Genomic DNA, 57671 nt, shown 5'->3' with positions numbered 1-57671 from the left:
TCTTTGCGTCCTACTTCAAAAAAGCAAAATCAAGATTCTCATAACGCAACAATTATTCCAGACTCTGCTATTGAATCTTGTGAAAATTACCGTGACGATGTCACTTTTGCGCAACTTGGAGTCCCAGAGCCCTTGGTAGAAGTGTTGCGTGCTGATGGGAAAACTACTGCATTCCCAATTCAGCAAGCAACGCTTCCTGATTCATTACAAGGTGCGAATATTCTAGGGCGAGGTCGCACAGGAAGTGGTAAAACATTAGCATTTTCTATTCCACTTGTTGCGCGTTTAGCTGAGAATTTTGTTGATTTAATTCATTCTGATAAAAATCGTAAGTCACGCGAGTCTAGTGAAATTCCTGCTCCTAGAGCAATAATTCTTGCTCCAACTCGCGAGCTTGTGCATCAAATTGATGACGTAATAGCGCCGCTTGCTGCAGCTTATGGCATGCGTACTGTGACAGTGTATGGAGGTGTGAGATACCAGCGTCAGGTATCGCAACTTAAGCAGGGTGCGCAGATTGTGCTTGCTTGCCCTGGACGTTTGGAAGATTTGCTGCGTCAAGGAGCACTTACGCTTGAAAAAGTAATGGTTAGCGTGCTTGATGAAGCAGATGAAATGGCGGATATGGGATTCCTTCCTGCTGTTACTAGACTTCTTGAGCAAGTTGCGCCAGATGGTCAACGCATGCTGTTTTCTGCAACGCTTGATAAGCAAGTTTCTACATTAGTTGAGCGTTTCCTTCCAAATGCTGTCGTCCATGCTGTGGATGATGCTGATTGCCAAGTTGACACTATGACGCATCATATTTTTGCTGTGTCTGCAGGGGATAAATACGAAGTTTTGCGAAAGCTTGCTTCCGGAAGGAAACGTTCTATATTCTTTACGCGCACAAAATATCAAGCGAAGAATATGGCGAAAAAATTTGTGCAGCAAGGTATTCCTGCAGTTGATTTGCAAGGTAATTTGTCGCAGAATCAGCGAGATCGTCATTTGGCTGTGTTTGCTGAAGGCTTGGTGCGCGTGCTGGTTGCTACGGACGTTGCTGCGCGAGGTATTGATATTAGCGACGTTGCATTAGTTGTGCAAACTGAGCCTCCTGAGGATCCTAAGTCTTTCTTGCATCGTTCGGGTCGCACTGCTCGAGCTGGTGAAGAAGGCGATGTCGTAACGCTTGTGCTTCCTAATCAGAAGCGCGCTGCTCATATGATGCTTCGTAAGGCTGGAATTCATGCGAAAGCTGAGGATGTGAGTCCTTCTTCATCAGTTCTAGATGAGATTGTTGGTGAAGCTGCCGAGCTTCAAGAAGGCTGGAGTATGCCGGAGCCGGAGCAGCAGAAGCGTAAAGGTCGCGGTCGTGGACGCGGTGGGCGCGGGCGCGTACGTGGGCAACGTGGTGAGCGCAGTGAACGTGGTGAACGTGGTGAACGCAGCGAACGTCGTTGGCACGGTAAACGTGGCGAACGTGGTAGTCGTGTTCATCGCTTCGGTCGTGAGTTTTAGAAACAAATGCTGTGTGTTTTACAGCATTTGTTTTCGTTTTCACTACTTTTGATAACATTCGCCAGTGATTTTCCGGCTTTTGTTTTCGCTTTAGTTTTCTTGTCTGTTGTGGTGCGAGGCTGTGATATTTTTCTCCTCGCGCTTTTTATTTGCGTTATTCTTGTATTTTTGTCTATTTCGCCGAATGATTATGTGTTTTCGACAGAATTGCCCTATGTTTTATACATAACATCAACTGGTTTGGTGTTTTCGACAAAACAGCAGCAATACTACAAAAGTAAGTAGCAAGTTGGCAAGCAATAAGCAACTTAGTAATCAGTTAATCAGCCTGTTAAGCAAGTCAACAGTCGGTTAAACTAGTTAAGCCAATTAGCAAATACTTATTTAGATTGACCTTTACCAAATGCGCGCAGTTGAACGCCGTTCCAGTCAGTGCTTACGGTTAACGGAGTGGCTGCGTTCATGCCAGCTGTTTTTGCTGCAGATTGAACGGTACTAGAACTTGGGGAACCTTCGCGACCTGGTTTTGGAGTAAGAACCCACATAGGAGCGTCATTGTCAAGCATATTTGTGGCATCCATAATAGTGTCTGCGAGCTCATCTTCGTCGTCGCCGTCGCGCCACCAAATAATCACACCATCAACAGCAGCGTCGTAATCCTCATCTACCAACTCTTCGCCGGTAAGTTTCTCGATGCTTTCGCAAATTGTTTCGTCAACATCGTCATCCCAGAGCCATTGTTGGACAACGTCTCCTGGTTGGAATCCGAATTCCTGTGCATGCTGAAAAGCTATCTGTTCCACGTGATTTAATATATCAAAGCGTCACGAAGTGCGCACATTTAACGGCGTGTATTCAGTAATTTATCGTTTATCAATTACGACACACCAGGACACGCCGCAAAAATCGCGATTGTGACATAAATCACTATATATAGGTGGTTATCTTTGCGTCTTGCCCTAGATATTGTGCATGAGTTGGGTTATAGTAGAGCGAGTTGTTAGAAATAGTTCCCATGTTTGCAACGAGAGATTTTGCTAGAAGGAACAGTGTTTGAGAAAGGTCTGTACCGATGCAGGTTTTGGAAGAAACTGCTGTCACAAGCGCAGAAAATTGTACGGATGATGTAGTTGAAGTTCCAGTTTCTCGCGTGCAGGTCGAAAAGCGCGATGGTCGCGTAGTTGATTTTGATCCGCTGAATATCATTATGGCAATCAAGGCTGCTTTTAAGGATTTGGGCAAGGAAATCGGTCCGCAAGAAGAGCAGTTGATTCGTAATATTTCTGATCATATTGAGGCTGAAATTCAAGATCGTTACAATGGTCCGGCGAAGATTGAAGATATTCAGACCTTGGTTGAGCATAGTCTTATTGAAAATCACCTTTATGAGGTTGCTCGTTGCTACACGAGCTACCGACTGAACCGAGATATAGACCGCGCTAGGGCTACTGATATCAACGAGGCTGTTAACCGTCTTGTAAATCGTGATGAGTCTCTTGTTCGTGAAAACGCAAATAAGGATTCTAATGTTTATGCAACTCAGCGTGATCTTCTTGCAGGTGCTGTTTCTAAAGCTTCTGCGTTCTCTATGCTTCCTCACGCAGTTTCTAACGCTCATATGAAGGGTGATATTCACTTCCATGACGCTGATTATTCGCCATTTACTTGCATGAGCAACTGCTCGCTTCCTGATTTTGGCGATATGCTTGCTAAGGGATTTGCTCTTGGTAATGCAATGATGGATAGTCCAAAGTCTATTGGTACTGCTGCAACTCAGGTTACGCAAATTATTAAGGATATTGCTGGCGCGCAATACGGTGGTCAGACTGTTAATCGCGCTGACGAAATGCTTGAGCCTTACGCTAAGTGCGATTACGACAAGAATCTTGCTATGGCACACGCAATGATTCCTGATTCCACACCAATTCAAGTCGCAAAAGATATGATTGACGGCTTGAAGGCTCAGGAGCCTAAGAATCTCCACTGCTTGGACAGGGATCCACTGCCTGCTGATACTCCTTTTGATGAAAATTTGAGCGAGCTTGATCAGCTTCGTGAAGTTTACGCAAAGATTATGACGCGTAAGGCTATTTACGACGCTATGCAAACTATGGAATATCAAATTAATTCCAACCGCGTTTCTAACGGTCAGACTCCGTTCGTAACTGTTGGATTTGGCTTGGGTACTTCTTGGTTTGCTCGTGAAATTCAGCGCGCTATTTTGCTTAACCGTATTCGCGGTCTCGGCAAAGATCGTCATACTGCAATCTTCCCTAAGCTTGTGTTTACTATTAAGCACGGTGTAAACGCAGACGCTGGCGACCCGAACTACGATTTGAAGCAGCTTGCGCTTGAATGCTCTACAAAGCGCATGTACCCAGACGTTGTGTTCTACGAGAATATTGTTAAGATTACTGGCTCCTTCAAGGCTCCTATGGGTTGCCGTTCGTTCCTTCAGGGTTGGATTGATCCAAAGACCGGCAAGGACGTTGAAGATGGCCGTATGAATCTTGGCGTTGTAACTGTTAACATGCCACGTATTGCTCTTGAATCTCACGGCGATGTGACTCGCTTCTGGAAGCTTTTCGACGAGCGTATGGAAGTAGCTCACCAAGCTTTGCGATTCCGTATTATGCGTTGCAAGCAGGCAACTCCTGTAAATGCTCCAACGCTGTTCCGTTACGGTGCTTTTGGTCGTTTGGAAGCTAACGAAAGCGTGGATCAGTTGTTCCGTAATGAGCGCGCAACTGTTTCTCTTGGCTACATTGGTTTGTACGAAACTACGGCCGTGTTCTTTGGCAAGGATTGGATGCAAGATCACAGCTGGAATGAGGAAGGCAAGGAATTTGCGCTTTCTTTGGTTCGCCGCATGAATAAGCTTTGCCAGCAGTGGTCAAAGGCGGAAGGCTACCATTATTCCGTTTACTCAACTCCTGCTGAGTCTTTGACTGACCGCTTTAACCGCATGGATCGCCAGAAGTTCGGTCGCATTGAAGGCGTAACTGATCACGACTTCTACACTAATTCCTTCCATTACCCGGTTTGGTTGCAGCCAACTCCTATGGAGAAGCTTCGCTACGAGGTTGACTTCCCGTATCTTGCTTCCGGCGGTTTTATTAACTACTGCGAGTTCCCATGCTTGCAGGCAAATCCTAAGGCTTTGGAAGCTGTTTGGGATTACGCTTACAAGATTGGCATCGGCTACTTGGGTACGAATACGCCAATCGATCACTGCTTCGTTTGTGGATTCCAGGGTGATTTTGAGCCGACTAAAGAAGGCTTCCGTTGCCCGGAGTGCGGCAACAGCGACCCAGATAAGTGCAATGTGACTAAGCGTACTTGCGGTTACTTGGGCAATCCTGTTCAGCGTCCAATGGTTCACGGTCGTCACGAAGAAATCGCTCACCGCGTAAAGCACATGTCTGGCGAAACTGGCCATGTGACTCTTAACAACGGTGAGTCTCGTGAATGGTATGAGGAAACAAAATAAACTTAGCTAATTTACTATGTTGAAACTTAGTAAAATAAGTATGACTAGATAATTTAGCTAAATCAATAGCTTTTCTTGTGTTTGTTGTTTGGTGATAATCTGGCCGTTAGAAGTGTATTGCATTTTGTGATTGCACTTTCTAACGGCTGGATTTATTTTATTTTCGCAAATTTGGTTGTTTATTTTTTAGTTGTTTATTCGGTTTGGAAGGGGGTTGGATATGGCTCGCATGAGTTTGCACGATTTTGCGCCTGCAGATGTGAATCGTGGACCGTGGATTCCTACCTCTCTTTCCAATAATCCTCGCGCAGGACAGTGGTCTAGTGAGCGCATGAGCCAGGGGATGATCGCCGATTATAAGCGTTTTTTGATGACAGACGGCGAAGGAATTCGTTGCTCGCTTTACGTTTCCGGCTGCCCGTTCCATTGCGTTGAGTGCTATAACGAGTCGATTTGGGATTTTCGCGCTGGGCATCCTTATACTCAAAAGCTTGAAGATCAAATCATGGAAGATTTAGCGCAGCCTTATGTGCAAGGTTTAACGCTTCTTGGCGGCGAGCCGTTGCTTAATACGGGCATTTTGCTGCCTCTTTGCAAGCGTATTAGGAAAGAGTTTGGCAATACAAAAGACATTTGGAGTTGGACTGGATACACTTGGGAAGAGCTTATGCGCCCAGGGGAGACGCCTGATAAGCTTGAGCTTTTGCGTTACATTGATATTCTTGTTGACGGCCGTTATATGAAAGATTTGCACGATTCGCTTTTGCAATTTCGTGGCTCTAGTAATCAACGAATTATCGATGTGCCAAAGTCTCTGGAAAATCCGCAAAATCCTCCTGTAATCTGGGAAAAGCTTCACGATCAGGAGCGTTTTATTCCGTCGATTTACGGAAAAGACCGCGCGCAAGGCGAAGGCGACGCTTCGTAATCCTATTGAATGCGCCACTCATACGATATATTTAACAATGTTTGTGGACGATTATAAGAATGCATACATATACACATGTTAAGCTAAATATAATTAACCTAGTAACATCTGTATTGCAAACTGTCAAAAGAATTATGCTAACTATGCTCATAAATACTGTAACTAAACGATATACAGTTGGGTATGTTTTTTCTTTGCATAAATATAAAAGATAGATTAGTAATATTAATAGGACGAATGCTTGAATGGTGAGACTAACAGTATTAATACAAGTGTTATCGTCTTTTAAGTCCTTCAATTGTTTAAAGAAATAAATAGCTGACGAAATATAACAAAGCAGCGTTATTGGCAGTAGAACTATGTGTTTGCTGTTCATATTGTTCCTCACATAATTGTTGATATTAATGTGGAAATTCTCACTGCAAGTCGACACGAATGCCTTTCTGCTGTGCTACAGCGCCAACTATCTTTGTGTTACTCATAAGTTTCTTCTTGGGTGTTGGCTTGAACTTGCAATGATAGTAAAAAAGACATGGATAATGCTACTGAGCAAGTAAGTATTCTATTAATAGCTTTTTTATATTCATGACAGTACCTCTTTATACATGCGAATATACACTTTTTCATTATATAATTTTTTATAAGATGAAATCAATCGTTGTTTATAATTTGAATGTGTAGAAGCACTTTTTCGTATGTGATTTGTCTGTATACTACTATGTCAAAGATTCATCTATTTATGCATTTGGTAATGAAGTAACTCAATACGGAAATGCGCCATGCGCAATAATTCAAATATGTATTTGAAGAAGTGATATTATTAAACCTACACATGACGTTATGTAGGGGAAGGGATGCAATGGCAGAAAAGCCGAAGAACAATTCACGAAAAATTAGCAATAATTCTCCTCGCGCATTGCGTACGATTCTGTTATCTTTAAAAAAGTACCGTTTTCTTGGCGTTTTAACAGTTGTTACTATTCTCGTTGAAGCTGCTATGCAAATTGAGATCCCTACAGTAATGTCAAATCTTATTGATTTTGGCATTATGTCACGTTCTCAAGAAGCTGTGCAATATTATGGTTTGCAATTGCTCATTTTTGCTGCAATTGCAATGATTACAGGCATTATTTCTGGTATTTGTTGCGCGCATTCTAGTGCTGGTTTTGGTAAAAATTTGCGCCACAACATGTTTTCACGCTTGCAAGGTTTAAGTTTTTCTGATTTAGATAAGTTCTCTAGTGGCACTGTTGTTACGCGTATGACTAGCGATGTGTCAAATGTGCAATTTGCTTACCAAATGATTATTCGCTCTGGTGTTCGCAGCGTTATGATTATCATCACTGCTTGGTGGTTTACTTTTTCAATTAGCCCTGCTATCTCGTGGGTTTTTCTTTCATTCGTGCCTATTGTTGGTGCAATTGGCGCTTTTGGTGCGAGTATAGTTGCTCCAGCATTTTCTCGAATTTATCGAATGATTGACGAGATGAATAATAGAGTTGGCGAGAATTTGCATAATATTCGCGTCGTAAAGTCTTATGTGCGTTCTGATTATGAAATAAGTCGTTTTACGCGTATTTCACATAAAATCTATGATTATTTTATTAAAGCTGAGTATGTGTTAAATTGCAGTATTCCTTTGTTTAACTTGTGTTTTTATTCTGGAATGCTACTTATTGCGTGGTTGGCTTCGCACGAAATTGTGGCTTCGGGAAATAATCCTGCTTTTGGTTTAACAACGGGAAATCTTGCTGCATTAGTAGTGTATGCTTTGCAAATTTTGTTTGCTTTAGCGAATTTAGTTGCAGTTTTTGTAATGTCGTTAACAGCTCGAGCTTCGATGCATCGTATTTCACATGTTTTGCAATCTCGAAATACTGAAGTTGTTTCCAAGCATCCGCTGACAAAGCTTTCTGACGCTTCTGTGCGTTTTGAAAATGTTTCGTTACGCTATCCTCAATCAGATAATACAGATGAATCTGCTCCAGCAGAACAGGAAATTTTACATGATATAAATATATCTATTCCTTCTGGAGCAACTGTTGGTGTTGTTGGTGCAACGGGATCTGGAAAATCAAGTTTAGTGCAATTAATTGCAAGACTTTATGACGTAACTTCTGGCACTCTTTTTGTAGGTGGAAAAGATATTCGCGATTATGATTCTTCTAGTTTGCGTGGAGAAGTTGGCGTTGTCCTACAAAAAAATATTTTGTTTAGTGGCACAATTGCAGAAAATCTTCGCTGGGGTAGAGCGGAAGCAAGCGATGATGATTTGCGTCAAGCTTGCGAAATTGCTTGTGCTGATGAGTTTATTAAAGATTTACCAGATGGCTACAATACGCATATTGATCAGGGCGGTAAGAATGTTTCCGGTGGTCAACGACAGCGTTTGTGTATCGCGCGCGCACTTTTGAGGAAGCCGAAAATTTTAATCCTTGACGACTCGATGAGTGCAGTTGATATGAAAACTGATAGTAAAATTCGCGATGGCTTGAAAAAGTTTATGCCTGATTCTACGCAAATTATCGTTGCTCAGCGCATATCTTCAATCGAACATGCAGATATTATTGTTGTTCTTAAAGATGGTCGTGTTGTTGCTAACGGTTCGCATGATGAATTATTTAAGTCTTGTGAATTTTACAGAAATATGGCGATTTCTCAAGAAAAAAGTAGCATAACTGGCGCAACTAAAGAAGAAGGAGCTAAATAACAATGGCTAAGAATAAAACGGCTCACTCTTCTAAAAATGATTCAGCTATTAGTTGGGAAACTCTTAGCAGACTTGCCTCTTATGTGCTGGTGTATCGAGTTAAAATTTACGTAATTATTGCATCAATAATAGTTAGCGCAATTGTGCAAGCTGCAAGTGCAGTGTTTTTGCAATCTCTTGTGGACTCGTATATTCTTCCGCTTGTTGGTAAGCATAATCAGGATTGGACGCCTCTTGTTCGCATGATTATTCTGATGGCAAGTGTTTACGCTGTTGGTGTGTTTTGTTCTTGGCTTTGGAGCAGACTTGTTGCGAATATATCTGAAAGTGTTATGCGTGATTTGCGAGATTCTATGTTTAAGCATCAGCAGAAGCTTTCATTGCGTTACTTAGATTCTCAAGGTTACGGCGATATTATGAGTCGTTACACAAACGATACTGAGGTTCTTCGTGAGGCAATTTCGTGGGCATTTCCGGACTCTTTTTCTGCACTAATGTCAATTTTGGCAGCGTTTATATCTATTATGTGCCTATCGCTTCCGGTTGCAGTTTTTGTAGCTATATTTACTGCAATATTGCTTTATTTAGTGCGTTTTATGCTAAAGAAATCTGGCAGTCTATTTGAGCAATTCCAGCATGCATTAGGTGAGCTAAATGAGTTTGTTGAAGAATCTGCAACAGGCAGCAAAGTGATTAAAATTTTTAATCATGAGGCAGATTCTATTGAAAAATTAGATAATTGCATAGAAAAAGTGCAAAAAATTTCTGCAAGTGCAAATTCTTATGCAAATAATGTAATGCCTGTTATTAGTAATGCAAGCTATTTGCTTTATGTATTAATTGCTTTACTCGGTGCGTGGGCTGCTTCAGCAGGTCTGCCAACGCTGGGATTAGCTGGATCTAGTACTCTTACATTGGGTACACTTATATCTTTGCTGGCACTTTCGCGCGCATTTATTAACCCTATTGGCGAAATTACAATGCAAGCTAACGCACTTATGATGGCTCTTGCAGGAGCTTCTCGTATTTTTGAGTTACTTGATGAAAAGCCAGAACTTGATTCTGGCAGTGTGCAATTAGTTAAAGTGCGTGTACTTCAGTCTGATGAAGATCTTGGAGAAAAATCAGCATTTGATGTGCTTGAAGAAGTAGATGAACAATCTGAAGGAAGCAATATTTATTGGGCTTGGAAAAGATCAAAGCAAGATAATGGTACTAAAGCTAAAAAGCGCGCTCAAAACTTAAGTGAAATGGCTCAAGAGATTGTGTGCCATGCAAAGCGAGATGCTCGCACTTCTAAGGATGGCCGCTATACTTTGCTTCGAGGCGACGTGCGTTTTACGGATGTTGTGTTTGGTTACAAAGAAAATCATCCTGTTTTACACGATATTACGTGGTTTGCAAAACCTGGTCAAAAAGTTGCTCTTGTTGGAGCTACAGGTGCTGGAAAAACTACTATTGCTAACCTTCTTACGCGTTTTTACGACATCGATGATGGGCAAATTTTGTATGATGGCATTGACGTGCGCGATATTTGCAAAACGGATTTGCGCCACGCTATTGGCACTGTTTTGCAAGATGTGAATTTATTTACAGGCACAATAATGGACAATATTCGTTATGGAAATCTTGATGCTAGCGACGAAGATTGTATTCAAGCTGCAAAATTAGCTCATGCTGACGCGTTTATTTCTCATCTTCCTGACGGATACAATACGCAGCTTAACAATGGTGGTGAAGGGCTTTCTCAAGGTCAGAAGCAGCTTATTTCTATTGCTCGTGCTGCAGTAGAAAATCCGCCTGTGTTGATTCTCGATGAAGCAACTTCATCGATTGACACGCATACTGAAGAGTTAGTTCAGCATGGAATGGATTCTTTGATGGAAAGGCGTACTGTGTTTGTAATCGCTCACAGACTGTCTACAGTGCGCAATGCTGATGTGATTATGGTGCTGGATCACGGTCGCATTATTGAGCGCGGTTCACATGAGGAATTATTGGCAAAACGTGGGGAGTATTATCAGCTTTGCACTGGAGCTGTTGAGCTTGAATAATAGCTTGATTTTGTGCGGCAACACGCCGAACACGCGCGGCACTTGCATTTTGCTAAGGATTCTGTAAGATAGTGACTCGGCTGTTCGAGAGAACAAAGCCACGGCCCCGTAGCTCAGTTGGTTAGAGCGCCGCCCTGTCACGGCGGAGGTCACCGGTTCAAGTCCGGCCGGGGTCGCGATTAATAGAATACCCGGTTCGCCGGGTTTTTTATTCGTCATGGCTCTGTAGCTCAGTTGGTAGAGCGAACGACTGAAAATCGTTAGGTCAGCGGATCGATCCCGCTCGGAGCCACAACAAAAACGCGCGACACGATTTGTGCCGCGCGTTTTGTTTTATTCGCTAGTCAAGCTGCTTCCACGAATCAACATCAATATGATGCTCAGGATTTGCCTGCCAAGCTGCCCAAGCAGATTCTACGATATCCTTAACGTCGTAGCGAGCATGCCATCCCATTTCTTCGTTAATTCGCTTCGTGCTGCCAATAAGCTGTGGAGGATCTCCAGCTCTGCGATCAAGAACAGTTTCTTTAAATGGTAAACCGGTAACTCTGCGCACTTCGTCAACAATTTCGCGCACAGACGTGCCCTTACCAGTTCCTACGTTAAAAGCATCGTACTTGCGCTCGTCGCGATCCAAATACGTGAGTGCCGCAATATGCGCGTCTGCTAAATCAGAAACGTGAATATAGTCGCGAATGCAAGTGCCATCAGCAGTAGGATAGTCGTCGCCAAAAATAGCAGGTGCTTTTCCTCGCTGTAGTCTGTCAAGAAGCATAGGAATTAAGTTCAAAATCGCAGGATCTTCCAATTCCACCGGACCGCATCCAGCTACGTTGAAGTAACGCAGTGCGCAGAAGCGAATTCCGTATGTGTGCTCGCAAGCACGTGCCATCCACTCGCCAAAAAGCTTGGTTTGACCATAAGGGTTAATTGGCAACATTGGCACAACATCTTCTGGTACAACTTCAACAGGAGGCACTCCATAAGTTGCTGCAGAAGAAGAAAATACGAGCTTCTTAACTCCGCTATCTTTCATGCCTTCAAGCACATTAAGCATGCCGTTAATATTCTGTTGATAATACCAAAGTGGCTTTTCTACGGACTCTCCAACTTGCTTTCTAGCAGCAAAGTGAATTACAGCATCGACGTGCTCATCTTTCATAATTTGCGCAAGTCGCTTTCCTGCATCAGGAGAAGAGATATCCATACCATAAAGACGTGCGCCTTCAATTCTTGTAGGCTTTCCGTAGCTTAAATCGTCAACGACGACGACATTTTGCTTTGTTTCATGTAAAGCGTGAACTACATGTGCTCCAATGTATCCGCATCCACCTGTAACAAGAACAGTCATTGTCGACCTTCCTTTTGAATAATATCAATACAATCAGTGAGATTATATCTCGTAAAACTGAAGTTTAATGATATGCATCTGTTGCCATAACATCTGTTATTCTCGCATTTTGATTCTGCAGCGTATGCTTAACTTGAATGTGTTAGTTGTATTATTTTGTAAGGTGATGTTCGAATGATATTTGTTGCGTTATCTATATTACGTGTGATTATACGCGCTTATTTGATAATAATGATTATTCGAATGGTTGCAGATTGGTTATTTGTGCTTGTTCCTCGTATGCGTCCTAGAGGTGCTTTTAATTTTCTAATACGGATTATTTATTTCATAACAGAACCGCCATTACGCGTATTGCGCAAGTTTATTCCGCCAACTCGTTGTGGAAATATTAGTATTGACGTAAGTTATATGCTTTTATATTTTGCTCTATACGTTCTTCAAATTTGGTTATAGATGAGTTTATGGTTTTTTAACGCGTAATTTTTATAAAAGCGGCGTTTTGTTGCATAAATTTTTGTATTAACCGCACTAATTTTCTGCGGACGTGATAGCATCGAATAGATATATATCAAAGGGCTATGCCCAAAAAGCGAGGTGTAAAGCATATGACTCTGTTGACGCCTAAGGACATTCGAGAGCATACCTTCCAAATTGTACGTTTTAAGGGAGGTTATGACGTTGACGAGGTCGACGAGTTTCTCGATCAGGTTACAGAAACAATAGAAGCACTCGGTCAGCAGGCAGTGCAGGGCCTAGGGGCTTCCACGCAATCTCTTGGCCGTGATGTTGCGGGTTTGAATACGAAGATTGCTGAGTTAACTTCTAAGGTAGAATCCTTAACTAAAGAAAATGAGGCATTGCGTGATGCTTCTAAGAAGCAGGGTGAATCAAATGAAGCTGCTTCTCAACTTGAAGCTACTGCAACTAAGTTGCGTGAAGCTGAAGAAAGTAATCGTGCTTTGACTGCTCAAAACCAGCAGTTGAAGGAACAGTTAGATGGTTTGGGTGCGCAGGTAGATCAGTTAACTGCTCAAACTGCTCAAGCAGACAATGCTAAGCAGGTTCAAAAAGAGCTTGAAACTGTTACTCGCGAGCGTGACGACTTCCGTGCAAGCAGCGAAAACTTGGGTCGCGAGCTTGAAACTGTTCGCCAGCAGCTTGTTGTCACTCAGCAAGAAAACACTAAGATTGAGGAACTTTCCAAGCAGTTGGAAGAGTCTCGTCAGCGTGAAGAGCAGCTTCGAAAGCAGGTTGCTAAGATGGAACCAAATACTGAAACTGGTAGCTTGCAAAAGATTGCTGGTGCTGGTGCAGAAGCACAAGGTTCTGAGCCAGAGCGTGCAACTGCAATGTTGACTCTTGCTATGCAATTGCATGATCAATATGTAGATAAAGGCAAGGCTAAGGCTCAACAAATTGTTGAAGAAAGCCAAGCTCGTTATAACGAAACTGTTGCTAAGGCAGATGAATATTCTGCACGCACTCGTTCTGAAGCTGAAGAATACAGCAAGCAGACTCATGCTGATGCTGACGATTACTCTACTCGTACTCGCGGCGATGCTGATTCTTATGCTGCTCGTGCTCACAATGAGGCTGATGCTTACTCTGGTAAGGTTCGTCAAGCTGCTGATGATTACTCTAAGCAGACGCATGATCAAGCTGACCAGTATGAAGCTGAAGTACAGCATCGTGCTGCAGACTATGATTCTACAACTCGTACAGCTGCTGATGCATATGCTCGTCAGGTACGTGAGAATCTTGAGAAGCAAACTCAAGTTATTGAAGGAAATATTCAGAGCCTCAAGCAATTTGAGACTGAATATCGTACTCGCTTGACTGATTTCCTTGGTCAGTTGGTTGCTCAAGTTTCTGATGAAAATACCTATGCTGCATTAGGCAACAAGCAGGGTGAAGAATCTGGTAAGCAAGAGTAGTTTTTAGCAGTGCGTGACTGATATTTTAAAATGTTGCGCACTGCACCGATACTATTTGAATTACTAAAGATCGGATAAATATTGACGCATAGAGATGTGCGTGTGAAACGGCTACGTACTCGCGTAGCCGTTTTTGCACTAATTGTTTTTATTGGTGTTGTGCTAGATCGCATAACAAAACTTTGGGCTTTGGCGACGCTTAGTGACGGGAAAAACATTGAGCTTGTGCCGCACTTGCTTTCTTTAACTCTTGTACGAAATCCTGGAGCATCATTTGGCTTAGGTTCTTCTTTTACATGGGTTATTAGCGTATTAGCTTGTGCTGCTTGTGGTGCCATGATAGCGGCTATTAAGCACACAAAATCTTTGTATTGGACTATTGCGTTTGCTCTAGCGTTTGCTGGAGCTTTCGGAAACCTCATTGATAGAGCGCAATATGCTCAAGGTTTTTTGAATGGCAAAGTCGTAGATTTTATAAACTACGGTTGGTCTGTTGGGAACGTTGCAGATATTGAGCTTATGTTTGCAGGAATCGCAGTTGTATGCCTTATTTTGATTGGGATTCCTCTTTTCGGGCATGCCGATGAGTGATATTTGCTTTAAAGTTACAAGCCAATTTTCCGGCTGCAGATTTGATGTTTGCTTATCAAAACTAATGGGAGTTTCGCGTGCAAGTGCGATATCTCTTATTGAGCGTAACCAAGCGAAAATCTTAGGTAGAAAATCGCAAAAATCCTCCATTTTGCAAGATGGCGATACGATTGTTGTCGATCAAAAAGAAAGTGCAGAACAAAAAGAAGAGCAAAATAATGAATCTTCTGTATGTAATATTCCAATTATTTACAACGACGACGATGTTGTTGTAATAGATAAGCCTGTTGGAGTTGCCTCTCACGCAGCAAAGGGATGGAGTGGGCCGACAGTTCCAGAATGCCTAGAAGCTGTTGGAATAGATATAAAAACAACGCTGTGCGACGAATCGCGCAAAGGAATCGTAAGCAGATTAGACGTTGGAACAAGCGGATTAATGCTAGTTTGTAAAACAGATTTTGCTTATGAAGTAATGAAAAATCAGTTTGCAAAGCATATCGTTAAAAAAACGTATCATGCGCTTGTTCAAGGAGATTTAGCGCAAGATAAAGCTACTATTGATGCTCCTATAGGTCGCGCAAAAGTATCTGATTTTCGTTTTACTATTACTTCTGACGGCAAGCCTGCTGTTACGCACTGGGATGTGCTTGAGCGTTTTAGTCAAGCAACGTTAGTAAGCGTTAATTTGGAAACTGGTCGTACACATCAAATACGCGTCCATTTTTCGTCTATAGGTCACCCTTTGGTTGGGGATTCAATGTATGGAGCGAACCCAGTTTTGGCTCAAAAACTTGGGTTGCAACGTCAATGGTTGCATTCTATGGAACTTACTTTTACACATCCTCGCACGGGTAAATCAGTGACGGTTAAGTCGCATTATCCTCTTGATTTGCAACACGCGTTAGAAGCTATGCGAGCATTATTAAAGTAACGTTTTTGCATTTTTTCAGTCAACTTTCGCTTATAGAATATCTTTTATGACTCAGCCGGAAACCAACTTCGTACATTTGCACAATCACACGCATTATTCACTTCTAGATGGTGCGTCAAAAATACCTGATTTAGTAGCGCGCGCTAAAGAATTAGGTATGCCGGCTGTAGCTATTACGGATCATGGCAACATGCACGGCGCGTACGAAATGTGGAGTACGGCTGTAAAAGCTGGGATTAAGCCAATTATTGGCATAGAAGCGTATGTTACTCCTGAAACAGCAAGACAAGACAAAAGTCGCGTGCATTGGGGCACGGAAGATCAGCGTGCAGATGACGTTTCTGGCGGCGGTTTAATTACGCATATGACTTTGTGGGCGGAAAACGATACTGGCTTAACAAATCTTCTTAAAGCTTCGTCTGTGGCGAATCTTGAGGGTAGAGTTATGCGCTACCCACGTATGGATAAAGACGTGCTTTCAACCTACTCAAAAGGTGTAATTGCGTCTTCAGGATGCCCTTCTGGAATTATCCAGACGCGTCTTCGCTTAGGTCAGTTCAAAGAGGCTTTACGAGCAGCTGGTGAGTTTCAAGATATTTTCGGGCGTGACAATTTCTTTATCGAGCTTATGAATCACGGGCTTTCTATTGAAACGCGCGTAACTAAAGACTTGCTTGAAATTGCAAAAAAACTTAACGCACCTCTTCTTGCAACAAACGATTTGCATTACGTTCATGAAGAAGATCGTGAAGCGCAAGATGCTATGCTTTGCATTAATTCCGGCTCGCGCTTGGACGATCCTGACCGTTTTAAGTTTGACGGTTCAGGATACTATTTGAAGTCCGCTGAGCAAATGCGTGAGCTTTTTAAAGAATTTCCAGAAGCTTGCGATAACACGCTTGAGATTGCTCGTCGATGCAATGTTATGTTCGACGACGGCGAAGATGGCGCTTTTATGCCGCAATTTGACTGCCCGGAAGGTTGGGATGAGACTTCGCTATTCCTTAAAAAAGTCGAGGAAGGTTTGGAGCGTCGTTACAATAACAACATTCCAATGGAAGTTTTAAAGCAGGCTGATTACGAGTGCGGTGTGATTTGCCAAATGCAATTCTGCGGATACTTTTTAGTTGTTGCAGATTATATTAATTGGGCTAAAGCGCATGGTGTAATGGTAGGTCCTGGTCGTGGTTCTGCTGCAGGCGCTATGGTTGCGTACGCAATGGGCATCACAGAGCTTGATCCTATGAAGCATGGTCTGATTTTTGAACGCTTCTTAAACCCGGAGCGCGTATCCTTGCCTGATATTGATGTTGATTTTGACCCGGATGGCAGGGCCAAAGTTCTTGAATACGTGGGCGAAAAATACGGTAGAGATAAAGTTGCTCAGTGCGTTATTTACGGAACTATTAAAACGAAGCAAGCTCTTAAAGATTCTGCGCGTATTATGGGCTACGAGTTTTCAGTAGGCGAAAAAATTACGAAGGTTCTTCCTCCTGCTAAAAACGGCAAAGATATGAGCTTGCACGATATTTTCGACGAAAAATCAAAGCGTTACGCTGAAGCGCGCGAGTTTCGCGAAATGTACGACACGGATCCAGATACTCATCGCATTACGGAAGAAGCTAAGGGCATTGAAGGTTTGATTCGTCAAACAGGTGTGCATGCTTGTGCAACAATCATGGGCTCGGAGCCAATCACAAACACTTCGCCACTTTTAGAGCGCACTGACGGTACTATTACTACAACTTTTGAGTATCACACTTGTGAAACGCTCGGTCTTGTAAAAATGGACTTTTTGGGTCTTTCCAACTTGACAGTTATTCGCGATACTTTGCGAAATATCGAAAATAATGGGAAGGATCCGATTGATTATACTAAGATTCCGTTAGACGATAAAGCTACTTATCAACTGCTTTCTAGGGGTGATACTTTAGGCGTTTTTCAGCTTGATTCCGACGGTATGCGTGCGCTTCTACGTACTTTGAAACCGGATAATTTCAACGATATTTCGGCTTTGATTGCACTTTACAGGCCTGGTCCTATGGATATGGATTCGCATACGAATTATGCTAAGCGCAAGAATGGTTTGCAAGATATTATCCCTATTCATCCAGAAGTTGCTGAGCCGTTAAAGGAAGTTCTGGACGAAACTTACGGTTTGATTGTTTACCAGGAGCAGGTGCAGTCTGCAGCGCGTATTTTAGCAGGATACAGTCTTGGTAAAGCAGATGTGTTACGTCGAGCAATGGGCAAGAAAAAGCCGGAAGTGCTGGCAAAAGAGCAGGTGCCATTCTTTGAAGGTATGAAAGCTCACGGATATTCTGAAGAAGCTGCACAAGCTGTGTGGGATGTTTTGGTTCCGTTCTCTGGTTACGCGTTTAATAAAGCTCACTCTGCAGCTTATGGCTTGATTTCTTACTGGACTGCATACCTAAAAACGCATTATCCTGTGGAATTTATGGCAGCTTTGCTTCAAAACGAACGTACGAATAAAGACAAAACTGCACTGTACTTGGGCGAGGCAAGGCGCATGGGTATTCAAGTTTTGCAACCTGATGTAAACGAGTCTGTTCTTGAGTATTCTGCAGTTGGAGATGTTGTGCGCTTTGGTTTGGGTGCTATTCGTAACGTTGGAGACAAAGCAGTAAACGATATTATTACTGAGCGTGAAGGTGAGCGCGGACGTTTCGTAAACTTTATGGATTTTGTACAACGTGTTCCTATTAGTGCACTTAATCGACGTTTAGTAGAGTCGCTTATTAAAGCTGGAGCTTTTGATTCTATTGATTCAAATCGTCGTGCGCTGTTTCAAATTTGTGATCCTGCAATTGATTCTGTGATTGCGCTTAAGCGCAAGCAGGCAGAGGGTCAGTTTGATTTATTTGCTGATCTTGATTCGTCTTCTGACTCGGATGACGACAACGGTATGGGAGATATGCAAATTACTGTACCTGATGTTGAAGAGTGGGATAAAAAGACAAAGCTTAATTTTGAGCGAGAAATGCTTGGATTGTACGTTTCTGATCATCCACTAAGCGGATTGTCTGCAGTTTTGGCAGATTTACGTGAGATGTCAATCGCTCAACTGATCGACAGAGCAAGAACTATGAGCGATGGTCAGCAAGTAACTATTGCAGGCCTAGTTACGAGCGTAGATAGGCGAGTGTCTCGAAAAGGTAATGCTTGGGCGATTGTCACAGTTGAAGACATGGAAAGTTCAATACAATGCATGTTCTTTGGCAAAGTGTACGAAGCTTCAGCGCAAGAACTTGCAATTGATCAAGTTGTGCGTATTCGTGGACAAGTTGAAGTGCGTGATGAAACTGTTTCCATGCGTGCTACAGAGTTTGAAATACCAACTCTTGAATCAGTGGATGAGAGACCTTTAACAGTTGTTATTCCTCGTAAAGTTCTAGATAAAGGTCGTGTTGCGCAATTAAGTAATATTTTGAGCCGACATCCAGGCTGCTGTGAAGTGCGCTTGGCTCTTGTCGACGATACAGGCAAGGCACAAGTTCTTACTTTTGGAGATCGTTTCCGTGTAAAGCGAGATACTTCTTTGTTTGCTGAAATGAAAATCGTTTTTGGATCTAGTTGTTTGCCTAGTGCGTAGAAAATATGCACTACTGGTTTGATAAAATATAAAACTAGGTATGCTTTAAGAATTACATTGAAAGAGGAGGAAATAACGAATATGTTAAACAACGGTGACGAGCGTAACAGTGACGATAAGCGTAAAAATGATGGTGAGCGTAACAATGACGATTCTGTGCGCACTTCTTTTACTGATGCGGAATTAGATAATGCGCTCGCTGGATTTGAACGTGAATTTAAAGAAGAGTCGCAAGAAAATTTAAATAGCGAAAATTTAGAAAATAACCAAAAAAGCGACGATAATCAAGAAAATGATTTTCTTGATCAAGCTATGCGCAATATTGAAGAAGCTAATTTTGAAGAAGATTTGCAAGGTTTGCTTGGAAATAAAGCAAAAGTTGCGTTAATGATTACGTATGTGCAGCCTGCTCAGTTACTAGCTGCTTTTTGCAAAATGGCTAGTGTTTCAGCACGATGCTTCGATGAAGAGCAAGGTGCTGTTGCAGTATTAAAAAATTTGGACGGCAATGAGCCGGAAGAAGCAGTGCAAAAATTTGTTGATTTCTTCCGTGGAATGGATGTTATGCTCATTACAAATAGAGCTGATAAATTAACTGCAAAAGTTTACGAATATAATTGCGAACCGCAAGAAATAGTTGCGCCTATGGCATTAGCTGTGTGGTCGCGTACAGTAGAAGATTTAGCTATTGGCATGGAAACAGTTGAAACTATTTCGAAACAAAATATAGAAATGTTCAATAGTGACGATTTGAGCGATGCGAACGCGTACGAGCTATTCCAAAAATATGGCAAAAGAAAGTAAAAATAATTAAGCAATTAATTGGCATATTAAATTGAAGAAGTTGCGTTAGAAAGTAGAAATTTCATTACAATTACGTAAATTCATTGCAGATAAGCTCAACATATGAAGCGCAATACGAAATAATACACTACAATTGCACGTGAATATGCATATGTGCGTGGCTATGCATACAACCGGATGATACCCAAGGGGTTTATTATGGATCGACAACAAGAGTTTGCTCTACGTACTGTTGAAGAGCGAGACGTGCGTTTTATTCGACTCTGGTTTACGGACGTCTTAGGCACGCTTAAATCCGTTGCTATTGCCCCTGCTGAATTAGAAGCAGCTTTTGAAGAGGGAATAGGGTTCGACGGCTCAGCAATAGAAGGCATGACTCGCGTCCTAGAAGACGATATGATTGTGAAGCCGGATCCGTCGACGTTCCAAATTCTTCCATGGCATGGAGGTCCGGAAGGCACAGCGCGCATGTTCTGCGATGTGCTAACTCCAGACGGAGAGCCTTCACTGGGAGACCCTCGTCACGTTTTGAAGACTGCGCTCGCAAAAGCGAAAGAAAAAGGATTTACTTTCTACGTTCATCCGGAAATTGAGTTTTATTTGTTTGAAGCTCAAGATGATTGGTCCAAAGCTCCTGTGCCGATTGATGAGGGTGGCTATTTTGACCACGTTCCTAGAAGTTCGGCTATGGATTTCCGTCGTAGTGCAGTTAGTATGCTTGAGCAAATGGGTATTTCTGTAGAATACTCGCATCACGAGGGCGGTCCTGGTCAAAACGAAATTGACTTGCGTTATGCAGATGCTCTTACTACCGCGGACAATATTATGACTTTCCGCACTGTAGTTAAGGAAATTTCTCTTGAGCGCGGAATGTATGCAAGCTTTATGCCAAAGCCGCTAACTGATCAGCCTGGATCGGGTATGCATACGCATTTGAGTTTGTTCGAAGGTGACACGAACGCTTTTTATGAGGCAGGTCAAGAATTTAATATGTCTCTTATTGCGCGTCAATTTGCGGCTGGTATTTTGCATCATGCTTCAGAAATTTGCGCTGTAACTGATCAATATGTGAACTCTTACAAGCGTTTGTGGGGTGGTGCGGAAGCTCCTAGCTACGTTTGCTGGGGTCATAGCAACCGTTCTGCACTTCTGCGTGTGCCGCAATACAAGCCTGGTAAAGGCAATTCTTGCCGAATGGAATTCCGTGCGCTAGATCCTGTGGCGAATCCGTATCTTGCTTACTCTGTGCTTCTTGCTGCCGGTTTGGATGGTATTGAAAAGCAAATGACTTTGTGCGATCCAACTAGCGACGATGTTTGGGAGCTTACTGATGCTGAGCGTCAAGCAATGGGTATTCAGCCATTGCCGGAATCCTTGGATGAAGCACTAAAGATTATGGAGCGCTCGGACTTCGTTGCAAGCGTATTAGGTGAACACGCTTTTGAGTACTTCTTGCGCAATAAGCATCAAGAGTGGGAAGAGTACCGTCGTCAGGTTACGCCTTTTGAGCTTGAGAAGTATTTGCCGCGTTTGTAACGCGAGTGACTTTGTACTTTAGAGGCCTTAACGCAGAAACTGTACTGCGTTAGGGCCTTTTGTTTGATGTTTTGGGACACTGCTGCAGATTGCGCTCGCGCGGATTACGCGCTCGCTTACGAAACTCGCGTTGGAAGTCCACTGGACTTCCAACTTTAGCGAGTTTCCGCTCCGAGTTGCCTTCGCGCTAAATGTCAGCGCTCAGGCAGGTCGTCGCGCACACTAACCACAACCTAGTTTTTAAAGCGCAACCACGCAACTCTGCCCTGCCTTCGTCAATCGAGACGAAGGCAGACCTCGCTTGCGGTGAAAGCACACTGTGCTTTCAACTCTGAGCAAGCTCGGCGCTCCGAGTTGCCTTCGCGCTAAATCGCAGCGCTCAGGCAGGTCGTCGCGCTGCGTGAGGGTCTTTTGTTTTCTATTGGTGGTTTGCTTCAAAAAAATCAAAAATTTTGTAAAAAAGTGGGGATTTTTGGGGAGGAATGGGGTAAAATGGTGAACAACGTGTAAATGGCATAGTACATGTTGAGTTAAGGAGGTGGAGTATGGCACGTCGTGCTGCTGATAAGCAACCGCGCAATAACGCCAATTCTTCCTCTTCGCATTCCATAAATCAGGCTCAACAAGCTGCTGATTCAAATGTTTCTCAGCAATCGCAGATGCCACTGCAAATGCAAGATTCACAAGTGTCTCAGCAGCAATACGTTCAGCCTGTTCAACCTGTACAGTCTAAGCAGTCAATTCAGGGTTATTATGGTATGCCTTCAACTGTTATGCCAGCAATGCAGCAATATATGCCAGCACCGGTTTTCACCTCCACTCCGTCCGGCGCTGCTGATTCGTCTGCACAAGCTGCAGCTATGCCAGTTGCACCTTTTTATGCTTCTCAATATCAAGAAGCTGTGTCAACTCATCCAGCAACACCTATTTTGTTAGGCACTTATACTCCAAAAATTGACGATAAAGGTCGTGTTGCACTTCCTGCAAAATTCCGTTCTCAGCTCGGAACTGGTTTTGTTATGGCTCGCGGTCAGGAGCATTGTGTTTACGTGCTACCTATGGTTGAGTTCCAGCGTATGGCAACGCAAATTCAGCGCACATCTATGAGCAATAAGTCAGCTCGCGATTATCTTCGTGTGTTCCTTTCTGGTGCTGTTGATGAAGAGCCAGATAAGCAGGGACGCATTGTTGTGCCGCCAATGTTAAGAGATTACGCCAATTTGGGCGATCAAATTGTTGTTATTGGTGTTGGTACGCGTGCAGAGATTTGGAATAAGTCTGCTTGGGAAGAATATCTTGCCGATCGTGAGCAAGGTTATGCAGATATTGCTGACGATGTACTTCCGGCGGTGATGTGATGACTGATGCTATGAAAGATATTACAGCTATTCACGCACCGGTATTATTGCAGGATTGTGTTGATTTAGTTACTCCTTCTTTGCAACACAAAGGCGCAATAGTAGTAGATTGCACTTTAGGCCTTGCTGGTCATGCGACTGCTTTTCTTAAAGCTGCGCCTTTTGCAACACTTATTGGTATTGATCGTGATTCTGAAGCACTTTCGTTAGCAACGCAAAGAATGCGCAGCGAAGGTCTCGAGAATCGTTTTATTCCTGCACATGCAGCATTCGATGAGATTGATGAAGTGCTACAAGAAAACAGCATTGACCGTATTGATGCTGCTTTTATGGATTTGGGTCTTTCAAGTTTGCAAATTGACGAAACTGATCGCGGTTTTTCTTATTCTCACGATACAGCACTTGACATGCGTATGGATACGACGCAAGCAACTACTGCCGCAACGATTTTAGCTACTTATGATTCTCGAGAATTAACTAGAATTTTCCGAGAGTATGGTGAAGAACGTTTTGCTTCTCCTATTGCTCGTCGTATTGTTGAAGTTCGTGCTACGGAGCCTATTGCTACTTCGGGTCAGTTGGTTAGCTTAGTTGACTCTGTAATTCCGAAAGCTCATCGCGCTACTGGAAATCCAGCAAAACGAGTGTTCCAAGCTTTGCGTATTGAAGTGAACGGTGAATTAGATAAATTGAGCCGTACTCTTCCTAAAATTGCTTTACATCTTCGTGAGCATGGTCGCTTAGTTGTTGAATCTTATCATTCGTTGGAAGATACAGCTGTAAAACGTTTTATGAATCAAGGATTAACAGTTGATGTTCCTGCAAACATGCCTGTTATTCCTGATGATGCTCAGCCGTTCTTTAAAGCTCTTACTCGCGGAGCTATGAAAGCTTCTAAAGAAGAAATTGTTCATAACACTAGATCTTCTTCAGTTCGTTTGCGCGCTGTCGAATTATGCCGCCCTATCCCGGAGCGTTGGATTCCAAGGCTTGAAGATGAGGCGGCTGGTCGTAAAGCTATAAAAGGAGGTCGCTGACATGGTATTGAACATGCAAAATCGTGTTTTGCGCTCTTCTGCGTCTTCTGCTTCAGCTCCAGCTGGTCGTACTAAAGATAATTCGACTCGTAAAGAATACGTACATAATTCTGCTCCTTCGGTGTTTAACCCATCTCAACGTAAATCTTCTGCTGTGCTTGAACGATTCAGCAAGGTTATGACATGGAGCAATACGCGCAAAGTACCTCTTGTGAATTGCATGATTATTGTGATTTTTATGGTTGTTACGTTGTTGACTTCGCTTCTTTTGCGTACGCAAATGGCAGAGATTTCCTTCGACCAAACTGCAGTACAGATGCGTATTTCTCGTTTGCATCAGGATGTGGAAGCTCGTCAAGCGAAATTAGATACTTTGGAATCTGAACTTCCTGCAAGAGCGCAACGAATGGGAATGGTTCCGCAACAAGGTTCTATTTCTATTGACTTGAGTGATTATGCAGCAAAACGAAAACATAGTCATTCTGAGAAAACTAAGCACGAAAAACAAGCCGATAACTCAAAACAAGCCGATAACTCAAAACAAACAAATAACTCAAAACAAACAAATAACTCAAATAAAACTCAAAAACAAGACCAACAAAATCGTCAATATCAACAGAAAGCAAAACAGGAGAAACATTGATGCGCCACTTAATCAAACAACGTTTCGCTCCTCAGCAGATATTTGCGCGTAAGTGCACCGTAATTGCAATTGTTTTTGCGTTAATTGGTGTTGGTGCAATAGTAAAGCTAAGTTTTATACAGATTATTAATGCTCGCTCAACTGCACAAGCAGCTCAGGCTGAGCGTAGTCGTGTGCGACCAATTCTTGCACGTCGTGGGCGCATACTTGATGCTAATGGTGCTGTGTTGGCTCAAAGTGTTGAGCGATTTAATATTATTGGAGATCCACTTAATGCTCAGGCTTTTGTTCCGACTCCTTGCACAAAACAAACCGAGCATAACTGTCATATGCTTAATGGCAAGCCTGTAGAAGGCACGGGCGCTGTGGCGGTCGCCCGTTTGCTTGCTCCGATTTTGCACATGAGTTCTGTAGAACTTGGTGGAAAACTGGCTGGCGTTGGTCGTTACGTTTTATTGAAACGTAACGTGACTCCTGCAATGAAACGTGCCATTGACGATTTGAATCTTTCTGGGTGTATTTATGCAGAGAACAGTAGTGAACGAGTATATTCAAGCGGACCTATTCTTGGATCTGTTATTGGTGCTGTTGCTAATGCCGATGAAGTTAATCGTAAAGATATTAAAGATCGTAAAGGTGAGGTTGGTGTTACTGGTCTTGAATTTACTAAAGATGCAACTTTGAATGGCGTGGACGGATATCAGCGTTATCAAGGTAATAATGCAGGAAATGAGAAAATTCCTGGTACTGTAACTGAATCTAAGCCTGCAATCAACGGAAGTGATGTTAAGCTCACAATCGATAGCGATGTCGATTGGTATGTTAAAAAAGTTTTGCTTGATGGCAAGAAAAAATATCATGCAACTTGGGGTATTGCAATAGTGCAAGATGTTCGTACTGGCGAAATACTTGCTTTGGAAGATACTGATGAGATTAAAGCTGGAACAACGCAAGCTAAGGTGAATGTTTCTAGAGCTGTAAGCCAAACCTTTGAGCCTGGTTCTATTGGTAAAGCTTTCTCAATGTCTGGAATGTTACAAACTGGTGCGCATAAGCTTACTGATAAATTTGCTGTTCCTAATACTCTTAATAAGAACGGTCAAGCATTCCATGATGCTGTTAGCCATGGTGTTGAGCGTTGGACATTAGCTGGTATTCTTTCGGAATCTTCTAACGTCGGTATGGTTATGGCTGGTGAAAAATATCCGATAGATAAACGCTATGAGTATCTTTATAAATTTGGTCTTGGTCAGTACTCGGGATTGAATTTGCAAGGAGAATCTTGTGGCTTGCTTCCTAGCGTTCAAGCTTGGGATGGTCGTAAAAAAGATACCGTTCTGTTTGGTCAGGGTTATGCAGTGAATGCTTTGCAGCTTACTAATGCGATTGCAACTATTGCAAATAAAGGCGTTAGGTTGCGTCAGTCAATAGTTAAATCCGTTATAGATCCTAATGGTAGGGTTACAAAGTCTCCTCGTCCTGCAGGAACGCGCGTTTTGGATGAAAATGTTGCTGCACAAATGATGAATGCTTTGGAAAATTCTGGTGAGCATTATCACAGATTTGCTGGTGTCGATGGTTATCGTGTTGCTGCAAAGAGTGGTACAGCTGAAGTTGCTGGCGCTGATGGTAAACTTAGCTCTACAATCAGCGACTGGTCGGGTGCTATACCAGCAGATAATCCTCGCTTCGTCATAACAGTTGTTTTGCGTGATCCACAAGGTATTTATGGTGGTATGACTGCAGGTCCACTGTTCAAAACTATTGGAGAATTCTTAATGCAAAAGTATGATATTCCAGCTTCTTCTCCACGCACAAATCCTGTTCCTGTGAATTGGTAGTGTACGCATTACAATGTTGTTATCTATAAAGTAGGGTGTGCAATGAGTGCGGTTGATGAATACTCTAGAATTAGAGTGACGCTAGGTTTTGCTGCAAAAAATTATGGTTTTGAAGTTGTTCCTGCGTTTGCTTCAGAGGTAACTATTACTTCTATTGCTCATGATGTGCGTCATGTGCGTCCTGGTGGATTATTTGTGCCAATTGGTCATATCGATCGTCGTCAGCTTGAAGCTGCACGTGATGCTGGGGCATATGCTGCATTAGTTTCACCAGAATTTCGTGGTGAGGCTGCAGATTTAGGTCTGCCTTTGCTTGTTTCTTCTGCTAATCCAGTTGCTTTGGGCAAGCTTGCTTGCGATATTAATGCAGATCCTTCTTCATGCGTTGCAATATTTGCGATTGCTGGTGACGATGATGATGAGATCCATGCTAATGTTTTGCGATTAGCTGATTTTTTGCATATGTTAGGTAATCCTGTTGGTGTTATTAGTGATGCTGGATCTACTTCATTGCAGCGCGAATTGTCTTTGCAATATCCTTTAAATATTGCAGATGTACAGCATGCTTTATCTGTGTGTGCAGAAGATGGTGCTGCAGCTGTTGTTATTGCACTTAATTCTGCAACTTTAGCTAAGAACGCGTTACAATCCGTCAGTATTGATGTTCTTGGCGTTGAGCAAACTCAGAATGAAAGCAATTCTGGCGCAGAATCTGATTCTCAATCTGATGCTAAGTCTAAAGATAGTTCTGATACTAATTCTGAATCTAAAGATGCAGCCTCAAATGTGAAAGTTAGTGCAAAGGCATCTTCTTCACCGCTTTACCCGGCATATGCAACCGGCATGAGTTTTTATGCGTTGCGTCAACGTTATGGTTTTTCTGGAAGAGAGCACGCTTATTGTGTTACTAGATCGGCTGAGTCTGACGAATTAGCTGAATTAGCGGATCAAATTGGTGGCAATGATGTGCAGCGGCATCTTTCATTATCTATTGCAATGGTGTTAGCTGCTGGTGTTCGTCGTGGGACTATTAAAAGTGCGCTGCGAGTTTCGCATGAACTGCACTGAATTATGCTGATTTCATTCGAGTTTTCAAATAAATTAATTGCGTGAGTTTTGTTTAAGAGCTTTTAATTATGTGGCTAATTTGGAGGATGTTATGAGTTGTGTTGAAACTTCGTGTGCCAGCAATGCTGAGAGTTTAGATCATGCCGATATGATGCCTATGAGCATAAGCGAAATTGCTAAAGCTGTTCATGGGGAAATACACGAGTTTAATAGTTGTGACACAGATTTAGTTGCAAATTCCGTTTTTAGTGATTCTCGTCAAATCCGTAACGGTTCTGTGTTCGTAGCTATAGTTGGTGAACATGTTGACGGTCATGATTATGTAAAGAATGCTGAAAAATCTGGAGCTGTTGTAGCTATTGTTGAACATGTTGTCGAAGGCACTAATCTCAATCAAATAGTTGTGAATAATTCTATAGAAGCGCTGGGCTTGCTAGCTAAACATAATTTGGAACTTCGCCGCAATCTTAACAAACCTTTCACTATTATTGGTATTACTGGTTCCGTTGGCAAAACAACAACGAAAGATATGTTGAAGGCTTTGTTGAGCACGCTAGGCGAAACAGTTGCTCCTGTTGGATCTTTTAATAATAATATTGGTTTGCCTCTTACTGCTTTGCAAGTTGGCAGTAATACTCGATTTTTAATAGCAGAAATGGGAGCTAATCATGTTGGCGAAATTGCCAATTTAACTCATATTGCTCCTCCGGATCTCGCAATAGTGCTTAAAGTTGGTGTGGCTCATTTAGGTGAATTTGGCTCAGTTGAGCGCATTGCGCAAGCAAAAAGTGAGATTGTGCGTGGGCTTTTGCCACATGGCATAGCAGTATTAAATTCCGACGATAAGCGAGTTTCTGCAATGTCTTGTCTTGTAGAAAATAAGCATGTGCGCTGGTTCGGTAGAAATGTTAAAAACGGATTGCTGGAATCAGCTAGTAAAGATGACTACCAACTTTCAGCTAGTAATATAAAGTTAGATTCTTTTGGTAAAGCAGTTTTTACTACCACTGAACGTAGTAATTCTTCTGATCTAATGAATCATATTGAAGTGCATCTTGCTATACAAGGCGAGCATAATGTTATGAATGCGCTTGCAGCAGCAAATGTTGCTAGATATTTGGGAATGACTTTAGATGATATTGCTTCTGTGCTGTCTAAAGTTTCGCATATTAGCCCGCATCGCATGCAATTGAGTACAGTTTCTAAGAATGACGAGAAATTTACACTTATTGATGATTCCTTTAATGCAAATCCTGATTCTATGAAAGCAGGAATCGATGGTTTGTGCGCCTATGAAAATGATTCTTGTAGTGCATCTTCGAAACCTTTCCGTATAGCGGTTCTTGGTTCTATGTTGGAGCTTGGCAGCAACGAAGATGAATTGCACACAAATATTGGAGAATATGTGGCAAATTCGAGTGTCGATGCAGTTGTTGCTGTTGGTTCAAAAACGGACTCTGACTTAGATAAATTAGCTCACTGTATTGCTCAAGGTGCACGTTCTTCTTGCAATAATAAACTACTTTCTTCTCACGATGCAGTCTACTTTGTGCACAGTGCGGATGAGGCTGATGATATTGTTTGGAAAATTGTGGCCGAGCATCCGAGTAGTGTTGTGTTATTGAAAGGCTCTCATGCTTCAGGCTTGAGTGTGCTTGCTGAACATTGGGCAAATATTTAATTGCTCGATGCTCAATATAAGTGTGAAATTAATAAATTAAGTATTATAGCAAACGGAACAGTAAACGGAGGTTAAGCGGTGATTGCGCTTATTGTAGGAATTGTGGTGTCGCTCGTAGTTACGATTGTTGGCACGCCTTTGCTTATTCGTTTGGTGCATCGTTTGCACTACGGTCAGTACATTCGCCAAGATGGACCACAATCTCATTTAGTAAAGCGCGGCACGCCAACTATGGGCGGTGTTGTTATTAACTTTGCTGTAGTAGCAGGTTGGGCTGCTTCTGCTCTTTATAGATATGTTTCTGTTGGTCGCTCGCCTTCATGGTCTGCTGTTTTGGTGCTGTTTGCAATGCTTTCAATGGGTTTGCTTGGCTTTATTGATGATTTTGCTAAGGTTCGTAAAAAGCAGAATCTTGGTCTTTCTGTACATGCGAAGTTTACTGGTCAAATTATTTTTGCAAGTATTTACGCGCTTTTGTCATTGCTATTGCCAACTCAATCTGGTATTGCTAGCGCTCAACCTGGAATGAGTTTTATTGAAAAACCATTTTTTGATTTTTCTATACTCGGCAACGGTGTAGGAATTGTAGTATTTATTGTTTGGGTTAATTTCCTTATTGCTGCTTGGTCTAACGCTGTAAACTTGACTGATGGACTTGATGGTTTAGCTTCTGGATCTTCTATGATTGCTTTTGCTGGTTACGCTTTGATTGCTTTCTGGGAAAGCTACCATGTGCGCGGAGGCGGTCATTTCGGATTCTCTTACGCTGTTTCTGATCCTCTCGATTTAACTATTATTGCTGTTTGTGCTGCTGTTGCTTGCTTTGGATTCTTGTGGTTTAATTCGAATCCTGCTCAAGTATTTATGGGAGATACTGGTTCGTTGGCTTTAGGCGGATTATTTGCAGCTCTTTCTATTGCAACTCACACAGAGTTTTTGGCTGTGATTTTGGGTGGATTATTTGTAATGGAAGCTGCAAGTGACGTTATTCAAGTTGGATTCTTTAAAGCTACGCATAAGCGCGTGTTCAAAATGGCTCCTATTCATCATCATTTTGAATTGCTCGGCTGGACGGAAACCAAGGTTGTTGTGCGATTCTGGATGATTGAGCTCATGTTTGTGCTTTCTGCACTTATGATGTTCTACGCCGATTGGGCAGGGCATTCTGGCTTGCTTATTTAATTTCAAAAATTGGAAGGCTTCAATATGAATATTGTCGATGGCAATGAAGTATCTGTTTCGTCTGAATCTACTTGTAAGTCGTGCACAAGCGATAAAGCATTTGCTTTTAAGCGTGTATTAGTTGCAGGTCTTGGAGTTTCTGGTCGTGGCGCAGCTGAGGTTTTGTGCGCTGTTGGATCTGAGCCTGTGACTGCAGACGAAAATAAGCCTGATGCCGATATACATGATTTTTCAGCAATAGACTGGTCTAAAATCGATGCTGTTGTTACATCTCCAGTATTTAACCCTCGCACGCCATTTTTGCAAGAAGCTGCATCGCGCAATATTCCAATAATGAGCGAAGTTGAATTAGCATGGCGCTTGCGCGTACCTTCTAAGCGCACGAATAAACCTGCTTATTGGATTGGCGTTACTGGCACAAATGGTAAGACTTCTACTACAGAAATGACTTCTGCAATGCTAACCGCTTGCGGATTAAATGCTCCAGCTGTGGGAAATATTGGAAAGTCTGTGTCACATGCTGCTTTGGAATGTGAGCATGATGCCTTATGTGTTGAATTAAGCTCTTTCCAATTGCATTTCACTGATTCTTTAGCTCTTGATTGTGCTGCTATTACTAATATTGCTGCTGATCATTTAGATTGGCATGGTGGCATGGAAGCGTACGCTCGTGACAAGTCAAAAGTATTTAATAATGTGCAAAAAGCTTTGGTTTACAATGCTCAAGATGAGCGTGTAAGCAAATTGGCAGATTGTGCACAAGTTGCTGATGGCTGTAAAAAGATTGGTTTTACGTTAGAAGAGCCTAAAGATGGTGAAATTGGCGTAAAAGATGGTTGGATTGTAGATAACAGCGGTGTTGCTGGAGGAACTAAAGGCACTCTAAAACCTATTGTCGAATTGCGTGAGCTAAAACATCTGTGCGAGCCTGATGGCAGTGTGTATCCGCATTTATTAGCTGATGCTCTTACTGCGTTAGCGTTAGCTTTAGGTTTAACTGGTGACGTAGATTCTTCAGTTCGTGCTTTACGCGAGTTTGCTCCTGGAGGTCATCGCATTCAAACAGTTGCGACTTTGATGTCTGAAGATGAAAATCCTTCGCATTGTATTAGATTTGTAGATGATTCTAAAGCAACTAATGCTCATGCTGCTTGTGCATCTTTAGCTAGTTTTGCTAATAATTCGGTTGTTTGGATTGCTGGCGGTTTAGCTAAAGGTGGTCATTTTGAAGATTTAATTGCAAACCAACTTCATGTGATTAAAGCAGTTGTTGTTATTGGAATAGATCAACGTCCAATTGTTGAAGCTCTTCACAGTTCAGCTCCTCACATTCCAGTAACTATTGTTTCACAAGATGGTTCTTGCGCTAAATCATATGATTGCGTTGATGACTTAGTTTGTGAGTATATTGAGAATACTTCGCTTGTAAATCCTGATTCTTCATTCGGTGAGGCTGTTATGCGTCAAACTGTAGAAGCTGCTGGGCGTTATGTTAAGCCTGGTGATGTTGTTCTGCTTGCTCCTGCTTGTGCCTCTATGGATCAATTTGTTTCGTACGCCGATCGCGGCAATCGTTTTGCTAAAGAATCTCAACGATGGGTGCATAATCATGGTATTCAACAGTAATAAGCCTAAAAAGTTTTTGCGTTCATTAGCGTGCAAAGTCTCAGAAGTTATTATGGAAGATCATATTGAAACAGATTCAGATTCTTCTCATTCTTCCCAAAAGCAAAAATTTGAATCTTTTAAAAAATCTATTAGAACTTCAGCAAGTAAAGTAGGCGAGTCCGTAAGCAAAGCAGGAGCGTATGCAAGCAAAGCGGGTAAGGAATTAGGCAAATCTGTAGGAAAGTCTGTAAGTAAGTCCGTAAGTAGTTCTGTTACTAAAGTTGGCAAATCTGTAGGTTCTTCTTTAAATGAATCTGTAAAATTTGTAAAAGATGTAAAGAAGTCGAAAGCTGCGAAACCAGCGAAACCAGCAAAGCTAGCGAAACCAGCAAATACAGCAAAGCCGGCAAAGTCAATCAAATACGCAAAATTAGCGCATACTGTATCTGGAATATTTTCCTCGAAAAAAGACTACTCAAAAAACTCGTTAGAGCGCAAAACTCAAGATTCAGAATTAAAGAAATACGTTGGCTTGCGCAGTTTAACTAACCCACTGTGGTGCTTATACGGCATGAGAGTATCAGTGGTTATACTGTCGATTTTCGGCTTATTTATGGTGTTTTCTAGTTCTTCAGTAACTATGATCACCTACGGAATTGCACCTTGGGGTCAAGGCGTAAACCAAACAATGTATTGCGTTTTAGGCTTAATTGGCTATATTTTCGCTTCTCGACTTCCAGTTACAGTTTATAGACGATACGTTGCTGTTATTTACATTATTTCTGTTATTGCACAGTTCTTAACATTTGTTCCAGGTTTACGACGTGAAGTTAATGGTAATGCTGGTTGGATTGCTTTCGGCCCTATGACTTTGCAGCCTGCAGAAATTACAAAACTTGCATTATGTATTTGGCTTCCAGTAGCTTTGATTGCTGCAAAACAAGCATATGAGCGTGTGCGAATGCGCGCGTATATTCCTGTAGCAGCAGGACTTGGCGTATCGTTGTTGCTTGTTATTGCAGGTAAGGATCTTGGTACTGCTTTAATTATTATTCTTATTGCACTTATAGCTTTCTACTTAGGTGGATTCCCAACAAAATGGCTTGTTGGAAGCATATTTATTGCTTGCATAATGGTTGCTCTTTTGGTTTTAACAAGCCAAAATCGTATGCGACGTATTCTTGCTACTTTGCACGGATGTGATGCAAAATCAGCTAAAGGCGTTTGTTTCCAAGCAATTCACGCTCAATATGCAATGGCTTCTGGTGGACTATTAGGCGTTGGCATCGGAAACTCTCGTGAAAAATGGAATTATTTGCCTTACGCTCACAATGACTTTATTTTCGCTATTATTGGCGAAGAGATGGGCTTTTTGGTTGCAGCAGCAGTGATTTTGCTATACGTAATTATTGGTTGGTGCATACTATCTTCAGCATTAAAAGCGAAATCGCAATTTATTTCAATCACATTAATGTGTATTGCAACGTGGATTGTAGGCCAAGGATTAGTTAATATTCTTGTTGTTGTGCAAATACTTCCGGTTATGGGAGTGCCTATGCCGTTTGTGTCCGCAGGTGGTTCTTCGCTTGTTATGTGTTTGGTCGCAATTGGCGTAGCTGATGGTCTTATGCGTTCCAATCCGCAACTTACTATATCGAAGTAGTAAGTATTTACAACTTTTTATAATATGAAAGTTATAACAAGGGTAGTGAAATGAAATTTGATAATGCTATTGAGCATGAAGTGCATATTGTTCTTGCAGGCGGGGGCACTGCAGGTCATGTCAATCCTTTGCTTTCTGTCGCAAACGCTATTAAAAAGCTCAATCCTGAAGCGTTAATTAGTGTAATTGGCACAGAAGTTGGTTTGGAAAAAAGTCTTGTTCCGAATGCAGGGTACGAACTTGACACTATAGAAAAAGTGCCGTTCCCGCGTAAGCCAAATCTAGATGCAATTAAGTTTCCAATTCGATGGATGCGCGAAAAACGCAAAGTGCGAAATATACTAGCCGCTAGAAAAGCAGATATAGTAGTGGGCTTCGGTGGCTATGCTTCTGCTCCAGTATATTCTCAAGCTCATGCGCAGCATATTCCTATTGTGATTCACGAGCAGAATGCTAAATCTGGAATGGCAAATCGCTTGGGCGCAAGTTGGGCTGATGCTGTTGGAACAGTTTATGGGAATACTGATTTGCGCACACGAAAAGGTGTCAAAGTTGAAAGAGTTGGTTTACCTCTTAGACCTGCTATTTCTCAATTGTGTGAAAGATTAGAAAAAGATTATGATTCCGCTCGCGTTGAAGGTGCGCAAAAACTTGGCGTTGACCCTAAACGTCCAATTATTCTTGTTACTGGCGGATCTTTGGGTGCAAAAAGCATAAATCAAGCTGTTGCTGCAGCAGCAGGAGATATTTTAAAACATGCGCAAGTAATTCACTTAACTGGTCGCGCAAAAGCGGAAGAAGTGCGAAATATAGTTGCAAAGCAAGTAGGCGAATCGCAAATAAACGATATTAAACCAGAGCATGCTGGCTGTGGCGATTATCATATTGCAGAATATCTAGAGCGTATTGATTGGGCTTTTGCTTGTGCAGATTTAGTTATATGTCGTGCAGGAGCTGGAACGGTTGCAGAAATTTCTGCACTTGGCTTACCTGCTGTATACGTGCCATTGCCTATTGGCAACGGCGAGCAGCGTTTCAATGCTGAGCCTGTAGTAAATGCAGGGGGAGCAGTAATGGTAAATGATGCTGATTTCAATGCAAAGTGGTTTATAGATGAAGGATTAGCTTTATTGCAAAACAAAAAGCAATTACAAGCTATGCGTACTAAATCTTGGAATTATGGTATTCGTGATGCTGCAGACGTTATGGCGAAGCATATTCTTGAAATCGCAAAAGAAGGCAGAAAGTAATGACTAATCTTAATAGCAATACAACTTCATTTCATAATAATATTGATTTAAACCCAGTAAAATCAGCATTTGATGATTCGCAAACAATTTCAAAATTAGGTCGAGTGCATTTTATTGGTATTGGTGGAGCTGGAATGAGTGTTCTGGCAGAAATGTTGCATGAAGAGGGGGTAAGCGTAAGTGGATGTGATCGCGAAGCAAATGATCACACTCAACGCTTGGAAGAATTAGGTATTGAAGTAGAAATTGGACAAAGTGCTTCACACGTTGAGCATGCAGATGTACTCGTGTATTCAAGCGCTATTAAACCGAGCAATCCGGAGATTATGGCAGCACATGAGCGCGGCATAAAGCTTGTTCATCGCAGCGATATTCTTGCGTTATTATTATCTGCAAAAACTGGCGTGACTGTTGCTGGAGCGCATGGTAAAACAACTACTAGCTCACTTCTTTCTCATATATTAACTGTGGCTGCAGCAGGCGATTTGGCTGATCCAAGCTACGCAATCGGCGGATCTATTCAAGCCGCAGACGGAACAGTTTTAGACGGTGGTCATGCTGGCAATGGAATTGTTATGGTTGCTGAAGCTGACGAATCTGACGGAAGTTTTGAAAAATACAGCCCAAGTATTGCAATCGTAACAAATGCTGAAGCAGATCACTTGGATCATTACGGCTCTAGTGAACGATACAGAGAAGCATTTGTTGAGCACGTAAGTCATGCTATTAATAACGTAATAATTTGTGCAGAAGACGAAGGTGCTAGAAAAGTACTTGAAGCTATGCCGGATAATATTTTAAACAAAACAATTGCTTACGGTAATTTGGATACTTGGAGCATGAAAGTCAGCTCGCGCGTACAAAAATTAGCTATGTTCGCAAGTATTGAGCATGAAAATGAGCAAGCTGTAAGTGGTCGAGAAATGTTTACGCTTGTATTGCCAGAAAAAATTTTGGATGAACATGCTAAATGTTCGAATAAGGTGCAAGTTAGCTTGTTAATACCAGGTTTGCATAATGCGCTTAATGCTTCTGCAGCTATTGTTGCTGCAGTATTGCTCGGTATGAATCCAGAAGATGCGGCTCGTAGTGCAGAAAGCTTCCGAGGTGCGTCTCGTCGTTTTGATATTCGTGGATGTGTTGATGGTGTGACAGTTGTGGACGATTATGCTCACCATCCAACTGAAATAGCTGCATTATTGCGCGCTGCTCGAAGAAAGTACACTTCTTCTACTCTTCGCGTGCTGTTTCAGCCTCATTTGTTCTCCAGAACGCAGGCTTTTGCTAATGAGTTTGCAAAATCTTTGGCTCTTGCAGACGATGTAATTGTTACAGGAATTTTCCCAGCTCGCGAAAAGCAGGAAGATTTTCCAAATATTAATGCTGAAACTATTGTTAAAGCTGCAAAATCGCAGAATCTTGATGTAAAAATTGAAGCGGTTGACGATATGCGCGAAGCTGCGTTGAAACTGGCTTCGCGTGCAAAATCTGGTGATGTGCTGCTTACAGTTGGTGCAGGAAGTATTACTGCTATGACGTCTGTTATGCTAGAAGCATTGTAGTGCTTTGAAATTAAGCGATTAAAATATAAATAGATTATTACGAGAGGTAATTATGGGTCGCGTGAGGTCAAGCAAATCGTACGATGCTGATGCAAATAATTCGCATCGTCGTACCGTTTCAAGTCTTAATATTGCGCGTACTGAAGAGTCTCGTAGTAATAAATCCAGCAGCATTGCGTCTCGTAGCAGTGCGTCTCGTAGTGCTGAATTGCTTAATAATGAATTGCGTAGTGGTGTAGCTCGTGGTGCGAAATCTAATATCGGAAAATCTAATATAAAAAAATCTAGTATCAAAAAAACGCGTGATGAAAAAATTCATATTTCTAAACCTAGATCTGCTTCGTCGTTGCGCAAAGACCAGCGTTTTCAAAGGCATATAATCAGCCAAAACACATCGCAAATACGAGTAGCTGATATCAATGAAAAAAATCATCAAGGTAAGTTTGTTGACGCTAGACTTTTGCCGAAGCTTGATTTTGTAAGAAAAACTTTAAGTCAAACTTCTGGTTCTCTTGGAATGATTACTCGTCCTAGAATAATTAATTTTCGAGAGCGTTTGAAAGAACGTAAATCTGCTTATTTGCAATTTACTGTTAAACGAATTCTTGCAATTCTTGCAGTGATTGCTTCTGTTTCAGCGATTGTTTGGTTTTTATTCTTCTCGCCAGTTTTTCTTCTTAAGTCTAACGATATAAGTATTTCTGGTTCTAACGAGTGGGTGAGTGAGCAAAAAATTGCTTCAATTGCGTCAACTCAGGTTGGTAAATCGCTATTTTTAGTTTCTTCTCAAGAAGTAATTAACCAACTTAACGATATTCCTGGTGTAACTGAAGCAAAAGTTTCTAAGAATTTCCCTAATGGTTTGCATGTTTCTGTACATGCGCAACGTCCTGCAGCAATGCTCAAAACTCGAGATAGCAATAAATTAACTGCTGTTGACGCTAAAGGTCGCGTGTTAAATGCCGTAGCTCAAGTTCCAACGCAAGGAATACCTGTTATCGAAGTTTCAAATGTGCAAAGAAGTTTGAATAATAGAGCGGTACTTGAAGCTGTAAAAATTGTTAGTTCACTTTCGGAATCTTTGCGAGCTAGAGTTACGAAAGTTAGTGCAAAAACTCAAGATTCTGTCGAAACAGAATTAGGGGATGTTAAAAAAACTATCATATGGGGCAATTCGTCTCAGATTGAGTTAAAGAAAGCTATTGTTGCCAAGATTATTGATGATCCTAGTAAAATTGGCAATAAACGCAGCTTAGATGTGTCTGCTCCTGTGCGTCCAATTCTTAAATAGGGTTTTAAAACTTTATTAATTGCATTGTCAAGATTAGGTGTATAATAGCAATTTGTGTGTGCCAACAACGTGCCTTATGTTATAGGCGTGTTGGTTGGGATATCCCAAGTGCCAAAGATAGCGCGCAGTAATGTGTGGCTGGAGGCGCGAGGGCCATCGGGCCGGTGGACTGTGGCTTTTACTCTTTAACCGATTCTTTGGTTATGGTGTGCTGCAGTGTGGCGGTTTTCACCAAATAGAAGATAACAATGAATCGGAGAACTTAAGTTGCCTACGATTGAACAACTTGTCCGTAAAGGACGTCAGGCCAAGCCGAAAAAGTCAAAGACTTTGGCCTTGAAGGGTAGCCCGCTGCGTCGTGGCGTATGCACCCGTGTATACACCACCACTCCTAAGAAGCCAAATTCCGCGCTTCGTAAGGTTGCTCGTGTGCGCCTCAGCTCTGGTATTGAAGTAACCGCCTATATTCCAGGCGAAGGTCACAACTTGCAGGAGCACTCCATCGTGCTCGTGCGTGGTGGCCGTGTGAAGGATCTCCCAGGTGTGCGTTACCACATCGTGCGTGGCGCATTAGATACCCAGGGTGTCAAGGACCGCAAGCAGGGTCGTTCCCTGTATGGAGCAAAGAAGGCGAAGTAAAACATGTCACGTAAAGGACCTGCAAAAAAGCATCAACTGCTTCCTGATCCAATCTACGGCTCGACCGTCGTGGCTCAGTTGATTAACAAAATCCTTCTCGATGGTAAGAAGTCCATCGCAGAAAACATCGTCTACACCGCTCTTGAGCAGGTGAAGGCAAAGACCGAGCAGGAGCCAGTTTCTGTATTGAAGCGCGCTCTTGATAACATTCGTCCAAATCTTGAGGTTCGTTCTCGCCGCGTTGGTGGTGCAACTTATCAGGTTCCAGTCGAAGTTAAGCCTGCTCGCGCAAACACTCTTTCCCTCCGCTGGCTTACTGACTTCTCACGCGCTCGTCGTGAAAAGACTATGGCTGAGCGCTTGGCCAACGAAATTCTCGATGCCTCCAATGGCTTGGGTGCTTCCGTGAAGCGCCGCGAGGATACCCACAAGATGGCAGAAGCAAACAAGGCTTTTGCTCACTATCGCTGGTAATCCACAAGATAATCGGTATCTTAAAGAGCTAAGGATAAGAATATGGCACAAGATGTGCTTAACGACCTGAATATGGTTCGTAATATCGGCATCATGGCGCACATTGATGCTGGTAAGACTACTACCACCGAACGTATTCTTTACTACACTGGTAAGAACTACAAAATCGGTGAAACTCATGATGGTGCTTCTACCATGGACTTCATGGCTCAGGAGCAGGAGCGCGGTATTACTATTCAGTCTGCTGCAACTACCTGCTTCTGGAAGCGTCAAACTCATGACGTTGATGACCGCTATCAGATCAACATCATCGATACCCCAGGTCACGTGGACTTCACCGCTGAGGTGGAACGTTCCCTTCGCGTGCTCGATGGTGCTGTAGCAGTTTTCGATGGTAAGGAAGGTGTGGAACCTCAGTCTGAAACCGTGTGGCGTCAGGCTGATAAGTATAGCGTCCCACGTATCTGCTTCATCAATAAGATGGATAAGCTTGGCGCTGATTTCTACTATTCCGTCAAGACCATCAAGGAGAAGCTCGGTGCAACTCCACTCGTTATTCAGCTTCCAATCGGTGCTGAAAACGACTTCGTTGGCGTTGTTGACTTGATTCGTATGAAGGCTTACGTCTGGAATGACGTTAAGGACGATATGGGTGCTCACTATGACACCGTTGACATTCCTGAAGATTTGCAGGAACGTGCAGAACAGTATCGTGCTGAACTTATGGATCAGGTTGCTGAAGCTGACGATGAGCTGGTTGAGAAGTACCTCGAAACTGGCGAACTTACTGAAGAAGAAATGCGCGCTGGTATCCGTAAGCTTACCATTGAGCGTAAGGCATTCCCAGTAACTTGCGGTTCTGCATTCAAGGATAAGGGTGTTCAGCCAATGCTGGATGCTGTTGTCGACTTCCTCCCAAGCCCAGAAGATGTTCCATCTATTAAGGGCTTCAAGCCAGGCGACGAATCTGTTGAAATTGACCGTAAGCCAGTTAATACAGATCCATTCGCAGCATTGGTATTCAAGATTTCAACCCATCCATTCTATGGCAAGCTCGTGTTCGTGCGCGTTTACTCTGGCGAAGTAAAGCCAGGCGATTCCGTGTACGATTCCACGAAGTCCAAGAAGGAACGCGTTGGTAAGATTTTCCAGATGCATGCTGATAAGGAAAATCCTGTAGATTCAGCTGAAGCTGGTAACATCTACACCTTCGTTGGTTTGAAGAACGTCAGCACTGGTGATACTTTGTGCGACGAAAAGAACCCAATTTCTTTGGAATCCATGACATTCCCAGATCCTGTTATTGAGGTTGCTGTGGAGCCAAAGACGAAGGCTGATCAGGAAAAGATGAGCTTGGCTTTGGCTAAGCTTTCTGACGAGGATCCTACATTCCAGGTTAAGACCGATGAGGAATCTGGTCAGACTTTGATTTCCGGTATGGGCGAGCTTCAGCTTGACATTATCGTTGATCGTATGCGTCGTGAGTTCAAGGTCGAAGCGAATGTTGGTAAGCCACAGGTTGCTTACCGTGAGACGATTCGTAAGGCTGTTATGAACCAGGAATACACTCACAAGAAGCAGACCGGTGGTTCTGGTCAGTTTGCAAAGGTTTTGATGAACTTCGAACCTCTCGACACAGAATCTGGCGAAACCTACCAGTTTGTCAACGAAGTTACCGGCGGTCACATCACCAAGGAATTCATTCCTTCAATCGATGCAGGCGTGCAGGAAGCTATGGAATCCGGCGTTTTGGCTGGCTTCCCAGTTGTGGGTGTAAAGGCAACCGTCACCGACGGTCAGACTCACGATGTCGATTCTTCGGAAATGGCCTTCAAGATCGCAGGTTCCATGTGCTTCAAGGAAGCTGCTCCTAAGGCTAATCCGGTAATTCTCGAACCAATTATGGCTGTCGAAGTCCGTACTCCAGAAGAGTACATGGGCGACGTCATGGGCGATTTGAACTCTCGTCGCGGTAACATCCAGTCTATGACTGATGCCACTGGCGTGAAAGTTATCGACGCCAAGGTGCCGCTGAGCGAAATGTTCGGCTACATTGGCGATCTTCGTTCCAAGACTCAGGGCCGCGCAATGTTCACCATGCAGATGGACTCTTACGCGGAGGTCCCGAAGGCCGTTTCGGACGAGATTATTAAGGCTCAGCGCGGCGAATAAAGCGCACGCTACTTCGGTGTTTTCTGTCCCCGGTCAACGCTAGAATTTCCTACGTTGACTGGGTTCTGGCACCGAAGTGGCACCTAACCCAGAAACCCAGTAATATGTAGCGAAAGACCTCTCACAAATGTGTGAGGCAAACTACGAGACGTCCAGGAGGACAAACACATGGCAAAGGAAAAGTACGAGCGTACTAAGCCGCATGTTAACATTGGTACCATTGGTCACGTTGATCACGGTAAGACTACCTTGACCGCGGCTATTTCTAAGGTGCTGCATGGCGAGTATCCAGATCTGAACCCTCAGTATGACTTCGATCAGATTGATGCCGCTCCAGAAGAGAAGGAACGCGGCATTACCATTAACATCGCACACATCGAGTATCAGACCGCTGAGCGTCACTACGCTCACGTGGACGCTCCAGGCCACGCTGATTACGTGAAGAACATGATCACCGGTGCTGCTCAGATGGATGGCGCAATCCTCGTGGTTGCTGCTACCGATGGTCCTATGGCTCAGACCCGTGAGCACGTTTTGCTCGCTAAGCAGGTCGGTGTCCCGAAGATCCTCGTTGCTTTGAACAAGTGCGATATGGTTGATGATCCAGAACTTATCGACCTCGTCGAAGAAGAGGTTCGTGACCTCCTCGAAGAAAACGGCTTCGATCGCGACTGCCCAGTCATCCGCACCTCTGCTTACGGTGCTTTGCATGATGACGCTCCAGATCACGAGAAGTGGGTAGAGACCGTCAAGGAGCTCATGAAGGCTGTTGACGAGTACATCCCAACCCCAACTCACGATCTTGACAAGCCATTCTTGATGCCAATCGAAGATGTGTTCACCATCTCCGGTCGTGGTACCGTTGTCACCGGTCGTGTTGAGCGTGGTAAGCTCCCAATCAACACCCCAGTTGAGATCGTTGGTTTGCGTCCAACTCAGACCACCACCGTTACCTCCATCGAGACCTTCCACAAGCAGATGGATGAGGCCGAGGCTGGCGATAACACTGGTCTTCTTCTCCGTGGTATCAACCGTACCGATGTTGAGCGTGGTCAGGTTGTGGCTGCTCCAGGTTCTGTGACCCCACACACCAAGTTCGAAGGCGAAGTTTACGTCTTGACCAAGGACGAAGGTGGCCGTCACTCGCCGTTCTTCTCCAACTACCGTCCACAGTTCTACTTCCGCACCACCGACGTCACCGGCGTTATCACCTTGCCAGACGGCGTTGAGATGGTTCAGCCAGGCGATCACGCAACCTTCACTGTTGAGTTGATTCAGGCAATCGCAATGGAAGAGGGCTTGACCTTCGCAGTTCGTGAAGGTGGCCGTACCGTTGGTTCCGGTCGTGTGACCAAGATTCTTGCCTAGTATTTTTTCTAACTGAAAAATATTAGCTAAGGCTTAATAAAGACCCCGCGAGGAAACTCGTGGGGTCTTTTGTTGTATGCGCTTGTTTTATCAGCGCGACGACCTGCTTGAGCGCGCGATTTAGCGCGCGAAAGCAATTCGGAGCGCCGAGCTTGCTTAGAGTTGAAAGCACAGTGTGCTTTCAACGCAAGCGAGGTCTGCCTTCGTCAATAAAGACGAAGGCAGGGCAGATTAGTGGGGTAGTGTTCTCTTGTTTGGAATGTTTTGGTGGGTTTGGAGCTCCAATCGCGGGATTTGATGCTCACGTTGGCGTGACGACCTGCTTGAGCGCTGCGATTTAGCGCGCGAAAGCAACTCGGAGCGGAAACTCGCTTAGGTTGGAAGTCCGGGGGACTTCCAACGCGAGTTTCGTAAGCGAGCGCGTTACCCACGTGAGCGCCACTGTTTTTTCGTTACTGGTGCAGTTTGTGTTCTGCGTTAGTGTCTCATTTTGCTTGTTTTGGGACACTGGTGCAGTTTGTGTTCTGCGTTAGTGTCTCTGGTAGGTGATTTGAGAAGTGTGTGAGAGATGGGTGTTAGTAACGCTCGGCACTGTTAACGCGTTCGCGTTTGGAGTACAGAGAGCATAATAAAACCCTGCCAAATACTAATCTGGCAGGGTTAAATAGCTAAGCAACTAACACACGTATGTTAGTTTTAGTATTGCTAATCTCTATTATCTCCAAGCAACTCTAGCAAGTAGATGAACATGTTAATGAAGTCCAAGAACAGCTGGAATGCGCAGAAAATAGATACTTTCTTAACCATTTCAGGCTGATTTTCATATTGTGCAAGTAATGCGCGAGTTTGCTGAGCATCGTAAGCTGTTAAACCTGCAAAAATAACGATGCCAATTCCAGCCATAAGACGCATTGTTCCAGTATCTTGCCCAATAAACGAAATAATAATTTGCGCAACAACGAATACAAGTAATGCAACCATTAAAATTGGACCAGCTTTAAGCAAATCCTTTTTTGTAGTAAGTGCAAGCATTGTCAAGCACAGGAAGAATCCTGCAGTTAAAGCAAATACTAATGCCACAGATCCAAGGCTAAATACTTGAAAGACTGAGCTTAAAGTAAATCCTGTTAAAGCAGCATAAGCATAGAACAAAACTCGTACTGTTGTCTCACTCATTTTCATTAAGCGTGTTCCAAGAACAACTGCTATCACAACCTGAGCAATTGCCAACATTATCCAACCCCATCCGCGGGTTGCAAACATAAATCTAAGCCAGAAATTACCGCTCTGAGTGAACAGTGCCACAAGAGTTGTAACAATCAATCCAAGCGTCATTTCGCCATAAGTGCGTCCTACTGAAACTCTTTTTGCTTCTTCAAAAGCATATGTTGCCTGAGTGTCAATAACTTCAGGAGCACCGCTTCTGTAATAATCTTGAGTAAAGTTTGTCATTATTTCTCCTTAACAGCTATGAAATAAAACGCTGTCAAGACAACGTTCTCACATAATTATAATTAAAGCATCTGGGAAAATGCTAAAAAAATACAGCATAATTTATACGTTCGTACAATAAGCTGGTTTTAATCTTGCATAAGATTACGCCTAATATGGCATAAGCTTGCGCTTCGTATTTATATTATGCCTTACTATTAGGTGCTTCTTCAACTTGAGGAGCACCATTAATATCGCGGTGAATACCTTGCATTTGTGTTTCAATATTTTGCAAGCTATGCGCGCAATCGAGCAAAGTTTGAGAGTGCTCAGCCAACTTTGCATCCGGCAAACCGGCTTTGTATCTTAAAGCGTGCTCCAAGCTAGCCCAATAATCCATAGCAATAGTTCGGAATTGCACTTCAACTGGCGTGTAGTGTGCTCCAGAAGACAAGAACACAGGAACTGCATAAATTACGTGCAAACTGCGGTATCCATTAGGTTTTGGATTCTTAATATAATCCTTAACTTGCAATACTTGAATGTCTGTTTGTTTAGAAAGATATTGCGCTACAGAATACACATCGTCGCAGTAGTTGCAAATTACGCGAATTCCAGCTACGTCGAAAAGATTATCGCGTATAGAGCGTGTGGAAATATCTAGATGACGCCTTTGCAGTTTCTCAAAAATTGAGTGTACTGATTTAAGACGACGCTCCATGTGATGAATTGGGTCGTGAGAGAACCGCACCTGAAATTCGCTATCTAGAATCTCGAGCTTTGTACTTATTTCGTACATTGCTCCTTCGTAAATTTGCATCATGTTTACAAATTCGTCGATTTGGTCTTCAGGAAGCATAAGCGAATTAGTTTTGCCGCATTGGGAGCAATTTTGTTGGTTTTTTGTATTGTCAACATTGCTGCTAACGTTGCTGCTTTCATTAGCTGCTTCGTTGCTATGAAGACGCGCATAGAGTTCTGCTGCGTTTACGCGGTTATGACGATCAAGTATCACGTCTTTTAATAATACTATAAAAACTGCTAAACGTCTGGGAGTGCGTATGTAAATGTAATATTCTTTGCAAAGCGTGATATAAATATCTTAGGTAATTGAGCGCAAGCAAAATCTAGCAAAGTATTTTGACGAGGAGTGTATTTTGTCTGAAAATAAGCAGGATAATATTCCTAAAGTAATTTCAATAGTTGGTCCTACGGCTTCAGGCAAAACTAGTCTTGGTATTGCGCTTGCGAAAAAATTAGCTGAGCGTGGGATTCGTGCGGAAATCATCAACGCAGACGCGTATCAAATGTATCGTTACATGGATATTGGCACGGCTAAGGCGAGTGCGCAGGAGCAGGCGGAAGTACCACACCATTTGCTTGACATAATTGATCCTGAAGAAACGATGACGGTTGCGCGATTTCAAGTTTTGGCCAGACAGTGTATTAGTGAGTTGCAATCGCGTGGTGTGAGGCCGATTTTAGTTGGAGGATCGGGATTGTATGCTCGTGCTGCTGTGGATGATATTACATTTCCAGGCACGGATGAGTCTATTCGTGCAGCTTTGGAGGAGCGCGAGCGCAAAGAGGGAGCGAGTGCGCTGTTTGATGAGTTGCAACAAAAGGATCCGGTTGCTGCGGCTCATATGGATGCGCGCAATCCGCGACGTACAATTCGCGCGCTTGAAGTGATTGAGCTTACGGGAAAGCCTTATTCCGCAACGCTTCCGAAGTATAAGTATGTGATTGATTGCGTGCAAATTGGCTTAGATTTGCGTCGTGAAGATTTAGATAAGCGCGTGGATTTACGTACGCAAATTATGCGTGAGCAGGGTTTTGTGGATGAGGTGCGCGCGATTCGAGAGCGATTGGGTGTGACTGCAGCTCGTGCTCTTGGCTACCAGCAGATTATGGATTATTTGGATGGCGTGTGGAGCGAGGATGAGGCTTTTGTGGATATTGCACAAAAAACTCGACGACTTGCACGCAAACAAATGGGTTGGTTTGGTAGGGATGCTCGCATCCACTGGTTGGACGCGTTGCGACCGGATCTTGCGGAAGCTGCGCTCGCGATTGTTGATGATGCGGATGCGGGGGAGTTTGATTGCGATAGTTCTGACGCTACTGAGCACGTTACTCAGCATCATCTCGGAGATGCTTTTGACGCTTAATTTAAGCCTTGGAAACATTGGGTTTTGCTACAAAAAACGCCACTGTGTGAGCAGTGGCGTTATTGCGTTTGTGGAGTCGCGGGGAATTGAACCCCGGTCCGGTGACCGTACCCTCGGTCTTCTACGTGCGTAGTCTGCTGGCCGTGCGGCAGTTTTTCTGCCCCCATGTTATCGCAGACAATTCATGGCGAGCATATCTACAGTAAAAGTCCCTGAATTGCCCTGCAGCCCAGCAATTCAAGCAAGTCTTCTCATGACGTTCAGCACCACTCCGAAGACGTGAGTGGGTGAACGGAGCAGCTGCTCACTGGTTAATCCTGGCGCGAAGCTCAGGCAGCGAGAGCGAACTCAGTGCGATTAGATTTAGCACTTATTCTTTTGCGAAAGGACGTTTACGAGTGGACTTTCGCATTCTCGGCACGCTTCCCCGCGGCGAACAGATCGCCGTCGAAACCGATCGACCCCTTTTGATTTTTCAAACAATCGTTGCGCTAGAGCACACGTTTTTATATTGTATCATATTTTAATGCGACGAATTGCTTGAGCGCTTATTTCTCACGGAATAGCAGTTTGCCTAACGCATGATGATATGGGCGCCCTCACTGAGCTTATTCCTAACGGCATAGTCGTTCGGATGATTTTTTTTGGGGGGGGGGGTATTGATTAGTATATTATTAGTTAGGTGATTTTATTTGCCAAGTGTAAATATGAGTTGTAGTTGATTTGTAACGAATAAAAGATTATAACAAATGTTTATTTTATGCCCGTATACTGTATTCATATATAATATATATGAAGATTTATGGGTATGCGCGATTTACTTGAAAATGGTTGGAGTGAGGAGAAATAATGGCAGAGCGTAAAGATTTATATGGTGATATGGCACCAAGAAGAACACTTCGTAAGGCTCATGCAGTGAAGCGTTCTCGTGCTTTGCGTAAGGGAGTTGCTGGAGTTGCTGTTGCTTCAACTTTGGCAATGATGCTTCCATCTGTTGTGGCTTCCGCGCTTCAGCCTACTCAAAAAGATATTATCGATGCGTCTAATACGACGCAAAAATGGGCAAAGGTAAAGCCTGATGTAGATGAATTGAATATGCAGCGGTGGGGTGCTGGCGTACTCAATAAGGGTGCACAAATTCAAAAGTTTGTAGAGCTTGCGCGCCATGATGCACAAATGCAAAAGTTGCGTGAAGCACAACAGCGTGAGATTGAGCAGCGTGAAATAAATAAGAGTGAAGCAAAGCAGCGCGAATCGCAACAACACGAAGTGCAACAGCGTGATGGAATTGACTCGCAGTTAGGTAGTTCTTCAGAACAGGTTAATTTCGGACATTCTTATGCAGTAAGTGCGCCTGCGCCAGTGCAGCCAGTTCATCCAGCAGTAAAGCCAGAGTCGACTCCAACTTTGAAGCCGACTGCAAAGCCAGAATCAACGTCAACTGCAAAACAAGATGCAAAGCAACCTGCAGAAACAAAGCAACCGGAAGCAAAGCAACCGGAAGAAAATGCTGGTGACGTTAAGCCTGCTGAGGTTAAGCCAGGTGAAAATAAGCAGCCTGCACAACCAGCAAATACGCAGCCTGTAAATACTGAAAGCGCAAAGCCTGCAAACGAGCAGAATACAAGCGCACAATCTTCAAGCACTCACGCAGAAAATGCTCCTGCATTAAGTAATGCAAATGCGCCAAAGGGGCGTGTTCGTAGGTCTGTTGAGAGCGGCGATGGTGCTTCCGACGGGAATAGTGTAACTACTACAACAAGTGCGCCTGCAACCTCGACTGCACCGTCTGCAAATAATGCCTCTGCAGCTCCGACTGCGAACACTGTAGATAATACGACTGCACCGTCTGCTCCTGCACCTTCAACAGGTACAGCGTCTAACGCTGGTGCTGGAACTACAGCGAACCCAAGTACAGAAAATACAACTGCACAAGGTGCAAATGCAAACGTCTCAGGCGAAGAGAAAAGCACTACGCCTGCTTCGAACAATGAGCATCCTTCACCTGCTTCTACATCGAACGCTGGCACAACAACTAATAACGCAGCAACTGATCCAAACAGCCAGGTAATTAAGCCGAATGAGCAGCATCCAACTGCTGAAAACACAGAGCAAGCCAACGAACAGGTACAAACCGACAAAAAGCCAAAAGCCACTTACAATTTGAAAATTCGCTATACGATTGGTGGTGCTGCGAATAAGCAGCTTGTGCAGCCGTATGAGCTTACAATTGATCAAGAAGACTTCGATAATCTAGGCAAAGATGGTAAGTACGAATACATTGAGCTTCCAAAGGCTGCTGGATACCGTCCGTCCGTATATCACTCCGGTGATTACCAGTACTACATTAAAAACAGCGAAGACAAGTTTGTTATTGACGACGGTACGGATGCGGATGCTAAGCGTTACTTGCGTTTAAGCAAGAAGCTGATTACTGATTACGCTGTAAAGAAAAGGCAGGCTGTTGAAAGCAACAACAGTGCGCAAACTTCGCAGAATACATCGTCTTCGCAGTCGGGTTCAGACGATGGCATTCAGTACTACGGCGAGTTGAACATCAACTACGCTCCTAAAACAGCTAAGTACTATGTGCGTCACTTGTTGCAGCAAATTGACAATAAGAACGAGTTTAAGGAAGCTGCAAATCTTGGTATTGGTAAGGTTATTATACCAAAGCACAGAGTGAAGGATCCTGTAACAAAAAAGTACGAATATAAGGACGGGGATCCTATTCACGTCACTGAAGTTACTGGCACTGTTGGCTCAGATGTGAGCGCTATAGCTTTGTATATTCCAGGCTACGAACCAGAGCACAATCTTATTAGCTCACCGCTTTCGGATTCGGATAGTGAAAGCGACAAGCTGATTTTGAACCTTCGCTACTACCGTAAGGCTTACGATGTTACTTACGACACTGATGGTGGCACGGATGTTACTGCTCAAAAAGTGTATTACCAGCAACTTGTACCACCAGTTAAAGATCCAACTAAGCGCGGATACACGTTTAAGGGTTGGTCTGTAGTCGATCCTAGCAAAAAGAGTGATCCGCTTTATGCTGATAATACTATTGTTTCTCTTGATGACTACAAGATGCCGGATCACAATGTGCAATTCCGCGCTAATTGGAAAGCGAACAATACTACCAGCTACCGCGTGAACGTGTGGGTGCAAAAGGCAGATTTAGTTGACAAAGAGCATCCGGATTCGCTTAAAAACTACGACTTTGTTGGTCTTGTTGAGCGCAAGAATGTTAAGACAGACAGTGAAGTTGCGCTTAATAATATGGATGATGCTGGCGTTGCTAAGGATACTAATAAGCTTAATGGCAAAAGCGTAGATGATTATGTAGAGGACCCGGAACTCGGTTTAACTAGAGAAGAGCTGCAAGGCAAAAATGTTGACCATAAGGATGGCTTAATTGCAAAGTTCAACTGGATGAACGATACGCCTGTAACAAGCTTAGATGGGTATGATACCACGAATCCTGGTGCCGCTGAAAACAAGGGCAAGGATTTATTCACGCGCTACTTCCATGTGAATAAGAAGCTTACTAAAAGATTCACAAAAGATACTAATAATACAAGCAATAAGCTTTCTGCTAACGACTTAGATAATACTTTTGATTTAGTTTACGACCGCAATACTTACGAGCTTATTTTTGCTAAGCCTGCTGGCGTAGATAGGGGTGACAATGTTGCTATAAAAAGACTTGACGAAAACGGCAAAACAACTATTTATTGCTATGCTGGCGGTGGCGGTTGCTCAGATAAGTATGAAGGTAAAGATGAGACTGATGATGGCGCTAAAATTAACCATAAAGGCTACCGCGTAAATGTTCGTTACGGTCAAAAGCTTACTGATATTTGGCCTGATGTAAATGAATTATATTTTAGTAAAGATGGAGAAGGCTCTTTTGGGTGGCAGATTGGATATGCAGGGGATATAAAGTATCGTGACACTCCACCGTATCGTTTTACTAAAGAAGAATTTGCTGACCCTAGTTTGCGTGTTGCTTTTAAGAATGGTGCTGGAACAGTGCCTAAAATTAGCGAAGACCCTTCGAATCCTAATGCAAAACAATATGAGCTAAAAGATAATCAGCGTCTGCTTACTGCTGATAAAAGTAATCAAAGTCAGCCTATACAGGTGATTATTAGGAAGCAAAGTATTGCCTCTGCTAAAAAACATAAAAAGGGTGATACGATAAGCGAGGACGATTATGAGCTTTCTACCGATTCTTATAGCAAAGATGATACTCCTAACGATAGCTATGATTATCTAGCTCCATCTATTGCTGGTTTTAATCCTGCTGATGGCTATGATAAGACAAAAGTTGGTGATGCCCTTGATGAAGGAGACTTTAAAGATAATCTGGAAGTCTGGTATAACGAATCTCATGCTCATGGGGATTGGTATGATTTAAGTGAGGATGAGCAGAAAGCTTTTGCTAAAAAGTATCATTTAGCATTTCGAAAGTATAGGGGCGTTCCAGTAGATGAACAAGAAAATTATAAAGGTGATGAAGAGGAATTTAATGATAACAAACCACTTGAGTTTAGGTACGACCGCCAGTCGTACGATGTGCAGTTTTATAATGCGGACGGCAATGCTATAACAAAAGACAATGTCGCTGCTAAAGATAACCTGCCGTTTGAGTATAGCTTGACTAAGCGCGGCAAAAAAGATTTGACGGGCGAAGACGAAAAGTTATACGGAAACGATACGTCTTACGATGCTTCTGTAACTAAAGACAATGCTGACGATACGTCTAAGCAGTTCGACGGCAAGTACACTTTCACGCTTAACGGCAAAACTTACTCCATCGTTCGCCCTGATTATTTGCCAAAAGACTACGTGTTTAAAGGCTGGGCTGTTGATCAGGCTGGCACTCGGTTTATAAATGGCGAAAACAAAGATATTACAGTGCCAGTCAATGGAATTAAGCTTTACGCTGCGTGGGGTCTTCCAACAAATATTCAGCACACTGTAACTCTTGACTACCAGATGCATGAGATTGGCGAAGACGGCAAAGAGGGACCAAACGTAATTAAAACGTTTATGCGTAACCACAACGATCCTATTCACGAAAATGATATTAAAATTCCAGTGCGCAAAGGCTTCGACTTCTACGGCTGGGAGCTTGTTAAAAAGGGCAATGAGGTAGTAGAAGCTAATACTCCTTACGCTTTTGGTAACAAAGTAGTAGAAGATATAACGCTTAGAGCAGTGTGGGTTCAGGATACTCGCTACAACGGCACTTTTAAGCACATATTCTTAAAGCCAGGCGTAACGTTTGATGACTATAAAAATGCTGCTACGGAAGAAGCCAAAGCAGCGCTTGTAGACCACATTTCTACTCAAACGGTTTCCGGCTTGCGCGAGCATTTGCGCTACAATGCGGAAGCAGTCTACAGCGATGAAACGCACTTCCCGGATAAGCATTTCACGAGCTTTGAAGCATCGAGTGATGAAACTGATAATACTGGCGAGTTTGTGTACCAAACTTACAATACGCGCAAGTATAAGGTTCGCTATGTAACTATCGGTAAGGACGGCGAAGAAAAGGATCTTCTTCCAGAAAGCGAAGTAAGCTCTGTAAATCGAAAGTACGACGTAGCATTCTACAAGCCGATTGAAGGCTTTATGCCTAGAACTACGCAGCAGAAAGTTTTATATAGAATTGGCAAAGATGGCAAGCAGATTGGCGAAGATACATTCAAATTTGTATATGACGATGTTCGCGTGCTTAAGCGCCAGGATGATGCTCAGCATCGTCCGGATCGCTACACGCGCTACGTGTTTAAAGTGGATGATAACCAAAGCTCTATGGGTAGCGTTGTTGACTGGCAAGGAAACAATGTAGCTGACGGCTCTGCTCTTGTGTACGATGCAATTAAGGGCACGAAGGCTTACCAGATGCCGCTTCCAACAGTTAAAGCGAAGCCTGGATTTGAGTTTGCTGGTTGGACTTCGAAAATCGGTTCGTCTGCTCCTGGTTCTATGGAGCTTCAGTATTCTACTGGCGTAAATCGTTTGCCGATTCGCTCAGAAGAGCAGAACAGCCCTGAAGTAATTTACATTGCTCACTTCAAGCTAAAGGCTCCTGTTGCTGCAGCTCCGCAAGTTCTTACGCCACTTGAGAATATTAGTACTGAAAGTGGCGAGTATGCTAAGAAGCTTATAACGAATGCTAAAGATTATCCAAATGGTGCTACGTTCAGCTTTGCTGATGGCGCAACATTCGACAGCACTCCAGGCTTGCACAAGATTAAAGTGCAAGTGAAGCTTGAGGGCAACACTGCTGACGCTGAAGTGCTGTACCGCGTGCTGCCAGATTTGGTTTACAAAAGCGATTGGGATAAGTTTAAGACTAGCGACTACGGCAGTAAGCATGAACAAGAGTACGCACCGATTACCTTTACCGGCAAGAATGATGAAGGCACTATTATTGGTCACGATACGACTGGCACTACTCCTTCTACTGACGTAACAACTACGCTTACTGCGTACGTTTATAAAGGTAAGCAGGTTAGAATCCGCGTGCCGCAAGCATTCGGTAAGGATCACAGTGAAAATAATTACCACTTTGTGTTTAAGGGCTGGACTGCTGGCACTGAAACCAATCCTGCAAAGATAACTAATTACGATATCGATTCTGAAGGTCGTTATAAAGATGTTAAGGTTGACGATAATTCCGGCAAAACTTACACCGCTGTTTACAAGCGAATCGACTACTTCTCTAGTTCGTCTGACGGTGGTGAAGTTCCTAAGGATGCTGTAGTCGCAATCTTTAAGCCTGCTCCAGGGCGATTGTGGAAGGACGGCACAAGCGGTCCTAAGGTGTTCTACGTAAAGAAGGGCACTGATATTTCCCAAATTACGAAGATCATTAATGGAAAGCAAGTGAATGTTCTTGAGATGCTGAAAGGCAGTCTCACTGGAGCTACTGGCACTTGGAAACGAAGCAGTATGCTTAATGACGGTAAGAAAGTTACTGAAGTTAAAGATGTTGCTGACGTGACCGGTGATTGGAAAGATGGCTGGAAAGTCAATGAACCATTCCAAGAGTTCGTGGCAGATCAAACCCCTTGGACAGAGCCAGCAGTGCAGACTGATTACCTTGTTGCTGTGCAAGATGACCCTGACACGCTTCCAAAGCTAACCGATTTTATAACTAATATGTCTCAGCTCAAAGCAGATGCTGCTGTGAATAATGGCATAGAAGACATAAAAGTCGAATATGATTTGCCAACTGAAGCTGAACAAAATAAGTTAAAGCAGAATATGCTTAAGAAGCCTGCTTTGTACACTGTTCCTTTGAAAGTTACAGTTAAGTATAAGGATGCAGTGGATTACAAGACTTATAGACTTGTAGGACGCTTAAAAGTGCTTTATCAGTTGATGTACGATAAAAGCCTACCGAAACCAGATAGTACTCAGCCTTCACATCAGCCTGGCGATACTAATCCTCTTACTGGTGTTGCTGCAGAGCGTGATCTTGTTCTCAATAAGGATAAGTATGTTAAGGTCAACTTTATAAATGCCAATCAAGTTGATCATAAAGATCAGGGCAGCCTTGATAAAGATACTACTAAGCTGTACTACGTTCTTAAAGACGATGTTACGGGCGTAAAAGCTCCGCAAGCTGTTGGCAAGAATTATGACGCTGATGGATACCATTACGTGTTCAAAGGCTGGAGGAAGCTTGAGAATTTTGTTGATAATGATAATTCTAATGCTCGTTCGAGTGTAAGAAGAGGATTAGCAAATCAACCTGAAATTCCTGTCACTACTTTGATGGTAAGTGAACCAGCATCTGCAACTAGCGTTGATGTGCAAAACGCGAATGGTGAAAAGTTGTTAACGAATGATGAGATTCGTAAATTAAAGTACTCTGAAAATACTACATACCAAGCAGTGTATGAAAAGGTACTAAACGTCATCGACGCAAAGAGTAAGGATAAAATTCCAGATAATTACGTGCCGTATGTGTTCTTACCAGCTTTCGGAAGGAAGTGGGATGATGGCTCATACAAACCGAAAGTTATCTACTTTAAGTCCGATAGTACTACATATGAAAATGACGTTAATAATAAAACTAATGAGTTAAAGCAACAGCTTAAGGGCTTTAGCAAGTGGGAAGTTTATGATGCAGGCAACAAGCCTGTTCCTGAAAATGACACAAATGAGAATAGACAAATTCGCGTATATGTTGCAAATCAGATTGCTGATATGCCTGTGAATGTATCTCAGTTTGTTAAGAGTGTTGGAGATGAAGTTCCTGCTCCTGATGAGCTTGTGTCTGGTGTTGATCCTAATAACCTAGAGATTGCGGGCATGCACGGTGCTGGTGTAGTTTATTCTTCCGGTGCAAATTCTGTTCGAATTGCGAAGCCTGGAATTACTACCGTTAGAGTGAAGGTTGAAACATCTGATCCAAATAAGAAGGGTGCAAAGATAGTACGTTATGAAAATGTACCTATTCAAGTGCTTCCGAATGTGATTGCAGAGCGAGATTTGCCTTCAGCTGGCAGTCAAGCAGGAAAGTTCATTTTAGAAAACTACACAAAGGTAACGTATGTAGCTGGCAATGGCGGAACTATGCAGTCACCAATGCATACATACTGGGTGCGTAAAGATAGAATGTCTGAAATAAAGAATTATATTCCAGACGTTCTTGCTAACAAAGGTTACATATTCAAGAATTGGGATGAAGTATCTTACTCTAAACATATTGATACCATCTATAACAGTGCTGATGACCACAAATCAACTGATATTGAGCGTGAAACATTAGCTAAGATTGCTGAACGCTATGGCATGTCGTTTACAGCTAATGTAATCCGCAAATCTAAGAATTCTACATTTGCGGCTATAAAGAATATTCTTGCTGAAGCTATAAATAACGAGAATATGAGTTATGAAGCAAGTCGTAATAGATTGGCTATTGTTGCTGAAACATTAGGAAAGTCATATACGGCAAAAATAATTCGTAATTCACAACACTCAACTATTGAAGCTTTGAAGAATTTACTTGTGCACTCTGGTATTACTGACGCCGATATTGCAATGGTATTCCCAGAAAGCGAAACCATTATTACTGCAAACTTCGAGAAGATGGCTCCTATGAAGTTTAAGTTTAGTGGTTCTGCTCGCGAGGGTGTTTTAACGAACTTCAGATTGCAAAACATGACTGAAGGAGATGTTAATAACACAACGGTTACAGTAGACGGCAAGAAAGTAACTATTAACGAGTTAGTTGCTCAAGGCTTAACTTCTGTAAACGGCATTAACGCAAATTGCGCTGGTGCTGAATGCAAGATTTCTGGCACGCCTAAGATTGTTGACGGCAAGCCGAAAGTTGAGCTAACGTTTACTACTACCGACAAGTATGGTCGCGAAGCGGAAATTACTGTTGAAATTGATGTGATTTCTGAGAGCAAACCTGCTCCAACGCCTGAACAAGCTATTCCTTCTCTTGATTCTTATACTTCATATGACGTAACTATTGAGAATGAAAAGAAGCAAGAAAAGGATGTAAAAGAAACTGCTGAAGCAAAGCCGGAATTAGCTAAAACTGGTAGCAATACGGTTTCTTCTGCATCCGCTGGTATTTTGTCGGCAGCAATCGCAGCAATTGGTCTTGCGGTGGTAAAGACTGGCAAACACCATCGCAAGCGTCGCAATAATAAATAATTTATTTAAATTTGGAGCGTTTGAATTTTTCATGCGCTCCATTTTTATGCGGATTATAAGCGCGTCGAGGGTGGTGACTAGAATTACGAAGGTTCCGGTTCACGCTTAGCTATTGGGGCTTTGCGACCCGGGTCGCCCGAATTCCATAGGAGACATTATGAAGCAGGGTATTCATCCCGACTATCACGCAGTGCAGGTTACCTGCTCTTGCGGAAGCACTTTCGTAACTCGTTCTACCGCTGATGGCGATCACATGACGGTTGACGTGTGCTCAAAGTGCCACCCATTCTATACCGGCAAGCAGAAGATTCTCGACACCGGCGGTCGCGTGGCTCGCTTCGAGAAGCGCTACGGTAAGAAGACTAAGTAGCTTTTGTGACGCCAGCCCTGCTTTCGTGTAACTCGCGGAATCGGGGCTGGCGTTTTATGTGCTAAACATGTGTGTTTAATATTTAACATTTAAATTTTTGATTTACAATCCGCGTTAAGCGTGACTACAAAGGAATATGATGGCTGAGTCAGTAGAGGAACAATTCCCGGCAGCAGTTACCGCGTTAGAAGAGTATCGCGATATTGAAAGTCGTATGGGAAGCCCGGAAGTTGCGTCAAATCCGGACGCTATTCGTAAGCTTGGTCGTAGGCACGCAGAACTTGGATCAATCGTAAACGCTTACCTAAATTACAAACAGCTTTGCGACGACTTTGAAGCCGCAAACGAAATGGCAAGCGACGATCCAGATTTCGCTGAAGAAGCTAAGCGCTTAGAAGAGCAGATTCCAGCAGCAAAAGAAAAGCTTCGCACTGCATTAATTCCTAGGGATCCGGATGATGCGCGCGATATGATTATGGAAATTAAAGCTGGCACAGGCGGCGAAGAAGCGGCTTTGTTTGCTGGCGATTTATTGCGTATGTACATGCGTTACGCGGAAAAGCGCGGCTGGACTACCGTAATCCAAAGCGAAAATTCAACGGAACTTGGCGGCGTAAAAGACGTGCAGCTTGCGATTCGAGCAAAAGGTACGCCTGCTCCAGAAGATGGCGTGTGGGCAAGCATGAAGTATGAGGGCGGAGTGCATCGCGTGCAGCGAATCCCAGTTACGGAATCGCAGGGACGTATTCAAACTTCCGCAGCTGGCGTAATCGTGTTCCCAGAAGCAGACGAAGATGACGACGAAATCGAAATCGATCCAAAAGATTTGAAGATCGACATTTTCATGAGCTCCGGCCCTGGTGGGCAGTCCGTGAACACTACTTATTCTGCGGTTCGCATGACACATATTCCAACCGGAATTGTTGTTAGCATGCAAGACGAAAAGTCGCAGATTCAAAACCGTGCGGCAGCCCTTCGCGTGTTAAAGTCTCGTTTGCTCGCTATGAAGCACGAGCAGGAGGCAGCAGAAGCGGCGGATATGCGCCACTCACAGGTGCGTTCGCTCGACCGCTCTGAGCGAATCCGCACGTACAATTTCCCAGAAAATCGTATTGTGGATCATCGCACGAATTACAAGGCTTACAATCTTGATCAGGTTCTTGACGGCGATTTGCAGCCTGTTATCGACAGTGATATTCAGGCGGATGAAGCTGACCGCTTAGCGCAAGCCAAGTAAGTCAAGTAAAATTACTGAAATAACCAAGCAATTCTTAAAATGCAAGAACTTTTGCGAGTTTTGCGCGATGCTGTTAAAAAGCTTGATTCTGCAGGCGTGGAGTCAGCAGAATATGATGCACGCTTGCTGCTGGCTCATGCTTGCGGCGTAAGCTTAGCTGAGCTGAGCAAGGCGCTAATGCTTGGCGATTTAACCGATTTTTCGCAAGATTATGCTAGTAAATATAGCGATTTTGTATCTAGGCGTGCTTCTCGTGAGCCGTTGCAGCATATTGTTGGTCGCGCGCCTTTTCGCTACTTGGATTTGCAAGTTGGTAAGGGCGTTTTTGTGCCGCGGCCGGAAACGGAGATTGTTGTTGAAGCTGGATTGGATTGGCTTAGAGAGTCTGGTATTAGCAAGCCGACGGTAGTCGATTTATGCGCCGGATCGGGCGCAATTGGATTGTCGATTGCGGCGGAAGTTGCAGACGCGCAAGTATGGGCTGTAG

37 protein-coding genes, 2 tRNA genes and 1 other RNA gene (2 of these 40 running past the window's edge) are annotated in these 57671 nt (G+C 43.2%); 35 read left to right on the top strand and 5 right to left on the bottom strand.

Annotated features, from left to right (window positions below):
• Window positions 1-1500, top strand: partial view of a DEAD/DEAH box helicase gene (locus D0T18_RS03910; protein ID WP_076003031.1) — the 3' portion only. The gene continues 351 nt to the left of window position 1, outside the view; the window shows 1500 of its 1851 coding nt (coding positions 352-1851); its start codon lies beyond the left edge, outside the window; its stop codon occupies window positions 1498-1500.
• 380 nt (window positions 1501-1880) lie between these two features.
• On the opposite strand, the gene D0T18_RS03905 is transcribed toward D0T18_RS03910, so the two are convergent.
• Complete coding sequence (locus D0T18_RS03905; protein WP_004108549.1) at window positions 1881-2303, bottom strand: DUF3052 domain-containing protein; 423 nt, start codon at window positions 2301-2303, stop codon at window positions 1881-1883.
• A 269-nt stretch (window positions 2304-2572) separates the two neighbouring features.
• Between D0T18_RS03905 and nrdD the strand changes: the two genes are divergently transcribed.
• The 6 genes from nrdD to D0T18_RS03875 all read left to right on the top strand — a co-directional run bounded on the left by nrdD (window position 2573) and on the right by D0T18_RS03875 (window position 10974).
• Window positions 2573-4990 (top strand): anaerobic ribonucleoside-triphosphate reductase, encoded by a 2418-nt coding sequence (gene nrdD, locus D0T18_RS03900; protein WP_012914410.1) that lies wholly within the window; start codon window positions 2573-2575, stop codon window positions 4988-4990.
• Between the two features lie 220 nt (window positions 4991-5210).
• Window positions 5211-5918, top strand: a complete 708-nt coding sequence (gene nrdG / locus D0T18_RS03895; protein ID WP_004108545.1) for an anaerobic ribonucleoside-triphosphate reductase activating protein — start codon at window positions 5211-5213, stop codon at window positions 5916-5918.
• An 859-nt stretch (window positions 5919-6777) separates the two neighbouring features.
• The gene (locus tag D0T18_RS03890) at window positions 6778-8628 is read left to right on the top strand and encodes an ABC transporter ATP-binding protein (protein ID WP_116440514.1); all 1851 of its coding nucleotides are present in this window, start codon (window positions 6778-6780) and stop codon (window positions 8626-8628) included.
• Between the two features lie 2 nt (window positions 8629-8630).
• A complete protein-coding gene (locus tag D0T18_RS03885; RefSeq protein ID WP_116440513.1) occupies window positions 8631-10682 on the top strand; it encodes an ABC transporter ATP-binding protein in 2052 nt (683 codons plus the stop codon).
• Between the two features lie 102 nt (window positions 10683-10784).
• Window positions 10785-10858 (top strand) — tRNA-Asp (locus D0T18_RS03880).
• A 43-nt stretch (window positions 10859-10901) separates the two neighbouring features.
• Window positions 10902-10974 (top strand) — tRNA-Phe (locus tag D0T18_RS03875).
• 48 nt (window positions 10975-11022) lie between these two features.
• On the opposite strand, the gene galE is transcribed toward D0T18_RS03875, so the two are convergent.
• A complete protein-coding gene (gene galE / locus D0T18_RS03870) occupies window positions 11023-12033 on the bottom strand; it encodes a UDP-glucose 4-epimerase GalE (RefSeq protein WP_004108540.1) in 1011 nt (336 codons plus the stop codon).
• Between the two features lie 174 nt (window positions 12034-12207).
• Here galE and D0T18_RS03865 point away from each other — a divergent pair, with 174 nt between their 5' ends.
• The 23 genes from D0T18_RS03865 (at window position 12208) to tuf (ending at window position 42279) form a co-directional block, all read left to right on the top strand.
• Complete coding sequence (locus D0T18_RS03865) at window positions 12208-12486, top strand: YggT family protein (RefSeq protein WP_012914408.1); 279 nt, start codon at window positions 12208-12210, stop codon at window positions 12484-12486.
• Between the two features lie 152 nt (window positions 12487-12638).
• Entirely contained in the window at window positions 12639-13967 is a 1329-nt protein-coding gene (locus tag D0T18_RS03860; RefSeq protein WP_012914407.1) for a DivIVA domain-containing protein, read from the top strand.
• A gap of 96 nt (window positions 13968-14063) precedes the next feature.
• Window positions 14064-14558, top strand: a complete 495-nt coding sequence (locus tag D0T18_RS03855) for a signal peptidase II (RefSeq protein ID WP_033888518.1) — start codon at window positions 14064-14066, stop codon at window positions 14556-14558.
• Complete coding sequence (locus D0T18_RS03850; protein WP_033888466.1) at window positions 14551-15489, top strand: RluA family pseudouridine synthase; 939 nt, start codon at window positions 14551-14553, stop codon at window positions 15487-15489. Before D0T18_RS03855 ends, D0T18_RS03850 begins: the two co-directional genes overlap by 8 nt.
• 46 nt (window positions 15490-15535) lie before the next feature.
• Entirely contained in the window at window positions 15536-19102 is a 3567-nt protein-coding gene (gene dnaE, locus D0T18_RS03845; RefSeq protein ID WP_012914404.1) for a DNA polymerase III subunit alpha, read from the top strand.
• Between the two features lie 81 nt (window positions 19103-19183).
• Window positions 19184-19906: a hypothetical protein gene (locus D0T18_RS03840; protein WP_004108527.1), complete on the top strand. Its 723-nt coding sequence runs from the start codon at window positions 19184-19186 to the stop codon at window positions 19904-19906.
• Between the two features lie 198 nt (window positions 19907-20104).
• Complete coding sequence (gene glnA, locus D0T18_RS03835) at window positions 20105-21442, top strand: type I glutamate--ammonia ligase (protein WP_004107357.1); 1338 nt, start codon at window positions 20105-20107, stop codon at window positions 21440-21442.
• 545 nt (window positions 21443-21987) lie between these two features.
• A complete protein-coding gene (mraZ, locus tag D0T18_RS03830) occupies window positions 21988-22800 on the top strand; it encodes a division/cell wall cluster transcriptional repressor MraZ (protein ID WP_004108525.1) in 813 nt (270 codons plus the stop codon).
• A gap of 11 nt (window positions 22801-22811) precedes the next feature.
• Window positions 22812-23837, top strand: a complete 1026-nt coding sequence (gene rsmH, locus D0T18_RS03825; RefSeq protein ID WP_033888517.1) for a 16S rRNA (cytosine(1402)-N(4))-methyltransferase RsmH — start codon at window positions 22812-22814, stop codon at window positions 23835-23837.
• A 1-nt stretch (window position 23838) separates the two neighbouring features.
• The gene (gene ftsL / locus D0T18_RS03820) at window positions 23839-24480 is read left to right on the top strand and encodes a cell division protein FtsL (protein ID WP_004108521.1); all 642 of its coding nucleotides are present in this window, start codon (window positions 23839-23841) and stop codon (window positions 24478-24480) included.
• Window positions 24480-26321 (top strand): peptidoglycan D,D-transpeptidase FtsI family protein, encoded by a 1842-nt coding sequence (locus D0T18_RS03815; protein ID WP_116440512.1) that lies wholly within the window; start codon window positions 24480-24482, stop codon window positions 26319-26321. Before ftsL ends, D0T18_RS03815 begins: the two co-directional genes overlap by 1 nt.
• Before the next feature lie 42 nt (window positions 26322-26363).
• Window positions 26364-27389 (top strand): UDP-N-acetylmuramyl peptide synthase, encoded by a 1026-nt coding sequence (locus tag D0T18_RS03810; RefSeq protein ID WP_116440511.1) that lies wholly within the window; start codon window positions 26364-26366, stop codon window positions 27387-27389.
• Between the two features lie 91 nt (window positions 27390-27480).
• Window positions 27481-29070, top strand: coding sequence for a UDP-N-acetylmuramoyl-tripeptide--D-alanyl-D-alanine ligase (locus D0T18_RS03805; RefSeq protein ID WP_116440510.1), 1590 nt, complete (start codon window positions 27481-27483; stop codon window positions 29068-29070).
• Between the two features lie 78 nt (window positions 29071-29148).
• On the top strand, window positions 29149-30252 hold the full coding sequence (gene mraY, locus D0T18_RS03800; RefSeq protein WP_004108513.1) for a phospho-N-acetylmuramoyl-pentapeptide-transferase: 1104 nt from the start codon (window positions 29149-29151) through the stop codon (window positions 30250-30252).
• Between the two features lie 24 nt (window positions 30253-30276).
• Window positions 30277-31878: a UDP-N-acetylmuramoyl-L-alanine--D-glutamate ligase gene (gene murD / locus D0T18_RS03795; protein ID WP_116440509.1), complete on the top strand. Its 1602-nt coding sequence runs from the start codon at window positions 30277-30279 to the stop codon at window positions 31876-31878.
• Between the two features lie 433 nt (window positions 31879-32311).
• Entirely contained in the window at window positions 32312-33523 is a 1212-nt protein-coding gene (locus D0T18_RS03790; protein ID WP_415691713.1) for a peptidoglycan glycosyltransferase FtsW, read from the top strand.
• 50 nt (window positions 33524-33573) lie between these two features.
• A complete protein-coding gene (locus D0T18_RS03785; RefSeq protein WP_076003024.1) occupies window positions 33574-34773 on the top strand; it encodes a UDP-N-acetylglucosamine--N-acetylmuramyl-(pentapeptide) pyrophosphoryl-undecaprenol N-acetylglucosamine transferase in 1200 nt (399 codons plus the stop codon).
• The gene (gene murC, locus D0T18_RS03780; protein ID WP_116440507.1) at window positions 34773-36335 is read left to right on the top strand and encodes a UDP-N-acetylmuramate--L-alanine ligase; all 1563 of its coding nucleotides are present in this window, start codon (window positions 34773-34775) and stop codon (window positions 36333-36335) included. The genes D0T18_RS03785 and murC overlap by 1 nt, the downstream gene beginning before the upstream one ends.
• A gap of 52 nt (window positions 36336-36387) precedes the next feature.
• Window positions 36388-37626 carry a cell division protein FtsQ/DivIB gene (locus D0T18_RS03775; RefSeq protein WP_004108502.1) on the top strand — a complete coding sequence of 413 codons (1239 nt, stop codon included), beginning with the start codon at window positions 36388-36390 and terminating at the stop codon, window positions 37624-37626.
• 267 nt (window positions 37627-37893) lie between these two features.
• Window positions 37894-38265 (top strand): 30S ribosomal protein S12, encoded by a 372-nt coding sequence (rpsL, locus tag D0T18_RS03770; RefSeq protein ID WP_003813881.1) that lies wholly within the window; start codon window positions 37894-37896, stop codon window positions 38263-38265.
• A gap of 3 nt (window positions 38266-38268) precedes the next feature.
• The gene (gene rpsG, locus D0T18_RS03765) at window positions 38269-38739 is read left to right on the top strand and encodes a 30S ribosomal protein S7 (protein ID WP_012914396.1); all 471 of its coding nucleotides are present in this window, start codon (window positions 38269-38271) and stop codon (window positions 38737-38739) included.
• Between the two features lie 42 nt (window positions 38740-38781).
• Window positions 38782-40911, top strand: coding sequence for an elongation factor G (fusA, locus tag D0T18_RS03760; protein WP_004107409.1), 2130 nt, complete (start codon window positions 38782-38784; stop codon window positions 40909-40911).
• Window positions 40912-41079: 168 nt separating this feature from the next.
• Window positions 41080-42279 carry an elongation factor Tu gene (tuf, locus tag D0T18_RS03755; RefSeq protein WP_004118785.1) on the top strand — a complete coding sequence of 400 codons (1200 nt, stop codon included), beginning with the start codon at window positions 41080-41082 and terminating at the stop codon, window positions 42277-42279.
• Window positions 42280-42984: 705 nt separating this feature from the next.
• Here the strand turns inward: tuf and D0T18_RS03750 are convergent.
• Together D0T18_RS03750 and D0T18_RS03745 are read right to left on the bottom strand one after the other, a co-directional pair.
• Window positions 42985-43731: a Bax inhibitor-1/YccA family protein gene (locus D0T18_RS03750; protein ID WP_004108493.1), complete on the bottom strand. Its 747-nt coding sequence runs from the start codon at window positions 43729-43731 to the stop codon at window positions 42985-42987.
• Window positions 43732-43915: 184 nt separating this feature from the next.
• A complete protein-coding gene (locus tag D0T18_RS03745) occupies window positions 43916-44725 on the bottom strand; it encodes a GTP pyrophosphokinase (RefSeq protein ID WP_004108491.1) in 810 nt (269 codons plus the stop codon).
• 142 nt (window positions 44726-44867) lie between these two features.
• Here D0T18_RS03745 and miaA point away from each other — a divergent pair, with 142 nt between their 5' ends.
• On the top strand, window positions 44868-45881 hold the full coding sequence (gene miaA / locus D0T18_RS03740) for a tRNA (adenosine(37)-N6)-dimethylallyltransferase MiaA (RefSeq protein ID WP_102155666.1): 1014 nt from the start codon (window positions 44868-44870) through the stop codon (window positions 45879-45881).
• 68 nt (window positions 45882-45949) lie between these two features.
• Here miaA and ssrA read toward each other — a convergent pair.
• Window positions 45950-46346, bottom strand: a transfer-messenger RNA (tmRNA) gene (gene ssrA, locus D0T18_RS03735).
• 384 nt (window positions 46347-46730) lie between these two features.
• Here ssrA and D0T18_RS03730 point away from each other — a divergent pair.
• The 4 genes from D0T18_RS03730 to prmC all read left to right on the top strand — a co-directional run.
• Window positions 46731-55577, top strand: a complete 8847-nt coding sequence (locus tag D0T18_RS03730; RefSeq protein ID WP_116440506.1) for an InlB B-repeat-containing protein — start codon at window positions 46731-46733, stop codon at window positions 55575-55577.
• A gap of 157 nt (window positions 55578-55734) precedes the next feature.
• A complete protein-coding gene (rpmE, locus tag D0T18_RS03725) occupies window positions 55735-55947 on the top strand; it encodes a 50S ribosomal protein L31 (RefSeq protein ID WP_004118797.1) in 213 nt (70 codons plus the stop codon).
• Between the two features lie 139 nt (window positions 55948-56086).
• Window positions 56087-57184: a peptide chain release factor 1 gene (gene prfA / locus D0T18_RS03720; protein WP_012914392.1), complete on the top strand. Its 1098-nt coding sequence runs from the start codon at window positions 56087-56089 to the stop codon at window positions 57182-57184.
• Between the two features lie 39 nt (window positions 57185-57223).
• Window positions 57224-57671 carry the start of a peptide chain release factor N(5)-glutamine methyltransferase gene (gene prmC / locus D0T18_RS03715; protein ID WP_116440505.1) on the top strand. The gene runs 467 nt beyond the window's last position, so 448 of the gene's 915 nt are visible here — the first part of the coding sequence; the start codon lies at window positions 57224-57226; the stop codon falls past the right edge of the window.

It is taken from the genome of Gardnerella swidsinskii (assembly GCF_003397705.1).
Lineage (GTDB): Bacteria > Actinomycetota > Actinomycetes > Actinomycetales > Bifidobacteriaceae > Bifidobacterium > Bifidobacterium swidsinskii.
This window is presented reverse-complemented; position numbering and strand designations above follow the sequence as displayed.

Excerpts from the sequence above, each read along its gene's own strand:
- nrdD (WP_012914410.1), top strand. The coding sequence starts at position 2,573 with ATGCAGGTTTTGGAAGAAACTGCTGTCACAAGCGCAGAAAATTGTACG.
- nrdG (WP_004108545.1), top strand. The coding sequence starts at position 5,211 with ATGGCTCGCATGAGTTTGCACGATTTTGCGCCTGCAGATGTGAATCGT.
- D0T18_RS03890 (WP_116440514.1), top strand. The coding sequence starts at position 6,778 with ATGGCAGAAAAGCCGAAGAACAATTCACGAAAAATTAGCAATAATTCT.
- D0T18_RS03885 (WP_116440513.1), top strand. The coding sequence starts at position 8,631 with ATGGCTAAGAATAAAACGGCTCACTCTTCTAAAAATGATTCAGCTATT.
- galE (WP_004108540.1), bottom strand. The coding sequence starts at position 12,033 with ATGACTGTTCTTGTTACAGGTGGATGCGGATACATTGGAGCACATGTA.
- D0T18_RS03865 (WP_012914408.1), top strand. The coding sequence starts at position 12,208 with ATGATATTTGTTGCGTTATCTATATTACGTGTGATTATACGCGCTTAT.
- D0T18_RS03860 (WP_012914407.1), top strand. The coding sequence starts at position 12,639 with ATGACTCTGTTGACGCCTAAGGACATTCGAGAGCATACCTTCCAAATT.
- D0T18_RS03850 (WP_033888466.1), top strand. The coding sequence starts at position 14,551 with ATGAGTGATATTTGCTTTAAAGTTACAAGCCAATTTTCCGGCTGCAGA.
- dnaE (WP_012914404.1), top strand. The coding sequence starts at position 15,536 with ATGACTCAGCCGGAAACCAACTTCGTACATTTGCACAATCACACGCAT.
- D0T18_RS03840 (WP_004108527.1), top strand. The coding sequence starts at position 19,184 with ATGTTAAACAACGGTGACGAGCGTAACAGTGACGATAAGCGTAAAAAT.
- glnA (WP_004107357.1), top strand. The coding sequence starts at position 20,105 with ATGGATCGACAACAAGAGTTTGCTCTACGTACTGTTGAAGAGCGAGAC.
- mraZ (WP_004108525.1), top strand. The coding sequence starts at position 21,988 with ATGGCACGTCGTGCTGCTGATAAGCAACCGCGCAATAACGCCAATTCT.
- rsmH (WP_033888517.1), top strand. The coding sequence starts at position 22,812 with ATGAAAGATATTACAGCTATTCACGCACCGGTATTATTGCAGGATTGT.
- ftsL (WP_004108521.1), top strand. The coding sequence starts at position 23,839 with ATGGTATTGAACATGCAAAATCGTGTTTTGCGCTCTTCTGCGTCTTCT.
- D0T18_RS03815 (WP_116440512.1), top strand. The coding sequence starts at position 24,480 with ATGCGCCACTTAATCAAACAACGTTTCGCTCCTCAGCAGATATTTGCG.
- D0T18_RS03810 (WP_116440511.1), top strand. The coding sequence starts at position 26,364 with ATGAGTGCGGTTGATGAATACTCTAGAATTAGAGTGACGCTAGGTTTT.
- D0T18_RS03805 (WP_116440510.1), top strand. The coding sequence starts at position 27,481 with ATGAGTTGTGTTGAAACTTCGTGTGCCAGCAATGCTGAGAGTTTAGAT.
- murD (WP_116440509.1), top strand. The coding sequence starts at position 30,277 with ATGAATATTGTCGATGGCAATGAAGTATCTGTTTCGTCTGAATCTACT.
- D0T18_RS03785 (WP_076003024.1), top strand. The coding sequence starts at position 33,574 with ATGAAATTTGATAATGCTATTGAGCATGAAGTGCATATTGTTCTTGCA.
- murC (WP_116440507.1), top strand. The coding sequence starts at position 34,773 with ATGACTAATCTTAATAGCAATACAACTTCATTTCATAATAATATTGAT.
- D0T18_RS03775 (WP_004108502.1), top strand. The coding sequence starts at position 36,388 with ATGGGTCGCGTGAGGTCAAGCAAATCGTACGATGCTGATGCAAATAAT.
- rpsG (WP_012914396.1), top strand. The coding sequence starts at position 38,269 with ATGTCACGTAAAGGACCTGCAAAAAAGCATCAACTGCTTCCTGATCCA.
- fusA (WP_004107409.1), top strand. The coding sequence starts at position 38,782 with ATGGCACAAGATGTGCTTAACGACCTGAATATGGTTCGTAATATCGGC.
- tuf (WP_004118785.1), top strand. The coding sequence starts at position 41,080 with ATGGCAAAGGAAAAGTACGAGCGTACTAAGCCGCATGTTAACATTGGT.
- D0T18_RS03750 (WP_004108493.1), bottom strand. The coding sequence starts at position 43,731 with ATGACAAACTTTACTCAAGATTATTACAGAAGCGGTGCTCCTGAAGTT.
- D0T18_RS03730 (WP_116440506.1), top strand. The coding sequence starts at position 46,731 with ATGGCAGAGCGTAAAGATTTATATGGTGATATGGCACCAAGAAGAACA.
- rpmE (WP_004118797.1), top strand. The coding sequence starts at position 55,735 with ATGAAGCAGGGTATTCATCCCGACTATCACGCAGTGCAGGTTACCTGC.
- prfA (WP_012914392.1), top strand. The coding sequence starts at position 56,087 with ATGGCTGAGTCAGTAGAGGAACAATTCCCGGCAGCAGTTACCGCGTTA.